The organism is Bacillus niameyensis (genome assembly GCF_001375535.1).
GTDB lineage: Bacteria > Bacillota > Bacilli > Bacillales > Bacillaceae_C > Lederbergia > Lederbergia niameyensis.
Genome location: NZ_LN831197.1, coordinates 740,214 through 797,884, shown reverse-complemented (window position 1 = coordinate 797,884; position 57,671 = coordinate 740,214). Strand labels below are relative to the sequence as shown.

At 35.9% G+C, this 57,671-nt stretch carries 59 protein-coding genes, 1 riboswitch and 1 other annotated feature (1 of these 61 only partly in view); of the genes, 8 read left to right on the top strand and 51 right to left on the bottom strand.

Going from position 1 to position 57,671, the window contains the following annotated elements; translation table 11 throughout:
• On the top strand, window positions 1–273 hold the 3' portion of the coding sequence (locus tag BN1243_RS03945) for a DMT family transporter (RefSeq protein ID WP_062104953.1). It extends 42 nt beyond the left edge of the window; the window shows 273 of its 315 coding nt (coding positions 43–315); its start codon lies off the left edge, out of view; its stop codon occupies window positions 271–273.
• Between the two features lie 146 nt (window positions 274–419).
• Here the strand turns inward: BN1243_RS03945 and BN1243_RS03940 are convergent, their stop codons facing one another.
• The 9 genes from BN1243_RS03940 to BN1243_RS03900 form a co-directional block, all read right to left on the bottom strand.
• Window positions 420–770, bottom strand: a complete 351-nt coding sequence (locus BN1243_RS03940) for a VOC family protein (RefSeq protein WP_062104952.1) — start codon at window positions 768–770, stop codon at window positions 420–422.
• On the bottom strand, window positions 767–1,369 hold the full coding sequence (locus tag BN1243_RS03935; protein WP_062104951.1) for a DJ-1/PfpI family protein: 603 nt from the start codon (window positions 1,367–1,369) through the stop codon (window positions 767–769). The genes BN1243_RS03940 and BN1243_RS03935 overlap by 4 nt, the downstream gene beginning before the upstream one ends.
• A gap of 56 nt (window positions 1,370–1,425) precedes the next feature.
• A riboswitch (ZMP/ZTP riboswitch) is annotated at window positions 1,426–1,504 on the bottom strand.
• An 88-nt stretch (window positions 1,505–1,592) separates the two neighbouring features.
• A complete protein-coding gene (locus BN1243_RS03930; protein WP_062104950.1) occupies window positions 1,593–2,297 on the bottom strand; it encodes a hypothetical protein in 705 nt (234 codons plus the stop codon).
• Window positions 2,294–3,112, bottom strand: a complete 819-nt coding sequence (locus BN1243_RS03925) for a metal ABC transporter ATP-binding protein (RefSeq protein WP_062104949.1) — start codon at window positions 3,110–3,112, stop codon at window positions 2,294–2,296. Before BN1243_RS03925 ends, BN1243_RS03930 begins: the two co-directional genes overlap by 4 nt.
• A 91-nt stretch (window positions 3,113–3,203) precedes the next feature.
• Entirely contained in the window at window positions 3,204–4,370 is a 1,167-nt protein-coding gene (locus BN1243_RS03920) for a TraB/GumN family protein (protein WP_062104948.1), read from the bottom strand.
• Between the two features lie 181 nt (window positions 4,371–4,551).
• Entirely contained in the window at window positions 4,552–5,532 is a 981-nt protein-coding gene (locus tag BN1243_RS03915) for an SPFH domain-containing protein (RefSeq protein WP_062104947.1), read from the bottom strand.
• A 33-nt stretch (window positions 5,533–5,565) separates the two neighbouring features.
• On the bottom strand, window positions 5,566–6,366 hold the full coding sequence (locus tag BN1243_RS03910; RefSeq protein ID WP_084781803.1) for a TPM domain-containing protein: 801 nt from the start codon (window positions 6,364–6,366) through the stop codon (window positions 5,566–5,568).
• A complete protein-coding gene (locus BN1243_RS03905) occupies window positions 6,363–7,391 on the bottom strand; it encodes a TFIIB-type zinc ribbon-containing protein (protein WP_062104945.1) in 1,029 nt (342 codons plus the stop codon). Before BN1243_RS03905 ends, BN1243_RS03910 begins: the two co-directional genes overlap by 4 nt.
• 76 nt (window positions 7,392–7,467) lie before the next feature.
• On the bottom strand, window positions 7,468–8,154 hold the full coding sequence (locus BN1243_RS03900; protein WP_062104944.1) for a PspA/IM30 family protein: 687 nt from the start codon (window positions 8,152–8,154) through the stop codon (window positions 7,468–7,470).
• Between the two features lie 199 nt (window positions 8,155–8,353).
• On the opposite strand from BN1243_RS03900, the gene BN1243_RS03895 reads away from it, so the two are divergent.
• Window positions 8,354–9,241, top strand: a complete 888-nt coding sequence (locus BN1243_RS03895) for a DUF4349 domain-containing protein (RefSeq protein WP_062104943.1) — start codon at window positions 8,354–8,356, stop codon at window positions 9,239–9,241.
• 62 nt (window positions 9,242–9,303) lie between these two features.
• Here the strand turns inward: BN1243_RS03895 and BN1243_RS03890 are convergent, their stop codons facing one another.
• From BN1243_RS03890 to BN1243_RS03860, 7 genes are all read right to left on the bottom strand, one after another.
• Window positions 9,304–10,086 carry an ABC transporter permease gene (locus tag BN1243_RS03890; protein ID WP_195892068.1) on the bottom strand — a complete coding sequence of 261 codons (783 nt, stop codon included), beginning with the start codon at window positions 10,084–10,086 and terminating at the stop codon, window positions 9,304–9,306.
• A gap of 5 nt (window positions 10,087–10,091) precedes the next feature.
• Window positions 10,092–10,895, bottom strand: a complete 804-nt coding sequence (locus BN1243_RS03885) for an ABC transporter permease (protein WP_062104941.1) — start codon at window positions 10,893–10,895, stop codon at window positions 10,092–10,094.
• The gene (locus tag BN1243_RS03880; protein WP_062104940.1) at window positions 10,892–11,869 is read right to left on the bottom strand and encodes an ABC transporter ATP-binding protein; all 978 of its coding nucleotides are present in this window, start codon (window positions 11,867–11,869) and stop codon (window positions 10,892–10,894) included. Before BN1243_RS03880 ends, BN1243_RS03885 begins: the two co-directional genes overlap by 4 nt.
• Window positions 11,870–12,103: 234 nt before the next feature.
• On the bottom strand, window positions 12,104–12,910 hold the full coding sequence (locus tag BN1243_RS03875; protein WP_062104939.1) for a Cof-type HAD-IIB family hydrolase: 807 nt from the start codon (window positions 12,908–12,910) through the stop codon (window positions 12,104–12,106).
• Between the two features lie 583 nt (window positions 12,911–13,493).
• Window positions 13,494–14,843 carry an amidase family protein gene (locus tag BN1243_RS03870; RefSeq protein WP_195892067.1) on the bottom strand — a complete coding sequence of 450 codons (1,350 nt, stop codon included), beginning with the start codon at window positions 14,841–14,843 and terminating at the stop codon, window positions 13,494–13,496.
• 628 nt (window positions 14,844–15,471) lie between these two features.
• Window positions 15,472–16,659: an MFS transporter gene (locus BN1243_RS03865; RefSeq protein ID WP_062104937.1), complete on the bottom strand. Its 1,188-nt coding sequence runs from the start codon at window positions 16,657–16,659 to the stop codon at window positions 15,472–15,474.
• 192 nt (window positions 16,660–16,851) lie between these two features.
• The gene (locus BN1243_RS03860) at window positions 16,852–17,655 is read right to left on the bottom strand and encodes an RDD family protein (protein WP_062104936.1); all 804 of its coding nucleotides are present in this window, start codon (window positions 17,653–17,655) and stop codon (window positions 16,852–16,854) included.
• A gap of 114 nt (window positions 17,656–17,769) precedes the next feature.
• Between BN1243_RS03860 and BN1243_RS03855 the strand changes: the two genes are divergently transcribed.
• On the top strand, window positions 17,770–18,750 hold the full coding sequence (locus BN1243_RS03855; RefSeq protein ID WP_062104935.1) for a stage II sporulation protein M: 981 nt from the start codon (window positions 17,770–17,772) through the stop codon (window positions 18,748–18,750).
• A gap of 58 nt (window positions 18,751–18,808) precedes the next feature.
• On the opposite strand, the gene BN1243_RS03850 is transcribed toward BN1243_RS03855, so the two are convergent.
• The 19 genes from BN1243_RS03850 to metA all read right to left on the bottom strand — a co-directional run bounded on the left by BN1243_RS03850 (window position 18,809) and on the right by metA (window position 37,155).
• Entirely contained in the window at window positions 18,809–20,167 is a 1,359-nt protein-coding gene (locus BN1243_RS03850) for a DUF58 domain-containing protein (RefSeq protein WP_062104934.1), read from the bottom strand.
• Complete coding sequence (locus BN1243_RS03845) at window positions 20,118–21,041, bottom strand: AAA family ATPase (RefSeq protein WP_062104933.1); 924 nt, start codon at window positions 21,039–21,041, stop codon at window positions 20,118–20,120. Before BN1243_RS03845 ends, BN1243_RS03850 begins: the two co-directional genes overlap by 50 nt.
• A complete protein-coding gene (locus tag BN1243_RS03840; RefSeq protein ID WP_062104932.1) occupies window positions 21,038–22,183 on the bottom strand; it encodes a DUF4350 domain-containing protein in 1,146 nt (381 codons plus the stop codon). The genes BN1243_RS03845 and BN1243_RS03840 overlap by 4 nt, the downstream gene beginning before the upstream one ends.
• Before the next feature lie 22 nt (window positions 22,184–22,205).
• Window positions 22,206–22,841, bottom strand: coding sequence for a DUF4129 domain-containing protein (locus BN1243_RS03835; RefSeq protein WP_062104931.1), 636 nt, complete (start codon window positions 22,839–22,841; stop codon window positions 22,206–22,208).
• 32 nt (window positions 22,842–22,873) lie between these two features.
• Window positions 22,874–23,773 (bottom strand): hypothetical protein, encoded by a 900-nt coding sequence (locus BN1243_RS03830; protein WP_062104930.1) that lies wholly within the window; start codon window positions 23,771–23,773, stop codon window positions 22,874–22,876.
• A gap of 290 nt (window positions 23,774–24,063) precedes the next feature.
• On the bottom strand, window positions 24,064–24,978 hold the full coding sequence (murB, locus tag BN1243_RS03825) for a UDP-N-acetylmuramate dehydrogenase (protein WP_230200096.1): 915 nt from the start codon (window positions 24,976–24,978) through the stop codon (window positions 24,064–24,066).
• Window positions 24,979–25,156: 178 nt separating this feature from the next.
• The gene (locus BN1243_RS03820; protein ID WP_062104929.1) at window positions 25,157–25,666 is read right to left on the bottom strand and encodes a mismatch-specific DNA-glycosylase; all 510 of its coding nucleotides are present in this window, start codon (window positions 25,664–25,666) and stop codon (window positions 25,157–25,159) included.
• On the bottom strand, window positions 25,663–26,529 hold the full coding sequence (locus tag BN1243_RS03815) for a dimethylarginine dimethylaminohydrolase family protein (RefSeq protein WP_062104928.1): 867 nt from the start codon (window positions 26,527–26,529) through the stop codon (window positions 25,663–25,665). Before BN1243_RS03815 ends, BN1243_RS03820 begins: the two co-directional genes overlap by 4 nt.
• Window positions 26,530–26,623: 94 nt before the next feature.
• Complete coding sequence (locus BN1243_RS03810; RefSeq protein WP_062104927.1) at window positions 26,624–27,691, bottom strand: branched-chain amino acid aminotransferase; 1,068 nt, start codon at window positions 27,689–27,691, stop codon at window positions 26,624–26,626.
• Window positions 27,692–27,713: 22 nt separating this feature from the next.
• Window positions 27,714–28,961 carry a glutamate-5-semialdehyde dehydrogenase gene (locus BN1243_RS03805; RefSeq protein ID WP_062104926.1) on the bottom strand — a complete coding sequence of 416 codons (1,248 nt, stop codon included), beginning with the start codon at window positions 28,959–28,961 and terminating at the stop codon, window positions 27,714–27,716.
• Between the two features lie 17 nt (window positions 28,962–28,978).
• Window positions 28,979–30,079 (bottom strand): glutamate 5-kinase, encoded by a 1,101-nt coding sequence (proB, locus tag BN1243_RS03800; protein ID WP_062104925.1) that lies wholly within the window; start codon window positions 30,077–30,079, stop codon window positions 28,979–28,981.
• Between the two features lie 47 nt (window positions 30,080–30,126).
• Window positions 30,127–30,341 (bottom strand) — a binding site (T-box leader).
• Window positions 30,342–30,394: 53 nt separating this feature from the next.
• Entirely contained in the window at window positions 30,395–30,676 is a 282-nt protein-coding gene (locus tag BN1243_RS03795) for a DUF6509 family protein (protein ID WP_062104924.1), read from the bottom strand.
• A 15-nt stretch (window positions 30,677–30,691) separates the two neighbouring features.
• The gene (locus BN1243_RS03790; protein ID WP_062104923.1) at window positions 30,692–31,297 is read right to left on the bottom strand and encodes a DedA family protein; all 606 of its coding nucleotides are present in this window, start codon (window positions 31,295–31,297) and stop codon (window positions 30,692–30,694) included.
• A 298-nt stretch (window positions 31,298–31,595) separates the two neighbouring features.
• Entirely contained in the window at window positions 31,596–32,024 is a 429-nt protein-coding gene (locus tag BN1243_RS03785; RefSeq protein WP_062104922.1) for a cell wall hydrolase, read from the bottom strand.
• An 80-nt stretch (window positions 32,025–32,104) separates the two neighbouring features.
• A complete protein-coding gene (locus BN1243_RS03780) occupies window positions 32,105–33,127 on the bottom strand; it encodes a hypothetical protein (RefSeq protein ID WP_062104921.1) in 1,023 nt (340 codons plus the stop codon).
• Window positions 33,128–33,267: 140 nt separating this feature from the next.
• Complete coding sequence (locus BN1243_RS03775; RefSeq protein ID WP_062104920.1) at window positions 33,268–34,113, bottom strand: SDR family oxidoreductase; 846 nt, start codon at window positions 34,111–34,113, stop codon at window positions 33,268–33,270.
• Window positions 34,110–34,865, bottom strand: a complete 756-nt coding sequence (locus BN1243_RS03770; RefSeq protein WP_062104919.1) for an exodeoxyribonuclease III — start codon at window positions 34,863–34,865, stop codon at window positions 34,110–34,112. The genes BN1243_RS03775 and BN1243_RS03770 overlap by 4 nt, the downstream gene beginning before the upstream one ends.
• Before the next feature lie 126 nt (window positions 34,866–34,991).
• Window positions 34,992–36,053, bottom strand: a complete 1,062-nt coding sequence (gene rlmN / locus BN1243_RS03765; protein WP_062104918.1) for a dual-specificity RNA methyltransferase RlmN — start codon at window positions 36,051–36,053, stop codon at window positions 34,992–34,994.
• A gap of 196 nt (window positions 36,054–36,249) precedes the next feature.
• The gene (metA, locus tag BN1243_RS03760; protein ID WP_062104917.1) at window positions 36,250–37,155 is read right to left on the bottom strand and encodes a homoserine O-acetyltransferase MetA; all 906 of its coding nucleotides are present in this window, start codon (window positions 37,153–37,155) and stop codon (window positions 36,250–36,252) included.
• A 256-nt stretch (window positions 37,156–37,411) separates the two neighbouring features.
• On the opposite strand from metA, the gene BN1243_RS03755 reads away from it, so the two are divergent.
• On the top strand, window positions 37,412–37,621 hold the full coding sequence (locus tag BN1243_RS03755; protein WP_062104916.1) for a TM2 domain-containing protein: 210 nt from the start codon (window positions 37,412–37,414) through the stop codon (window positions 37,619–37,621).
• A 59-nt stretch (window positions 37,622–37,680) separates the two neighbouring features.
• Here BN1243_RS03755 and BN1243_RS03750 read toward each other — a convergent pair whose 3' ends face one another.
• The gene (locus BN1243_RS03750; RefSeq protein ID WP_062104915.1) at window positions 37,681–39,468 is read right to left on the bottom strand and encodes an ABC transporter ATP-binding protein; all 1,788 of its coding nucleotides are present in this window, start codon (window positions 39,466–39,468) and stop codon (window positions 37,681–37,683) included.
• The gene (locus BN1243_RS03745; protein ID WP_062104914.1) at window positions 39,458–41,191 is read right to left on the bottom strand and encodes an ABC transporter ATP-binding protein; all 1,734 of its coding nucleotides are present in this window, start codon (window positions 41,189–41,191) and stop codon (window positions 39,458–39,460) included. The genes BN1243_RS03750 and BN1243_RS03745 overlap by 11 nt, the downstream gene beginning before the upstream one ends.
• Window positions 41,192–41,450: 259 nt before the next feature.
• On the opposite strand from BN1243_RS03745, the gene msrA reads away from it, so the two are divergent.
• Window positions 41,451–41,984: a peptide-methionine (S)-S-oxide reductase MsrA gene (gene msrA, locus BN1243_RS03740; RefSeq protein WP_062104913.1), complete on the top strand. Its 534-nt coding sequence runs from the start codon at window positions 41,451–41,453 to the stop codon at window positions 41,982–41,984.
• Window positions 41,985–42,096: 112 nt separating this feature from the next.
• On the opposite strand, the gene BN1243_RS03735 is transcribed toward msrA, so the two are convergent.
• From BN1243_RS03735 to pplA, 12 genes are all read right to left on the bottom strand, one after another.
• A complete protein-coding gene (locus BN1243_RS03735; RefSeq protein ID WP_062104912.1) occupies window positions 42,097–43,644 on the bottom strand; it encodes an FAD-dependent oxidoreductase in 1,548 nt (515 codons plus the stop codon).
• A gap of 174 nt (window positions 43,645–43,818) precedes the next feature.
• Window positions 43,819–44,001, bottom strand: coding sequence for a cold-shock protein (locus tag BN1243_RS03730; RefSeq protein ID WP_062104911.1), 183 nt, complete (start codon window positions 43,999–44,001; stop codon window positions 43,819–43,821).
• 126 nt (window positions 44,002–44,127) lie between these two features.
• Entirely contained in the window at window positions 44,128–45,003 is an 876-nt protein-coding gene (locus BN1243_RS03725; RefSeq protein WP_062104910.1) for a DUF421 domain-containing protein, read from the bottom strand.
• 17 nt (window positions 45,004–45,020) lie between these two features.
• On the bottom strand, window positions 45,021–45,227 hold the full coding sequence (locus tag BN1243_RS03720; protein WP_062104909.1) for a DUF1657 domain-containing protein: 207 nt from the start codon (window positions 45,225–45,227) through the stop codon (window positions 45,021–45,023).
• A gap of 76 nt (window positions 45,228–45,303) precedes the next feature.
• Complete coding sequence (locus tag BN1243_RS03715; protein WP_062104908.1) at window positions 45,304–45,507, bottom strand: DUF1657 domain-containing protein; 204 nt, start codon at window positions 45,505–45,507, stop codon at window positions 45,304–45,306.
• A 162-nt stretch (window positions 45,508–45,669) separates the two neighbouring features.
• Entirely contained in the window at window positions 45,670–46,638 is a 969-nt protein-coding gene (gene trhO / locus BN1243_RS03710; RefSeq protein WP_062104907.1) for an oxygen-dependent tRNA uridine(34) hydroxylase TrhO, read from the bottom strand.
• Window positions 46,639–47,106: 468 nt separating this feature from the next.
• The gene (locus tag BN1243_RS03705; RefSeq protein WP_062104906.1) at window positions 47,107–47,907 is read right to left on the bottom strand and encodes an energy-coupling factor transporter transmembrane component T family protein; all 801 of its coding nucleotides are present in this window, start codon (window positions 47,905–47,907) and stop codon (window positions 47,107–47,109) included.
• Window positions 47,904–48,761 (bottom strand): energy-coupling factor transporter ATPase, encoded by an 858-nt coding sequence (locus tag BN1243_RS03700; RefSeq protein ID WP_062104905.1) that lies wholly within the window; start codon window positions 48,759–48,761, stop codon window positions 47,904–47,906. The genes BN1243_RS03705 and BN1243_RS03700 overlap by 4 nt, the downstream gene beginning before the upstream one ends.
• Window positions 48,752–49,564, bottom strand: coding sequence for an energy-coupling factor transporter ATPase (locus tag BN1243_RS03695; RefSeq protein ID WP_062104904.1), 813 nt, complete (start codon window positions 49,562–49,564; stop codon window positions 48,752–48,754). The genes BN1243_RS03700 and BN1243_RS03695 overlap by 10 nt, the downstream gene beginning before the upstream one ends.
• Before the next feature lie 14 nt (window positions 49,565–49,578).
• Window positions 49,579–50,520, bottom strand: a complete 942-nt coding sequence (gene menA, locus BN1243_RS03690; RefSeq protein WP_062104903.1) for a 1,4-dihydroxy-2-naphthoate polyprenyltransferase — start codon at window positions 50,518–50,520, stop codon at window positions 49,579–49,581.
• Between the two features lie 26 nt (window positions 50,521–50,546).
• Complete coding sequence (locus BN1243_RS03685; protein ID WP_062104902.1) at window positions 50,547–51,602, bottom strand: FAD:protein FMN transferase; 1,056 nt, start codon at window positions 51,600–51,602, stop codon at window positions 50,547–50,549.
• Between the two features lie 141 nt (window positions 51,603–51,743).
• Complete coding sequence (gene pplA, locus BN1243_RS03680; protein ID WP_062104901.1) at window positions 51,744–52,661, bottom strand: extracellular electron transfer flavoprotein PplA; 918 nt, start codon at window positions 52,659–52,661, stop codon at window positions 51,744–51,746.
• 226 nt (window positions 52,662–52,887) lie between these two features.
• Here pplA and BN1243_RS03675 point away from each other — a divergent pair, with 226 nt between their 5' ends.
• From BN1243_RS03675 to BN1243_RS03665, 3 genes are all read left to right on the top strand, one after another.
• On the top strand, window positions 52,888–54,753 hold the full coding sequence (locus tag BN1243_RS03675; RefSeq protein WP_062104900.1) for an FAD-dependent oxidoreductase: 1,866 nt from the start codon (window positions 52,888–52,890) through the stop codon (window positions 54,751–54,753).
• Window positions 54,754–54,852: 99 nt separating this feature from the next.
• Complete coding sequence (locus BN1243_RS03670) at window positions 54,853–55,272, top strand: NusG domain II-containing protein (protein ID WP_062104899.1); 420 nt, start codon at window positions 54,853–54,855, stop codon at window positions 55,270–55,272.
• 24 nt (window positions 55,273–55,296) lie between these two features.
• Window positions 55,297–55,833, top strand: a complete 537-nt coding sequence (locus BN1243_RS03665; protein ID WP_062110378.1) for a Gx transporter family protein — start codon at window positions 55,297–55,299, stop codon at window positions 55,831–55,833.
• Between the two features lie 59 nt (window positions 55,834–55,892).
• Here the strand turns inward: BN1243_RS03665 and mobB are convergent, their stop codons facing one another.
• Window positions 55,893–56,387: a molybdopterin-guanine dinucleotide biosynthesis protein B gene (gene mobB, locus BN1243_RS03660; RefSeq protein WP_062104898.1), complete on the bottom strand. Its 495-nt coding sequence runs from the start codon at window positions 56,385–56,387 to the stop codon at window positions 55,893–55,895.
• Window positions 56,357–57,646 carry a molybdopterin molybdotransferase MoeA gene (locus BN1243_RS03655; protein ID WP_062104897.1) on the bottom strand — a complete coding sequence of 430 codons (1,290 nt, stop codon included), beginning with the start codon at window positions 57,644–57,646 and terminating at the stop codon, window positions 56,357–56,359. Before BN1243_RS03655 ends, mobB begins: the two co-directional genes overlap by 31 nt.
• Window positions 57,647–57,671: the final 25 nt, after the last annotated feature.

Genomic DNA, 57,671 nt, shown 5'->3' with positions numbered 1-57,671 from the left:
TTTGGTGTAGTAATGATTAATAAATTGCACAATGATCGTAATTGGCAATCATTAGTTCTTTTAATTCTTGGATTTGGTGCAAGTTTTTTATTTCTTGCATATTCAATGGAAACACTTCCTATGGGCACAGCTTATGCAATATGGACCGGAATTGGAGCTTCTGGTGGTGCCATTTTAGGCATGCTTTTATATGGCGAATCAAGAGACTGGAGAAGGCTTGTTTTCATAGGAATCATATTAGGAGCTGCTGTTGGGTTAAAACTTGTCTCGTAAATGAGTTATCGTATGTTGCATGGGGAAGATAATCTACTTTTATTTTGTCGATTATCTTCCTTTATTAACACCTGTATTTTTTATTTGATATTGTCTACAGAAAATAGCATTCCTTCTCGATTGTAAATTTAATTGAGTAACGACCTTTATATGCTTTCAAGCAACTCAACTTTATAGCCATTTGGATCTTGCACAACAGCACGTTTTCCCCAAGAGCTAATAGTTGGTTCATTAATAATTAAGCTACCATTAGAACGAAGACTTTCAACTATATGTTCCAAGTCTATTACGTTAAATCCAATACGTGTACTCACATCTACAATCCCGTTTGAGCTGGGATATAACTCGAATATAAGATTTTCAAATTCACATGAATAATGCTGAGGACCATTACCGTGCTGTTCTTTGTTAAATGTAAGTCCAAGATTTTGATAAAATGAAACTGATACCTCTAAGTTACTCGAATAAATAACAACAAGATTTAAATGATTAATCATTGCTGCCTCCCCATGTAAATATCCCCCAAGTTGCCAACTTGATAATAGGGATACTCCAGTTTATTTTGCACCTGTCGGGCAACTTCAGAATTCGTTAACATTTCGACCATATACAGACCTAGGTCAATTGAAGAAGTAACGCCTCCCCCAGTAACAATGTTGCCATCTCTTACAACCCGTGCCTTTATAACTTCCGCACAGTATGGTGTTAATAATTCGTATGCTGACGAGTTAGTAGTCGCTCTTTTATCATGTAAAAATCCAGCTGCGCCTAATAACAGCGCCCCTGTACAAACGGAAACCTTATAAGTAGCAGTCTTAGCGGTTTGGATCCATTCCACGAACATATCGTCATACCGAAGCATTCTTGTAGATATGCCGCCTGGAAGAAAAACTAAATCAAATTTCCCTAAATCTGGTAGCACTTCAGTTACTTTCATATTTAGCCCTCGGTCATCTGTCACATCCGCTTTATTAGCACAAAATGACCATGTTACATTTTCTTTCGCCTCCAGGATTGCTAGCCAAGTAATTGCTTCATAAAATCCAGCAAAATCCATGTTTGTCATGCCGTCAAATAATACGAACCCTATCCTCATTGCCTTTCACTTCCCTTTACAATGGAAAATAAAAAAAGTATTTGATCATGGATCAAATACTTAGCCCAGGCGTACGGCATCTGTAATATACGCTCCCTCGTGGTCCTCCACGTTACGCCAGTCACGTATACTTGTAATTTATTGTAAGTATAAAATATTCGTTCTCTTTTATCAATCCCTTTAATTTAAATTATTTGATTAATTCGCTAAGTGTGACTCGGATTTATCTCTCTGCTTTTATAAACATTTTTGTAACAACAGTAAAGGCGATCACCGTATAGATAATACCCCATAAGAGTAGTAATCGTAAACCTATTTCCACATTGAAAAAATCTTCATTGCTGAAATAATTCATCATCTTGCCGACGGGTGGTAAGATAAAAAAGATCCACTTCAACCAAGCAATTTTTGCAATCATTCCTTCTGATACAATCGATAGAATATTAATAAGCATAGCAGCCAACCATGAATATTTCTTTCTACCAAAAGTAGTTATACTAAAAAATGATCCTACTACTAAACCGAGAATAGAAAACAGAAAATGAATGAATATGGAAAGACCGATATGTAGAGGCGTAATGGCTGTCTTGAAACTACCAATAATGATCGGATATAAAATAGCAAAAACTAGTAACAAAATCGCTATTAGTAAACAAAGACTCCATTTACCAAATAGAAAACGAAATTTGCTTCCCAACTGTGTAAATAGTAATTGTTTTTCATTTTCTTCCTCTAGTGTAAACACACTCATTCCAATCCATGTCATTGTTAAATAAATGACGACGCTTGAGACACCATAACTACTTAAAGTTGGTACTCCTTTATAAGTATAAAAAGTTATGCTCCATATGAAAAAAATCGTTATAGGCGGAATGAACTTCAATGAACGAATATATCGAGTACATTGATAACGAATGAAGCCAATCATGATCCCGCGTCCTCCCTAACTTCCAGAATGGAACACCCCTTCTGCAAAAACTCTAATAATAACTCGTCACTATGGAATGGATCTATAGTGAGTAAGGCAATTTTTTCATCTGGGTCATGATAAAGCAAATTATGGTTACTTATTGTTTCTTCATTTTTATATTTGATTTTAATTCGCTTTTTATTGATAAAAACTTTCTTTTCAAAGTTTGAAATTGTCTGTCCCTCTAGCAGAAATAATTGATCAGCCAATTGATCAACTAACTCTTCTCCATGAGTCGTAAAAATAATGACCATTTCCTTTTTCAAAGTTTCCAAAAGCTGTTGAAGATTGGATTGTGTAGCAACATCTAAACCAGTTAATGGTTCATCTAAAAACAAGATAGATGGTTCTCTAAGAAGTGCTTGTATAAGTCCAACCTTTTGCTTTGTTCCTTTTGAACATTGTTTTAATGGGACATTTAAAAAAGGATTGATCTCGAGTAAATCGATATATCTTTTCATGCTTTGTTCTACTTTTTGTTTTGAATGTATCTGAAACGATGTGACAAGAGATAGGTAATCTATTACTCTGAAAGGTAAATTCTCAGGGAAATGTTCTGGTACATAGCCGATTTTCGTTTGCGATCTTTCAACCTTTCCAGTTGTTGGTTCGTAAATTCCTGCAAATAGTTTTAGTAATGTACTTTTACCAGAACCGTTTTTCCCTTGGATCGCAATCGCTTGGTTTTCTTTAATTAATAAAGAAATATCTTTTAGTATCGTACGTCCATCAATTATTTTACTTACGTTCACGGCTTCAAGAACAGGTTTCATAAATAAGCACCCCTTCCTCCCTACTCATTAAGAAAAACCCACTCGGTCTTGTATTGCCCGAGTAGGTCTGAATTCCTAATTCATCAAGTTGCTAGAAATGTTTAAAAAATAAGCGGACAACATCTGCACCACCGATAAAGGTACCGATGGAACTTCCTATATTTGCAAGTATTATTACTAATAGCGCTCTTGTAACCTTATTTTGCCAAAAGCCCTTAAAATGAAAAACATCTTCCGAAAGTGTCTGGAAATCACGTACACTTGGTCTACGCAAATAGGCTTGTACAAATCCTGCAAACCACCCCGCAGCAAGTAAGGGAGTCAATGATGTAATGGGAGCAGCAATGAAGGCTGTTAAAATAGCTAAAGGATGTCCAAAAGCCAACGCAGTACCAATCGCTGATAATGAACCATTCCACAAAAACCAACTGAGCGTTTGTTGAAGTCCTGTTGATGGGTTAGCAATAAACGTATAAGCGATCAAAGCGATAATAAAGACCGGAATGGTCCACCCGATTATTTTCGGCCATTTTGATTTTGCTGGCACTTGAGATAATGCACGCAAATCATGTTCTTTTTTGATTTCATTTGTAATCCCTGGGACATGAGCAGCGCCTAATACAGCGACAATTTTTTTACCCGGAGCATCTTTTATTTTTTGTGCAAGGTACTGATCACGTTCATCAATTAAAGGCGTTTTCAATTTTGGAAAGCTTTCTGTAAATTCCTGAAGCATGGAGTCAATCATGTCCTGTGATTTCATTTTTTCCAGTTCTTCTTCGGAAATAGTTTCTCGACTAAAGATACCAAAAATGACTTGGGTCAGTAACATTGATTTCCCTTTAAGCCCCAAATTCCCCCAAATTCTTGAAAACGTTACTTGGATATTACGATCTGCAAGAACTAAATTAGCATCTATTTCTTTAGCTGATTCAATGCCTTGGATCATTTCTTGGCCAGGTTTAATATTAAATTGTTCTGCCATTCTCTTTTGAAATGAAGAGATCGCTAAATTCATTAATAGTAAGGAGGCCTTCTTTTCTTTAATCACTTGGAAAATATCCATATCTTTCCATTTACTGCCTTCTGTAATGGATTTATAACGAGCTTCATCCAATTCAACACAAACGGTATCAGGCTTTTCCTGATCAATCACTTCTTTCACTAGTTCTGCACTGCTACGTGAAACGTGGGCAGTGCCAATCAATATGTATTCTTTCCCATTTTCAACTATTCGCGTAATATTTTCCTCAGACATTTGTATACCCCTTTATTAGGACTCATCGTAACAAATTTTTCTAATCGTTTACAACACATATTACTATAATAAACTAGTCTTGACTGAATGAGAATCATTAATTGTTTCAAACGGAGTGGATTTACAAAAATAAGCTTTCAATCCATCGTTCAAGATGAAATGAAAGCCTATTGCGAAGATCTTAAACTAATTTCTGACCACAGTTAGAACAGAAGTTGCCCCCGCTCGTTTTCGTTCCACAATTTGGACAAAAGTTCGGCTTAGCTTTCTCGTTTGCAGATGTGTTTCCGGAACTGGGAGGTACTGGCTTATCTTGGCTCTCACTCATATTTTTCATCATTTCTTTCGCTACTCCCATTCCCATCATCATACTAGCCATATCAGATGCAGCTCCGCCACCTTTTACCTTTCCAGAAGAAATCCCATCCGTCATCGAAACTTGCTGATAACGGCCCAAATCACCGATCATTCCGTGAGATGCTGTTTTCGTAATCATATCTTGAATTTCTTGCGGATAATTGAAGCTCATAATTTGAAAACCTGTAATCGTCATCCCGCTATCAATAATTTGCATATCAAGGTCTTCTTTTATCCCCTTAGCAATTTCAAAAGCATTTGCTTGGAGATTAAACATATCTTTACCTTCTCTTGTAATCCACTTCATTAACAATTGATCGAGAACCGCAGTGATGCGGATTTTAACGTCTTCAACTAAGTAACTATTCTTTACTCCCACTATTTTATCAATTAGCGCAATATAATCATTTACTTTAAACTGGAATGTACCATTTGCTCTAATTGGCATTCCGCCGGGTAATTGTTGTGTGGGGATATTGATAGCATTCCTTGTTCCCCATTTTACTGTAAACTCTTTCGTGTTCACAAACAGCACTTCAACCCGCAACCCACTGTTAAAACCGAATTTAAAGCCTTTTAATGTTGATAAAAAGGGAATAATTTGCGATTCAATATTATAATCTCCTTCATCTTCAAAAATCCCTTCAATTTTTCCATTATTGAAAAAAACAGCATCTTGCCCCGGACGGATAATTAATCTGCTTCCTTTCTTTATTTCTGTGTTGTTCCATTTCCAGAAAATCATATCGTCACGGAATTCTTCCCATTCGATTACATTGGCAAATTGATTTCTAAAGAAACTCATAGAATCTCATCCTTTTCAAATGTTAGTAAATATTTAAAATTTCCCTCGACTTCCACTAAAAGAATGACCGCCACCTGTTCGGCCACCACCTCCACCACCAGAACCTCCACCACTATTACTCTGAGGTTTTTTCCGTTTCGTTGTTGTGGTCCGGATGTACTGGTCTTTTCTTTGGAGAACTTTAGAAGTTTCAAGATTTTCATATGTTTTATTATTGATCGTTACTTTTCCCCCGGAATTATAGGCCATTATCAAAACAACGATCCCACCTAAACCAACGGATGCTGCTAGCTGAAACCAAAATTGAAAAAGAATATTATTAGGGTCAACCCCGGGTCTAATATCCATATATTCATCTGCTGTTTTTATAAACGATTCGAAAGCTTTCGCATAATTTCCTGCAGACATATCAGGAGTGATTTTTTCTCGAATTAAATCAAGCCGATGGTCATCTAAATAAGTCTCAGCTTTGTAAAAACCACCTAATTGGATCTCTCTGTTATACATATCAACCGTTAATATCGCTGTATTTCCATGATTCTTGTCATATCCAAGACCTTGCTCATCATAGAAATCACCCATAATCTTTTTAACATCTTGTTTTTCTTCATTCTTTGTAGTTAAAAATATAAAGTCTGTTTCTCTTTTAATACTATACTCCTCTGCCATTGCCTCAAGTTGATCGATTTCATTTTGATTTAATAAACCAGCATAATCATAGATTCTTTGTTTGGAAGTTGCAGAAGCATTTACATTATTGATAAAGAAAATAGGAAAAACGAAGAGTACGGTTATAATGGCGATCGTTAGTTTTATTAAATGATTTCTTCTCACCAAAAACCGCCTCCCATTATGAACGAAATAATTTTAAGAGTTATGAAAGTAGACCCTGCAATTCCACTAAACCATCCCGCTGCCTTTGCATAACTTAGCGGAGGTTTGCCAACGATTTTTCCTGTTTGACCATTCATTGCGAAAATATGTTCCTCTTTGTTGTAATCATAGTAAAACATCCAAATTGGAAAGAGAACATAATCACTGTGCTTCTTTTTCGTATCGATCTGTTTGGATTGATAACTAACAGAGGAATATCCGCCCATAGTGGAACTAATATAAGATTCAACAAACCCACTAACCTTAGATTTAACGCGTGGTAGAAGTTCTTTATCGTCATAATTATACTTTTCAGCAATATATCCTGCTAAATATGGAGTTTTAAAATCTTTTAATTCAGCGTAATTGTATGGTTCCAATCGATCCATGATTTTGTCATTCATTTTTTCCGAAGCATCAACAGGGACTTTATGATAGTCGAGGTTAATATTTCTATAGACGTCGTAATATTTCGTTTCTGTATATATATAGTCGCCCCTAGTATATTCTCTCACTTTTGTTCCAGTAGCATGTACTTGAACTTTACTATTTAAATCATAAAGCCAAAACGGAACGTACATTCCTGTTATACCTTTAATTCGGTTAGCCTCCATAAATTTCTTCGGTGTTAGAAGGCCTTTTTTACACCAAGTACGGAAAGCCTGCCTTGCTTCTTCCTTACTAATGGTAAAAGGAATAACCTTTGCCGGTGCTAATATTCCTGATAAGCGATCAGCAAGGACGACACCCGCTCCGCAAAAACTGCAAGTTGTCGCAGTTGTATCAGCGTCTGTCAGAATAACCGCACCACAGTTTTTACAATGATACTCTTTTGCTTCATCCTCTGAGAATGTAGTAGTAATATGTTGATCAGGGAAATTTTCAATTGTATCTTGCCGACCACAGCTTCCGCAGGAAAGTGTTCCTGATTCACTGTCAAAGACCATATCATCCCCACAATTAGGACATTTATATTGAATAACCAATGATGATCCACCTCACTTATGCGACTCTTCATTAATAAAGCTGTAGCTATAATAGCTACAGCTTATTTTTAAGACTTTATTCGTCTTTATTTCTTAATTGCTCTTTTAGAGCTGCTAATTCATCATCAACCGCAGGGCTGGAAGTAGTATTGTATTTTGACATTAAGTCATCAATGTCATCTTTTGGATTGGCATTTAATTCAGCCATCGCATTCGCTGTATCTAAAGCTTTATTCACTTTTTCTTCCATTCTACCAAATGCTGAGAGGTTGTCATTAGCACCGGTAACAGAAGAGGCAATTTTATTTAATCTTTCTTGTGTTTTTGCAACTGCCATTTTGCTCTTAATCATTGTTCTGCGAGCTTCTAGTTCGCCAATATCAGAAACAAGTTTGTCATGCATTTCTCTCATGCGAACGGCGTTGGAAGCAGCTAAACTATAGGCTTCTTGTAGCTCAGCCTGCTTTGCTGTTAGTGAGGCTTTTTTTTCTAAAAACTTCCTTGCATCCTCATCGTTTCCACCCTCGACAGCTTTGATGGCGTAATTCTGCATTTTTTCAATATCAGCTGTACATTCATTTAATGCTCTTTTGGATCTTTGCTCTTCAGCCATAACAGAGGCAGTTTCCGCTTTGACTTTCCCTAAGTCGCTGCTTAAATTCCTCATGTATTGGTCAATCATTTTCTCCGGGTTTTCTGCTTTGTCTAATAAGGCATTAATATTACTTGCCATAATGTCTTTAAATCTCTTCAATATACTCATAAAATGCACCCTCCTACTTACTATAATAATATATATACTGTTTGGAATCACAAAAAGATTCATTTTTATAAAGGTTATTTAAAAAAATTCCTACTTAGCATCATTGATAGCTCAAATTTAGTCCAATATTAAGTTAGTATCTGTTCTACTCTGTAACCTTTTTTAATAAATATCGTCATAGCTATAAAGGGGGGGTTTTATGAATAGTGCTGTTCATTTTATTATTTTATTGTCTATAGCTATTTTCTTAACCGCTTGCTCAAATAATTCAACTGATATCTCTAATGAAAAAGCAGAAGATCAACGTTCAGGAGCAATGGTACATGAATCAGAAATGAATATGGATAATGCAGTTGAAAATGATGCTGTAGAAGAAAAAGCATTGGAACAGACAGATGAACTAACATCAGACCGAATGATTATTCATCAAGCGCAATTACAGATAAACGTGAAAGACTTGGATCAAACCCAGCTCAATATAGAAAAAAAGGTAAAGGAATATGGCGGCTATATCGTTGAATCCAATGTTTATCGGAATCACGAATCGAGCAGAACCGGGGAACTTGTTATTAGGATACCGGAAAATCATTTCCAAGTATTTTTGAATGATACTGAAGCAGAGGCAGCGAATGTTCTGGAACGGAATGTGACAGGGCAAGATGTAACTGAACAATACGTTGATTTAGAATCAAGATTAAAATCAAAGCGCAAAGTTGAAGAACGCTTGCTTGATTTTATGGACAGTGCGAAAAAAACAGAAGATTTATTGAAAATATCCAATGATTTATCGAAAGTTCAAGAAGAAATTGAAGTGATTGTTGGGAAAATGAAGTATTTAGAGAATCAAACTTCCTTTTCGACGATCACAATTGTTCTCTACGAAGATCGTATACCAGAAATTGACAGCAAAAATTTGAACACTTGGGAAAAAGTGAAAAAGCAATTTGCAGCTAGTACAAACTTTCTTCTTGCTGCAGGATCGGGTCTAGTTGTATTTCTTATAGGAAATTTGCCGGTGATTATGCTGTTCCTTGTCATAGTGTTGGTCATCTATATGTTCTTTAAGAGAAGAAATACGAGAGGCTAATAAAGAGAGGGACTCACTAAACTCGAGTGAATCCCCTCTTCTCTTCTTTGTAATTTGATATTTTATGACCCTGTAGAACGATAATGTTTAACTCCAATACTCCATACCAATACACATGGGATAATAAAAAGGATTCCAGCAACAGGAGCTAACATATGCATTAGCCCACTTCCCTCGTTTCTATCTAACAAATATAATAAAGGTAAATAATTCACACAACCAAATGGAATCACAAATGTAAAGAATTTAGAAACCCATTTATGATAAATGTTAAGTGGATATTGCGCCATCTCCCTTCCACCATCCGTAAATATATTCGCTACTTCTAAACCTTGAATCGTCCAGAAACATAATGTTGCAGCAAGTATGAATATGCCAGTGAAAATAAAGACTCCGCTTACAACCATGAACAAAAGTGTACAAACTTTTGCGATAGTCCATTCAATTGGAAGATTACTAACAGCCCAAATTAGAACAACCACACTTTGAATCAGTCTGCCAACTCTTGTAAACTCGAACTTCGAACCGATCACTTGCATGATTGTCCCCCTAGGGCGAACGAGAAGGCGGTCGAAATTTCCATCCCGAACAAGACTAGAGAATGAATCAAATCCTCGCGCGAAGCATTCGCTAATGGCGAATGCCATATGGATTACTGCAAAACAAAGGGCTACTTCGTAAAAACTCCATCCTTTAATCTGCCCAAACCGCTCGAATAAAAAATACAGTCCTGCGAAAACGGAAAACGGAACAAAGAATTGTCCGAGTGATAACAACCAAAAAGATGTACGATATTGCATTTGTGATTTGAATAAAATTTTTAAGTACTTAAAATAAAGACTCAAACGACTCATCCCCCTTGAACGACTACTCTTTTCAATGACTGTTTAAATGCCAACTTCCCAAATAATATAAGAACAAATAACCAAATAATCTGGATGATTATGCCTTCGATTGCTTCTTGTTGTGGAATATGGCCAGAGTAAACGCGGAAAGGAAAATCTGCCGTCAAACGAAATGGAAGTAAATAAGCAATTTTTTGAAGCCATTCGGGCATTAAAGGAATGGGTATTGTTAAACCAGCAAAAAACTCACCAACAATCCCAAACATTAATAATGAGCCAACTGGTGACATTGTGTAGAAGACTGAAATATAGATAAACATTGATATTGAAACGAGTACGAGTAATCCTAAAATCATAGATGCTACAAATAAAAAGAAGGTTAATAGATTTGGCGGTATCGTCATTCTATATGGTTGTGGCAATATAAACGCAACAAGGAGGATTGGAAAACAGCGAAGAATCGCGCTCGATAGCCGTTGAGCTAATAATTTTGCATACCAAAAACCGTAAATATCACATGGTCTACATAATTCGTAAGCAATATTTCCGCTTATAATAAGATCAAACAATTCATTGTCGCGAAACCATAACATAATGAAAGCAAGGAAGGACTGTTGAAGCCAAAGATAAGTAACAAGTTCAGACAATGTCATTGGCGGCGATTGGACTGCATGTTCATAGAAAGCTTCAAAAATCATAATGTACATAAATCCCCAGAAAAATTGGGTAGCCACTCCAGCGAAAGCGGCAGTACGATACTGCAACCCATTAAGGAGTCTCAATCTTAATACTGAAATATAGGCATTCATATTTGGTACTCCTTATACAACTGGATGATCAACTCCTCAATCGGTTGAGCTTCAACTGTTACATCATGTAAACGAACGATACTCGATAATTGAGTGATTACATCTGGTATAGCGATCGTTTCCGTATCCACACTCATAACCGCTTTGCCAGCCGTTTGTGAAAGTACAGTAGTTCCGAATATATTGATAGGTTGAGAGGTTTCCTGGTAATCGATTTTTATTATTTTTTGCCCACCGTACTTGTTCCTTAGTTCTTTCATCTTGCCATCATATAATATCGTCCCTTTACCAATTAAAATGACTCGATCGGCTAAAGCCTCAATATCATTCATATCATGTGTAGTAAGGATAACTGTGACTCCCTTTTCCTTATTAATCGTTTTGATAAAATTTCGTACGGCTATTTTTGATTGTGCATCTAATCCTATTGTAGGCTCATCTAAAAATAAAATGCTTGGACTATGTAACAATGAAGCAGCAATTTCACAACGCATTCTTTGTCCAAGGCTTAATTGCCGAACTGGAGTTGAGATTAAATTCTGTAAATCTAACGTCTCTACTAATAAATCAACATTGGCTTTGTATTCTGCTTGAGGTATTTTGTAGATGTCTCGAAGAAGCTCAAAAGAGTCAATGACTGGAACATCCCACCATAACTGCGATCTTTGTCCAAAGACAACACCAATGTTTTTCACATACCGAACGCGCTCTTTCCAGGGAGTATAGCCCATGATGTTGCATTCTCCACTGTCAGGGACCAAAATGCCGCTCATAATTTTAATCGTTGTCGATTTTCCCGCTCCGTTTGGTCCGATATACCCAACAATTTCCCCTGGTTCAATAGTAAACGAAATGTTTTTTAATGCTTGTACCACTTCATGCTCACGAAAAAACAACGCTTTCAATGAATTATGTAATCCACTAGAGCGTTTCGCGACTTTAAATGATTTACTTAGTCCATTAATTGAGATCAATCATATCCCTCCTCTTTAAATATGAATAGTCAGAGGATAGTATCCTATCATTCTAATGATTGATTGTCAATTGCCTTTATTGTAAATCCTTAAAAAGGCGTTTCTATTTAAAATATTATATTATTTTAAAATATAAATATCTGAACTAATATATACAAACGCTTTCGTATTATTGCTGATATTCTAGTCTAAGGAATAAACATCTTTCCTATTAATGGCTACAAGTACAAAATATTACTGAGTTCGAAGTATTCTTTCCAAAATTTCTGCTACACCATCTTCATCATTGGTCTCTGTTATTATCATTGCCCTACTTTTTAATTCGTCCACTGCATTTCCCATTGCAATTGGATAACCACATATATCAAAAAGACCTAAGTCATTAAAGTCATCTCCAAAAACCATAGTATCCCGCGGTGATATACAAAGTAATTTCAAAACTTTTTGCAGTGCATTCTCTTTAGAAACCGATTTATTCATGATTTGTATCAGTTCTTTTCCATCAGTATTTACGATATTTACTTTCTGCTGAAATATAGTATTAAACTCCAAGTATATATTATTAATATTTGGTATCAAAATTTTAGAGACAGAAAGATTGCTTATTTCTTCCTTAGATAACACTGATGGTATTGGTGCATTATCGGGTATTCCAAACACATTAAGCTGAGCCTTCTCTAAACGCCTGTCGCTAAAAATCTCATTTTTTATTTCAAAACATAGATAAATACGGTTATCCCTAGAGGAAACGAACTCATATATTTCATTTGCGATTTTATTGGGAACTGGACAATGTTCAAGTAATCCAGTTGATTCATTAACAATTAATGCACCGTTGTAGCAAATAATGTAGCCGAGCCGTAGTAACTCGTGTGGTAGTAAACTTTTCACAGATCTAGGAGGGCGAGCAGTAGCTATAATGATGTTAATATCTTTAGAGTAGCATTTTAGAATAGCTTCCAAGTTCCGAGAAGAAACCAGCTTTTTTGAATTTAATAAAGTTCCGTCCAAATCTAGTACAATAGCTTTTATTGTTTCCATATAAGTTCTCCTCGTAAGTTCTATTTCATTATACTTTTCTACATTGTTGTATAAATTTCTAGACAATTATAAAATCAATAATTCTGTATTGTAACGAATTTGTATTGTTCTGTATGTATTTCATTGTGGAATTGAAAATCCCCTGTTTCATCCTCATCCCATATCTTATTGAAGAAAATCCTTCTGTTAATACATCACGCAATCCCCCTTAAATCGTCTAAAGTTAAATTATTAGATCTTTGAAAACCTCACTTATCACAGCACAGATTTTTCGGCTATAATATGCCTTGTTCTGTTCCTGCAAAAATAGCATACCAATTACTATCCACTTTTTGGTATGCTATTTCCTATTAGTAATATTATTTTCCCCTGACAAATTTGAAGACTTATTTTAATTTCCAAATGCGTGGTCTAACTCCACCGTTATTAGACGGTCTAGTTTTAGCCCTATCTAAGTGGAGAAGAATTTTTCAAGATTGAAGAATGAGTTTAGTCTGTTTTTGAGTATGCTTTAGCTCAGGGTTATCAAGCAAGGCTTGGCCTGAAATAAGCTTTTTATAAATGGTTAACCTTTTCTCAAACTTTATTTCAAACCTCCAGCTATTAAACTATGTTCAATTTCCTTTGCCCAAAATAAAAGAGCTTCATCCTTACCATATTCCCCTATACACTGGAATCCTAATGGCATATCATTTATTTTTATTGCGGGTATGCTAATAGTAGGAAGCCCAGCGTAAGACCATATTGCGGTCATCCCTGACCAGCCAGTCTTTTCATATCCTTTTGGTGCCACCCCTCCCTGAGCTGGTGATATCCATAAATCTATTCCATTTATTATTGTAGCTTGTTTTAAATCATTTCTTAATATTTTTTGTCCAATACGATATTGTTCTAATTCTTCTTGAGGAACATTTTGACCATGATTTATCGCATCTTTTACGGAAGAGCCATATAAATGCTCGTATTGATTAAACCAATTTGAGTGAACTTGTGCCATTTCACCTTGAACCATTCTTATCATTGCATCTCCAGCAATGAAAGCATCATCCCACGGCATTTCAACATTACGAATTATGTACCCGGCTTTCTCCAACATTATAAGTTGCTTTTCAAAAGCACGTTTTACATCATCAAACATGAATTCCATATATATGCCATTTGGTACACCTAATACAGGTTTCTTATCAGATTTAAAGCACCTCCAGTCAGGAACTAAATGAGAACTTGCGAATTGCAAACTTTCAATGTCCTTTGTGAAAAAACCAATTGTGTCAAAAGAGGGAGAAAGTAATATAAATCCATCTAAAGGAACACGACCATAACTTGGTTTAAATCCAACAATTCCACAAAATGAAGCAGGTGCAATCACCGAACGAAGCGTCTGAGTACCAACAGCTATTGGACATATTCCAGCGGCTACCGAAGCTGCCGATCCTGCACTGGAACCACCAGCTGTATGCTTAATGTTATGTGGATTTCTAGTAGGGATTACACTATGATAAGCAAATTCTTCTGTAACGGTTTTTCCAGCTATAACCCCTCCCATCGAACGAACTTTTTTTATGAAGGAACCTTCATTCTTTGTTAAAACATTAGGAGGGAGTTTAGACCCGGCACAGGTTTGAAAACCATCAACGTGTATTATATCCTTAACTGCAAATGGAATACCCAAAAATATAGATCTTTGGTCTTGGTCAGAGCACTTTTCCAATAAGTTTGTGGCCTCAATCTCAATGCGTTCTTTAAAACCTTTTTCTGGGATAAAAGCCTTTATTTGAGGTTCAATCTCAGAATAACGCTTATAGAAATCATTGAAATATTGAGTTAATGAATCTTTGTTTTTGCTGATCTTTATAATGGTGTCTATTAAGGATATTTGCCCATAAAACAATTTATCTTCCCCCACTATTAGTAGTTGTACTTCTAATTTCATCCTACCATAACCTAACTTATATCTTGTTACCTTCCCCATTATTTGTGGAACTTTCTAGTCTTTTCACAGTAAGCAATTAACTCATTTCTTGAATTACCTATCATATTCCCAACAGATTAATAGTTCAATTTAGCTTAAGATTTTTTACTTTATTAAATGATCGCATATACAAAAGACACTTACCTTACGGATAAGCGCTCGATTACAGCAGGTCATTGTATAAGAGAAGAAATAAACTCTCTGGCAAGAGCAATTTTCTTTGATAAAAATGGAGAGCTGAGAGAACGTGCTCCTTTAAAAGACTTTATATACTGTTTTTCTCTCTCTCATTAAAAGAAAAATGTTCAATAACATCGAAATCATTATATTCCCTGTTATGATATATATTACCCCATAGTTAAACATTGAAGCGAGTTGTCCAAATGTCATAGCACTGAGGTCAACGCCTGAATCTAAAAATCATGCCTGTGCCCATTCTGCTAAAGGTTTAGTAGAATGGGCACAGGCAACTTTCTTTTTTTATCAATTTCCCCAAGTTCTTTAAAAATAAAAGACACCCACAAATATTGATATATCAACATTTGTGGGTGAATAAGCGTTTATTAAATTTCCCTGTTAGAACAACTTTTTATACCATTTTCCTGGCTTTCATCAAAAGAAAAATGTACAAAAATATTGACATCAATACCGACCCTGCAGATGTTATATAAATAACCCCATAGTTAAACATCGAAGCAAGTTGACCAAACGTCATGGCTCCAAGTCCAACACCTAAATCAAAGAAAGAGAAAAATGTGGCGTTTGCCATCCCTTTTCGATTACTTGGTGACTGGTCGACTGCCCATGCTTGTAATGCTGGTTGTACACTACCAAAACCCAAGCCATAAAGTGCAGCGGCAATCAGTAGAACTGTCGTATTTGGAAGCCAGGACAGTAAGATCATCGCGATAAAAACTAGTATGGTTCCAGGCAAAAATACATATATATGACCTTTTTGATCATAAATTTTTCCAGCAAATGTTCTTGATAGCATTAAGAATAGAGCATAAACAAGAAAGTATACCTCTATTCCCCATATATGCTTTTCGGCTGCATAGAGCGGAAGAAACGAAGCAATTCCACCGAATGTAACGGTAATAAAAAATAGTAGTAATGACGGTTTGATAGCGGATTTTTCAAATATATCAAATCGAGGAACAGCAGCTTTGTTTGGTGATTCCTCTACTTTCTTATATCGAATTTTCGTTGAAAGTAAAAGAGCAACGAGTCCAAGGGCACCACAAATAAAAAATAGTTGAGAAAACGAGATAACCCCTGCCAAAGTTAAACCAAGTGAAGGACCGAATGCGAGTGCAAGATTGCCGGATAAACCGAAATAGCCCATCCCTTCGCCTCGTCGTTTTGGTGGGATTAAATCAGTTGCTATCGTCCCGCTTGCTGTTGTTGAGAATCCCCAACCAACCCCTTGGACTATGCGCATGATGATTAGTAGAGAGATGCTTGCGATGAATGAATAAGCTCCTACTGATAAGACGAAAATACATAGTCCTAACATGTAGACGAAACGCCTACCCTTAGATTCTAGTGCATGACCTGCATATGGTCGAAGCAATAATGCTGAAAATGTAAAAATCCCGACGATAATCCCAATCATTTGATCACTACCGCCTAGTTCTTTTACAAATAACGGAAGTGTCGGCAATGTCATTTGAAATCCTAAAAATATAAAAAAGTTAGCTAGACATATTAAGACAAAATCACTTGTCCAAATTTTATCAGATTTTAACTCTTGTTTTGCTAGTTGCTGTGAATCCATATAATCTCTCCTTCCCTATAATGATTCAAGGGCTGTTTGCTGAATTGCATGAATGCCGTACATGATCACTAAGATTATTTAGTGACTCTAAATAACTATCATACTATATCACAAATGGCTTAAGATGAACATAAAAGTGATATAAAAAGGGATATAGCATAAAAACTATATCCCTAACATTACTAATATGCGCTACAGTTCGTACTCCCATTCCTCTTTAAGATGCAAATAGATAACAAACAGCAGATTTTCTAGTTCATTTACATTTTTGTTTTCTATTTCCAATCCTAATTTTGGAAAGATAATATCCGCAACTTGCTTTGTCAGTTCGTCTTTTTCATTTTGTGCCATTTGTAAATAGCGATTACTGTATGTACGAACAAGATTCCAATCTTTAGTATCAATCGCTTTTAAAGTCCATTGTTCTAATTGAAGATTATCTTTAGAGAGCCCCCGAGCTTGAATTTCTTTTTCAATTGGTGAAAGTTTTTTATTTCCTTTTGGTCTTTCGTCATATACAACAATCGTCCCTGCTAGAAGATCACCAACTCGCTTCTTCTTAGAATTAAAGTAAATCATAATAATCCCAAGTAAATTATAAGCAGGTAACTGGTCAATGATGCGAAGAAGATTACGAATGAGACTTGAGAGAAGTGTTATACTATGACCATTTTCTTGGATAACCCTAATCCCCATGATCTTTTTGCCAATTGTTTTCCCGCCCCAATAAAATTCAAGAACAAAAAAATAACCCCAATTGATTAGGAACAATCCGATAAGTAATATAGCAATAATATAAGAGTTAGCTTCAAGCATTGCCTCCAGTTCGGGAGATGCAACGAAAAGTAGAACTGCAATAATGATAAGAAACATATTTATAAAGGTCATAATTAGGTTATCGATGATATAAGCAACCGCTCGACTTCCAAGTCCTGCTAATTGAAATTGTAAGGATATATATTCTGGTGTTTTAATTCCCACTTGTTCTTTATCCAAAACTTTACCTCCCACTATATACTCATTTTCTTCCAAAGTGTTTCTATTTATCTATATAATTATTATAATAATAAAAGGTATTGAACCTTATTACAATTGCAAGTAGGTGTATTCATGAATGTAAAGCAATTTGTTCAGCGACATCGTCAAGAATGGAGTGAGCTAGAAAAAGCTGTTGCAACTATACATAAAAAAGGCAGTAGTATAACTGCAGCTAATATTAATCATTTTCATGAACTTTATCAAAAAGCCGCTCAAAATCTATCGTATAGTCAAACCTATTATCCTAATGAAGAAGTGACAGGGTATTTGAACAGCCTAGTTTCAAAGGCACATAATCTTTTATACAAAGACCAAACAACAAGTCTTGGTCAATTCAAGCATTTCTTTACTAGGACTTTTATTCGTTTATTTTTAGAACAATGGAAGGCCGTTTTTGTCGCGATGGCTTTATTTACACTTGGTATGTTGGGTGGCTTTTTTTCAATTTTGCATGATCCGCTCAATCTATATACCGTTTTACCTAGTGATATGGCCAAAGCTGTGGATCCGGCTCAATTAGGTAGTAGCGACGGGATGGTTAATTCCCCTCTTATGTCTACTCAAATTATGACGAATAATATTCAAGTTGCCTTCCTTGCTTTTGCTGGAGGTGTAACTCTCGGATTATTAACTGTTTATGTAATGATTTATAACGGTGTTATCGTTGGAGCATTAGCTGGGCTATTCTGGCATGCTGGTAAAACCTATGATTTTTGGGCTTACATTGTTCCTCATGGTATGATCGAATTAACAGCTATTTTTATCGCAGGTGGTTCTGGCTTGTTAATGGGTTATAAACTTTTTGTGCCTGGTCCATTTTCACGAGGTTACCAGTTAAAAAGGCAAGCAAAACGCTCGGTTCAATTGCTGCTCGGTACAATTCCATTATTTATAATTGCAGGGATCATTGAAGGATTTATTACTCCAGCCGCGATATCGCTAGAAGCTAAATACTTTGTTGCTCTTCTTACTGTTGTAGGACTGGTTATGTACGTTCTAATTGGCAAGCAACTGATTAATAGATCTTCAAATAGAATGGAAATGTATAATTAAGTCTCGAGAAAGCTGAAGTTCCTGCTAACAGGAAATAGTCAGCTTTCTCTTTTTGACTTTATAAAAGATGTCTATTCATAATATCAATATAATGAGACACAGCTGCAGTGGCTAAATTTTCCTCTTGAGCTTCTACCATTTGTAATCCGAGTCTTTCCCACTTATTCTTTTCCCGTTTTTTAAACAGCATTTGCTGTTGTGCAATACTTTTTACAACTGTATTTTCGGCATTTATAGGTATTTCCTTTACCTTTTCAAGAAGTGTTTTATCCTCAATTCCAATCATAAGAAATAGATGCCTGCGTCTAAGTCTTTGTAGATAAAGGAGAGTATTCTCCTCATGCAAAAATGTCCGGACATCACTAAAAAGTAGTAATAGGCTCCGTTTTTTTTGCATTGTGTCTAAAAAGGAAAAAACGGCTCCGTAATTAGCTTCCACTGCATCTACTTTTAAATCATAAATCGACTTTAGGATCGTTTGTAAATGCTCCATCCCTTTCGCATGCGGTACAAATACTTTAACTTCTTTTGAAAAAGCTAATACTGCAACATAGTCACCTTTCTTTAGAGCTGCAACTGCAACTGTCATGGCTGCTTCTAGTGCCCTTTCCAAACGGTTTCCTTTAACAAGTTCTGCTCCCATCATACGGCCGCAATCTATAAGGATTGTAATATATTTACCATGTTCAGGTTCATATTCATTCGTCATTAAAGTATGTAGCTTTGCTGTTTGTCGCCAGTTAATTTTACGAGGGTCATCCCCAATAACATAGTTTCTTATTTGAGCAAAATTTCCCATGCCACTATGATATTTTCGAATTTTAGCACCTTCATAAAGTAAAAACTTCTGAGCATCCCCTAAAAATGATTTCGTATCTGTTAGATCAGGGATCACTTTAACTGTTTTTTTCAAATCAACGAGCATTTGTTTTTCCCATAATCCTAAGAAACTTCTATATCGGAAGTATAAATGGTTGATTTCATATTTCCCTCTTACTGGTGCAATGGTTTCATAGGAAATTTGTGTTTCGCTTCCCGCTTTAACGGAACCTTTCAAAGGAAAGGGGCGACTAAATGTTTGCGGAATACCGTCCACTAAAGAGAATGAGATGGCATGATCTGACAGATTGTTAATTTCGATTGTTACAGTATAATCAAGGCCTCTTTCTAATTCCTCGGGTATATTCCGTCGAAATTGAATTTCCTTTTTTCTTGGGATAAATAAAAAGTCTAGGAAACTGGCTAAGAAAATCACTATATTTATAAAGATGACGTATTGCCAAGAGATCCCCCAAACACTTAAGAGTAATAGAATAAGTAATAAACCAATAAAAAGAATAAGCAAGCGTTTAGATGGTAAAAATCCCCTATCTTGGAACAGGAATCGACCCCACCAATTCTTCGATGATTTGGTCAACGGAGGCTCCCTCCAATTCTATATGTGGGGATAGTTGAATACGATGACGAAGCGCGGGCTTGGCAACCATTTTCACGTCATCTGGTGTTACATAATCACGCCCGATTAAATAAGCCCATGCCTTACTTGTTTTTGCAATCGCAATAGCTGCCCGTGTACTCGCCCCAAAACGAATTGTTTCCACTTCGCGTGTTTTGCGAACGATCTTCATTATATAATCTAAAACACTGTCCCCAATTGTTACATTTTCTATTTCTCTTCTAATCTTTAAAAAGGTTTCTAAATCCATAACCGATGAGTTCGATGTATGAATATTTTCGATTACTTGTTGTAACACATTCTTTTCTTCATCGAACGATGGAAATTCAATATAAAGTTTAAATAAAAAACGGTCTTGTTGTGCTTCTGGAAGTGGATATGTACCTTCAAATTCAATTGGATTTTGAGTAGCTACAACAAAGAACACATCTGGTAAAGAGTATGTTTCTCCTTGAATCGTTACTTGTTTCTCTTCCATTGCTTCTAATAGCGCTGCCTGTGTTTTCGCAGGTGTACGGTTAATTTCATCCGCTAGAAGAATATTTGTAAAGATCGGCCCTTTTATCGTCTCGAAGTTCCCTTGCTGCAGATTATAGATAGTGCTTCCAGTAATATCACTTGGAAGTAAATCTGGCGTAAACTGAATGCGATTGAAATTACCGTTTAAAAGATCAGCAAGTGTTCTAACTGTTTTTGTTTTTCCTGTACCAGGTACACCTTCTAACAGTACATGACCTCCGGCGAGAATCGAAGATAATAAAAGTCTAAGATTAGTGCTTTGGCCCAATATCCGTTCTTCATATTTTTCCAGTAAGGATGTTAATTCTGTGTTCATCCTTGCTCCACCTCTTTCCGTAAACGATCTAATTTTTTCGACCATAATAAGAATTCCTGTTTACTCACGTTCTTTTTTCTTAATACATTTGTTAACTCCACTAAAAAAGTTTGGGATTTAGTTTCTGACATCCCTAAATTACTACGATTAAAATCTTCCGTCATCTCAGACCATTCTTTACTCGAAGGGATTCCCCAACGTTCCTGTAAGAGCTGTTTTATATAATCAGCTTGGATTACTAGTGAATCGTGGTATAACTTTCCCTTTAAATACCAAGAAGCTAAAGCTTTTATTCCCTCATCACTAAATCGAACTGTATCCTCCCTAGGAATAAAAATAGGGCCAAATCGTTTTCCTTTATACCATAGCCAAAGAATTAGACAAATAGCTCCTTGAATAAATAATAAGAGAAACCAGACCGGATAAGTTTTAAATACAGTTGCAGCGTTTTGAATTCCATGTAAATATTCGTCAAAGTAGATTGTGTCACTATTTGTTTCATTCATTAAAGATGCGATAAGCGGTATATGATCAAAATCGAGAATATGATCATTAGTTAACCAGTGTGGTGAATTCGCCACGATTAGTTGCCCTTCTCCAAAAAACCTTTTAAAGGCAATTGTACCGAGTCCATCATAGAGAAGTATTTCATCATTATCGTCTGTTTGTAATCGTGCTGTAGGACTAGTTAAAGCATTGAATACATCTCTATTTTTGTGAGAAATCTCCTGGCCTTCTTCATCAATTTCCAATCCATACATGGAGTCTGTTTTCAAATCGAACATACCATGAGGATTGTTCGAGAATAATAGAATCGTATTCCCATTCTCCATAAAACGCTGATACATCGCCATTTCTTCACTGTCCGGAATGAAAAAAGGTTCGATCATGATCAATGTTTGATCACTATTATTGATACTAGTCAGATTCTCTGGGTAATCTGTCCATCGTTTAACAGACTTTTTTTCTTCCTTCAAATATGTATAAAATGCTTTTACCCCCGTAGGAGAAGGGGATTCGGAAATATAGTCCAAATATTCTTTTCGGTTCGGAGACGAAAGGAAATAACCGATAATGATAAAGACGAGAAGAAGAATGATTAATAATGTCCAAGTTCTTTTATTTGTTCCATGTTTTTGCAATTTCTTGATACCCCCTTTCTTCCTAATCACCCATGGCTTCTGTCTTTATCTGCAGCCATTTCATTACTTCAGTTTTAAATTGTTCATATTCTTGTTTTTGTACAGTATATTCTCCGTAAGTAACTTCATCAAAATAGTTAGCAAGATTGAAAAAACGATCAGCCCATGTTTGATTTACTTTTCTTAATTCATCATAATATTCCCAGTTTGTTTTCCAAATTCGTGCTTCAAGCCACCCTTTCTCATGAAAATAAAGAAGCAAGGCGAGAAACATATGGCGTGTCGCTTCGGCATATTCACCGTGGTCTTCCCTCTTTTCAGCTTCGGACAAATGTCGTTGATAGGACCATTCCATTTCTTTCGCATTGTGTAGAACTTGCCGATCACGATATTTTGTATTGCGCATGCGATTACGAATAATTAATGTAACTGTTAAAATGACAAGCATTATAATTATAATAATAATTGCGATAAGCAGCGGGCCTGCAGCTTTATCAGCCGTTTCCATCGAAGGAAACAGTTTCGCTAATTGCTCACCAAGCCAATCTTTCGCCTTTCGCCACCAAGCTTGAATAACATTTTCATTGTAATAAATCTGGTATTCCTTTTTACTTAAAATCTTGGTTAATTCTTCTCTTGCATCATTTGGATCTATCATATTTTATCACCCAACCTATCAGGTCGTTATAATCACCTAGCATTATATTCACCGATCATATCTTTTAAATCATCGGCATCGTTGCGCAATTTTAAATCAAAGAACATAATAGCGTAGCCAACCGAGAATAACATCGTTGTAAATAATGTTGTAATCCCTGTTAAAAGTGTTAATAACACGCTATTTCCTAATAATAATCCGAATGAAATCTCGACTGCATATGTTATAGTCGAAATGATTAAAAAGAAAACGAAATAAAGTCCCATTAATCCCCATGTACGGTTGCGGGTTAATTTCCAACTTTTAGAGAAACCAAGCTGATCCTCCCCAATCGCAACGATACCGAAGTAGAAACTCCATTTTGTTAATAGAAATCCGCCGCCAATAAGAAGTCCAATAAATAAGAGTATCCCCAGTAATATCCCAATTGCTGGATGAATCAGTGCAAGAACCATACCAATCATCACAATGAGGAAAATTGGTACAAACATAGTACCAAATCCAATCATGCTAAAGAGGAAACTACTTGCTAATAAATAGCCGTAACGTGATAAAGTTTCTTTGAGTACTTGACCAATCGTATATTCTTCATTTTTTCGAATATGATTGATCGCTAACATGATTGCTCCCTGTGCCATAGGATATAAAAATAGGCCGATGAAGCTAACGAAGATGATTCCTAAATCAGCAAAAATATTAGATGAAGTTTCATCAAAACTCATAAGTGTTCGCTCGAACCAAAACTCTCCATCACCGGCTTCCCTGAAAAAGGCTGTACCTGTAATGAGTCTCAATAGGGCCTGAAGTAAATAAATGGGGCCTATAAAAATAAGGAAAATCGTAAAAAATTCGGCGAATTTGTTTTTACTTAAACTAAAAGTGTGATCAAGTATTTTCCCAAATCCTTTAGGAGTATTAAATTTACTATCCAATGTGTCATCCTCCATTTAAATTCTCATAACGATTATTTTACCATTAAATTACTGCATTTAGGGAAAAAATCTTCTTCTAAATACATTCTAGTAATAAAGGGTTATCCTAGGGAAACTTTAGAACTACGTTAGAAATTCTCAATGGGATAAATGTCCATAGGAGCTAGCTTTCTATTCTTATGAATCATATGTAAAAATAAAAAATCGAGTACAATTTGTACTCGATTTCTTCCCTTCAGTTCACCGTATTAGGCCTATCATGTTACGTAACTAACAAGTCATCTTTGCTTCTATTCATCCCCAATGATCTTTACTTCGGTTTCTAAGTCTACACCGAATTTTTCTTTTACTGTTTTTTGAACGTGCTTAATTAATTTCAAGTAATCCGAAGAGGTAGCATTATCTACGTTGACGATAAAGCCAGCATGTTTCGTCGAGACTTCTGCACCGCCAATTCTAGTACCTTGTAATCCACTATCTTGAATTAGTTTTCCAGCAAAATAGTTTGGAGGGCGTTTGAATACACTACCACACGATGGATATTCCAATGGTTGCTTCGATTCACGTAAAAAAGTATTTTCGTCCATTTTTGCCTTAATCGCTTCAGGATCTCCTTCTTCCAGTCGGAAAACCGCATCTACAATAATATAATTCTCTTTAGCGAACACGCTATTTCTGTAGCCAAACTGAAATTCGCCTTCTCGGAGGGTGATGATTTCTCCAGAACCGTTTATAATAGTTGAAGAAATCAAGACTTCCGAGATTTCTCCACCATATGCTCCAGCATTCATAATTAAAGCTCCACCAACCGTGCCCGGAATGCCACAAGCAAATTCAAGCCCAGTTAATCCAAAAGAGAGAGCTGTACGAGAAACATCGATAATATTCGCACCACTCCCACTATGAATTTCTCGACCATTGACAGAAATGTGATTGAATTTTTCTAGACTTACAATTACTCCTCTTATCCCTGTATCTTTAATAATGACATTTGTTCCTTTTCCTAACACAGTTAGAGGTATTTCGTTAGTGTGGACATATTTTACGATCGTTTGAAGTTCATGGATATCTTTCGGTTTAATAAAGATATCTCCATTCCCTCCAGTTTTAATAAATGTATGTTTGGATAAAGGTTCTGATAGTAAAATGGACAGATTAGGAAGCTTATTCTGTAAATCTTTCATAACTAATAAATTATCTTTCATTTTTATGCCTCTTATGTTTTATTTTCAAGAAAGTCTACATTGATATTAAAATAAAAACACCTGAATAGCAACGATCTATAGAGAAATTACTCAAAAACACCTATATGGAATACTGCATATCTATAACAACATATTCGTTCGCCCAGTTTTCGGTTCTCATTTTATATCAATATTTACATTATAAATCAACTATCAGATTTTTAAGTTCTTTATATATTTCGACCATCTCTTTAGTCTTCATTCTAACGAGTCCACTAGTCGAAGGTGCAACAAAATCAAGCACGCCTGAAACAGTTTGATCAGATTGTAATCCCCAGTTAGCTTGGCGCTTTCCGGTATATTTTAAATAGACGCCCTTTCCGACAAAACAAACGATTTTCGGCTTAAAATGAGCGATTTTTTCTTTTAAAACTTTTTTGCCTTCAATATATTCGTTATTTGTAATTTCATCAGCACTTCTAGTTGGCCGTGGTACAATATTTGTAAACCCAAATCCATTAAAAAAAACTTCATCCCCTTCAGAAGGGAGAAATTTTCTACTTGTTAAGCCACTTTCAAATAAAACGTTCCAAAATCGGTTAGTGGGGTTGGCGTAGTGATGTCCAGTTTCGCTTGAGCGAATACTTGGATTAAACCCAACAAAAAGAATAGATAATCCTTCTTTAAGATGGTCTTGGACTGGCTTCATACTATAACCCCCTCCTCTTTCCTTAAAATCGGCATTGTACAACAGCGAAAAGAGCCTCCTGATTTAATGATTTCGGATAAATCTATTTCTATTACATCATAGCCTCGTTCACGCAACTTCTCGTTCACAATTTGATTACTTGGAAGGCTGTACACTTTCTTATTCCCAATGGAAAGGACATTCGTGCCGAGAGTAAACTGTTCTTCTTCTGTAACTTCAATTAGTCGAAACTGTTTCTTTAACATCATAATTGTTTCATCTGATAAGGCAGCGGGAAAATAAAGAGCTTCGTCACGTGATAAAATGTTAAAAACACAATCAAGATGTAAATATTCTTCGTGAAAAGGAATGGGGATGATTTTGAAATCAGGTAAGGCTTCTTGGAGAATTGCAACTGCTCTTTTATTCGTTCGGCTGCTAATACCAACATACACTGTATGTTGATTGATCATAACATCTCCACCTTCAATTATCCCTTTAGTCATTTCGATAAAAGGGGAACCTCGGAAATTCAATCTTTTCTGTAATGCTTTTTCTTCTCCCTTGCGAATACTGCTTGCCATTTGTGCTACGAAGACTTGATTCCCTATTGTAAAGCCAATGTCACGAGTAAAAACTTGTTCAGGAAAGGTATTATCTGGTGGCAGAAGCAGAACCTCAACACCATTCGCCCTTAAAGAACTAGTGAATTTTCTATGCTGATTCATAGCAAGATCTTGATCAATGTTGTTTTGAGTATAATATTTCTGGGTCTCGTTGATTACTTCTCGTATTTCCATATATTGTGGTTCACACATAATCACCTTATTGAGAGGATCATATTCGCTTGAACAAAAAATCTTGTTGTCGTTTTGGGAAGCCATCATTGATCACCTTTATTTCAATAAGAATTTTTAGATATGAAAAAGTAACTAAGAACAGTTACTTCTGCTTAGTTACTTTTAATATATTCTTAATTTATTCTACTTTTATTCGCCAACCGAACAAGTCTTCTTTTTTTCCTGTCTGTATACCTGTCATAGTATCATAAATATTTTTCGCTAATGGCCCTGTCTCGCTATTATTAATTTCCATATGATGCTCTTTCCATGCAAGCTCACCTATTGGAGAGATGACAGCAGCAGTTCCAGTACCGAATGCTTCTTCGAGAGTTCCAGTTTGATGAGCATGATAAAGTTCTTCAATTGATATTCTTCGTTCGATGACTGGTATGTCCCAATGGTTTAAAAGCTCAATAACTGATTTTCTAGTGATTCCCTCCAAGATGCTTCCATTTAATTCTGGAGTTATCACTTTTCCGTCAATTTTAAAGAATACGTTCATGCTTCCAACTTCTTCAATATACTTATTTTCTTTTCCGTCTAGCCACAGTACTTGTGAATAACCTTCCGCCTCTGCTACCTCTTGAGCTTTTAGAGAACCGGCATAATTTCCAGCTGTTTTAGCATTGCCAGTACCACCTTTTACAGCCCTGACATACTCACTTTCCACTGCGATTCTCACAGGATTAATTCCTTCTTTATAGTAAGCGCCCACTGGTGATAAGATGATGATAAATTGATAATTTGTTGACGGTGCAACACCTAAATAAGGCTCGGTCGCAAAAATAAATGGACGTATATAAAGAGAAGTACCCTCTTTATTGGGAATCCAATCTTTATCAATCGAAATTAGTTTTTTCAGTGCTTTGAGAGCGAACTTCTCATCGATTTCAGGGATACAAAGTCGATGATTAGACCGATTTAATCTTTTCATGTTTTCGAGCGGTCTAAACAGTAATACTTCTCCCTTGTCGTTTAAATAAGCTTTTAACCCTTCAAATACAGTTTGCCCATAGTGGAAAATGATAGCAGCTGGATCTAGCGTAATCGGTTGATAAGGAACAATTCTTGGATCATGCCAGCCTTGAGCACTGGAATAATCCATAATAAACATATGATCCGTAAAAATTCTGCCGAATGGAAGTTGTTCTTGTTCTGGCTTAGTTTTTTTATTAGTGCTTAATTGAATTTTAATTTCTGTCATGATGCCTCTCCTCACCTATTTACTAATTTCTAATTTGTCCATCCCCATAAATGAAGAACTTGCTTGATGTAAGTGCTTCAAGACCCATTGGACCTCGGGAATGAAGTTTCTGTGTGCTAATACCAATTTCTGCTCCATATCCAAATTCGAAGCCATCGGTAAATCTGGTTGACGCATTATGATAAACCGCTGCAGCATCAACATTAGTTAAAAAGATTTTTGCATGATTATCGTCATTCGTAATAATTGCTTCCGAGTGTTTTGTACCAAAGCGGTTAATATGATCAATGGCTTCTTCAAGGCTGGATACTGCTTTAATACTAACAGTTAATCCAAGGTATTCAGTAGACCAATCTTCTTCGGTAGCCTTTCTTATATTATGACATTCGTTTGCAATGATTTCATCTCCGAAAATTTCCACTCCACTTCTTTGAAGAAGGTCGATTAAAGCTTTACCACTTTGTTTTAGCCATTTTTCATGAATTAGTATAGACTCAATAGCGTTACATACAGAAGGACGTTGTAATTTAGCGTTCAAAATGATTTCTGTAGTCATTTGATCATCAGCTGATTCATCAATAAAAATGTGGCAATTACCCGCGCCTGTTTCAATAACTGGAACAGTAGATTCTCTTACTACGGTCTCGATTAAATTTTTCCCTCCACGAGGAATTAATACATCAAGATACTCATTTAATCGGAAAAGTTCTTTAGCTGTCTCTCTGCTTGTATCTTCTAATAATTGAATAGAGTCTATCGCTACTTCGCTGTTCTCTAATGCTTGGTGAATCGTGTGTACTAGTACTATATTTGAGTGTTTGGCAGAAGAACTTCCCCTTAATATAACGGCATTTCCTGTTTTAATAGCAAGTGTTGCCGCATCGATTGTAACATTAGGACGTGCTTCATAAATCATGCCAATTACACCAATTGGGACGCGCTTTTTATAGATTTTTAATCCATTTTCTTTTTCGATTGTTTCGAGGGTTTCACCAATCGGGTCTTTCAGTTTGATTAAAAGTCTAATAGCACTAGCCATATCCTCGATGCGTTTTTCATTTAGCATAATGCGATCAAGAACGGCATCAGATAGTCCCTTCATTTTACCTTCTTGCAAGTCCTTTTCATTTTCCTGAAGGATAATGTCTTGGTTTTCTAGCAGCTTTTGAGCAATAAGTTCCAACGCGATATTTTTTTCTTCGGTTGAAACATTAACAAGAGAATAACTGGCTTGTTTTGCCAAGTGTCCCTTCGTTTTTACTTCACTCATTTACGCTCTCTCCCTTATCAGATTTGGACCCACCGATCCCGATGGATAACTTCGTGCCGGCTTGTTGGAGTTTCCAGCTTTTTTTCTTTATCTCGTTGATCTATTATTCTCTTTAAATCATCAGAGGTATAACTGACTTCCCCTTTACCTAAAAGGCCATTCACACCAAACACTTCCACAACATCCCCTCTTTGGAAGGTACCTTGGACTTTAAATACACCAGCTGGCAATAAGCTCTTCCCATTAAACAAAATAGCCTCTTCTGCTCCTTGGTCTACATATAAGCGACCAGACAATTCTGAGTGAATAGCTATCCATTGCCTACTTGTATTGATAGCAGTAATTTTTGAATTAGAAATGTATGTGCCATTCCCATTACCTTTCAATATTTCTATGAATTTGTCTTTGCCCACTCCGTTACCTATAAAAATTGGGATGCCAAGGGAATGGGCAGTTTTTGCTGCTAATAATTTTGATTTCATCCCACCTGTACCGATTTTTGAACCTGCTCCATCCATTTTCTTTATTAATTCTTCAGAAATGGATTCCAAGTATTCTAATTTTTTAGCATGTGGATTGGCTCGGGGATTAGAATCATATATCCCATTAATATCTGTCAAAATGATGAGTTGATCTGCATGAATAAAACCACTAACAAGAGCAGAGAGCATGTCATTGTCGCCAAATGTTAATTCTTCAATGGAAACAGTATCATTCTCGTTGATGATTGGTAATATTCCCCGATCTAAAAGTTCCGTCATCGTTGCAAACGCATTTCGATATCGTTCTCGATTGGAAAAATCGGTTCTAGTTAATAAAATTTGAGCGGGAACAATATCAAACTCGTTAAATTTATCTATATAAGACTGAATAAGCAGGCTTTGTCCAACAGCTGCAGCAGCTTGCTTCCCTTTAACTGTTACGGGGCGGGAAGGATATCCAAGACGTTTAAATCCTGCTGCAACTGCCCCGGAAGAAACGAGAATTACTTCATGCCTTGCTTTTCGTAATTCCGCAACTGCACAAACATGATCATTAAATTTTTCTAGATCAATTTCGCCTTTTTCATTCGTTAAAGAACTGCTCCCAATTTTGACTACAACTCGTTGTTTTTTCATCAGTATCACCTAAATTTTAAAAAATAAAAAGCCCCATCATCCTCGATTTTAAGGACGAAAGGACTTAGCTTCCGCGGTACCACCATAATTGGATGTCAAGAAACATCCCGCTTTTCCTATAACGTAGGTACACGCCTGTGTTTTTGTCACAGGACTCAAAAGGTAGGTTCTACGGTTTGTTAGTGGCGAAATCTTCCAGCTCTTAAATTTCGCTCTCTGTCACAACAAAATTCGTATACTAATCCTTCTTCAACGTTCAATGGATTTTATAATATTATGGCGATATTTTTCTGAAATGTCAAGAGATTCAAGATGCTATTTATAATGTTCAATACAGTAGCTAAGGATTAATTCTTCTTCCTCAGGTTCTAATGCAAAATCCAAAACTTTGTTTGAACTCTTTTCGATAATTTCGTAGTGCAAAATCCTTTTTTCGCTTTCTGTGACAGAGAAAATGACCCTTAGTAATAAGCCATGTTCCGAAAATAAATCATCTTCTTCTGGAACATCAAATTGCAGAAAAAACTCATAACGTTCTCCTTGTAGGATGCCAGTTGGATCATGCAACTGTTCAACTTCATGTCCGACGATTTCCATTCACAATTCCCACTTTCACTTTTGTCTTTTTTTTATCCATAAACCTATTAATACGATAAGCAGAATGGCTAATCCAATATAGACGATATTCGAGTAAACGTCCATCATTTTAACAATATCTTCCCATGATTCACCTACAGCGGCTCCAATATTAACTAAAATGACATTCCAAAGCAATGTTCCTAATAATGTAAATACGAAAAACACGATAAAATTCATGCGTGCCATTCCGGCAGGTATTGAAATAAGACTGCGAATAAGAGGAATGAATCTACAAAAAAAGACTGTCCACTTTCCCGACCGATTAAACCATGCTTCTGCTCTATGAATATCGGTCATTTTCAAGCGAAGAAAAGGACCAAAACGATGTACTATAATTTCTAACCTGTCCGCATTTAATAGATAACCAATACCGTAAAGAATAATAGCGCCAATAACGGAACCTAGTGTTGCATACCAAATAACTCCAGCAACAGATAGTCCCGTATAAGTCGTCATAAATCCCCCAAAGGTTAAAATGACTTCGGACGGAATAGGAGGAAAAATATTCTCAATCGCGATTAAGATAAGAACTCCTAAATAACCAAACTTCTCCATTATATCTAATATCCAGACTTCCACGTTCTTCCTCCTTAACATAAGGGATCTTTTTACCATCTTACAATCCGAAGATACTATTTATACCAATTTGTTCAAATACACCCGCCTAGGTATATGCGTATACCCCGTATAATATGTAAAAAAAGATTGAATGCAGAATTATATTAAAATAACAAATGAGTGAGGTTGATATATTTAAATAGCCCCTTAAAATAGCGAGAATTAGTACCTGGTGCTAATTATTCAAATAACTATTAATACCAGGTGTTAATACCGGAAGTTATAATAAAAACAAGCATCAATCTGATGCTTGTTTTTGCTAAAAGGTATTATAAACATTTTCACACTCAGTAGCTGTCGGTTCGTAGAAACAATGTAATTTATAGCGAGCAACAAGTGGCTGGTTGTACCATGTTGCAGGACAATCTCCTTCAGGTCTAAAATACCAGAGGCTATATTTCGCCGGCCATACTCTTTCCCCATTGATCGCCCGCTTTGCTAGCCTTCTTTCACTCTCTCTTGCTCTTTGGTAAAAATACCCGTGGGTCACGGCTTCAAATGCATGCGGCTGATAAATCATCTGTGGGATTGTTCTTATTCCCTTAAAATCGGAACAATCTGCCCTGATTCTATTGATGCCGACATTACCAACCATCATCATTCCTTGTATTCCTTCCCCTTCAGCTTCGGCTCTCAGTAATCTTGCCAATAAATCTATATCCGATTCTCTTGCTTTAACTACAGGCATACTGCCACCTCCAAAGATTCCTTCACTTTCATCATATTGGATGGTGACCCAATTGTTTACGACTCAAAATTGATAATTAATTATTCATCAAAAAATTCTCTTGCTTTTGCTGCTACTTCTTCAGGCTTTTTATAACTTAATGGTTCTTGGTGTAGAGCTTGGAAATAATTTATATCACTTGTATCCAGTGCACCCAATGTAAATCGTGGTATTAATCGAACGTGAGCTGGTTGTTTCATATTTGGATCGATAGAAAGCTGGAATAATAAATTAAAGCTTGAAAAGTCCTGACTTTTTAATGTTTTGAAAAGACAAATGAGACCATCAGCAAAGTCAGACCAATCTTGTTCGGTGATTTCGTAAAGGTTGTTTACATTATTAAAGATTCCTAGAAAATCATTATGTCCTTTCGGGGCATAAGCATGCATCCATGCAACCCTTCCCTTTTCCCCGATCCATCTTTCTCTATTTTCCTTCTCGATATTGTAAAGCTCTGTAAAATACTCTTTCCCTTTGTCGTTATAAAACATTTGACCACTTTGATGGACATTGGCCTGATAATTAGTTGGTGAATCAGATACAATAACATGTAAATGTGGATGAAGAATACTACCTCCTGAATGAGGTAAATAATTCCAATTAATCGATGCATATTTTGTTTCGGGATCGGATTTAGTTACTTTTTTAATATATGTTTGTGCAGTCATAAAAGCATTTCTTATTAGTGTTGGAGTGAATTCCTCAAGTTTTACATAATGCTGGCCAGAAAAAACAACTACACCGTTATGCTTGCTATAAGGGAATAAGTTTGGAAATGAAATGGCTTCTCCCTGAAAAATGCGACCGTTTTCAGCAATTTCTTTTGGGAATAATGGTGTCATTTGCAAAATATTTTCTGAACAAAACGGACAATTTTTCCCGCTTGTTTTTTCTGCGGCTACTGAATAATCAGGTGGTGTCAGCTTTAAACCCGAATCAAAAATGATTCGGGATGTTCCCCCAGTTAATGGATCAAATCGAACTTCAGTCTCTCTCTCAATCAAATTTCCTTTTCCGTCATAAAAAGAAAATGATTCAGTGTGTTTTTTAAAATTAATACACATAATTGGCCCTCCCTTATTTTTACATTGTTTTTTATTATTCTACCAAATGATGTTTGTAGAATTTCTATGACTAGTTCAAAAACATAATGTGTTTTACTAAATAAATATGGACGTTTGGATGTAGCAATGCACATACAGTTTTATTGTTTTAGTTTTTTAAGAACAATCTGTTCCCAAAATAACCAAGGAAGGAAATGTTTCAAAAAGATTATTGTTCTTACACCTTTTCCAATCGGATAACGAAGTTTCTTTATTTGTTTTCGCAAACAAAGTTCTGTTATTAGCAGTGCTACTATTTGCGGTTCGCCGTAGCTACTTCTCCCCTTTTCCATTTCATTCTCAATGGCTCTCATATAGGAACGGTAAGGTGATGACTTTAATAGTGAGCTTTTCGCTATTCTTTTTCCCTTTGTCCATATATTTGTTTGAAAAGAACCAGGTTCAATAAGTGCAACATCGATACCAAATGGTTTAACTTCAAGCCGTAAACATTCGGTCCATCCTTCCAATGCGTGTTTTGAAGCTACATAGGCAGATAAACCTGGAAAGGCGATTATTCCAGATATACTGCTGACATTGATGATTTTTCCTTCGCCTCGTTCTCTCATATTGGGTAGTACAGCATGAGTGACTGATATGACTCCGAATAGATTAGTTTCGAATTGTTCTTTATATTCTTGTAGGCTTACCTCTTCTGCAAAACCTCCAAGAGCAAATCCCGCATTATTAATTAAAATGTCAATTGGTGGTAGTGCTTCTAAGTTAACTGCCAGATTTTCTATAGAGTTTGAATTGGTAACATCTAATTGCAGAAAATAGGTCGGACTAGCTACTTCATTTTGTTGACATAACTTTATTATGGTATCTTTATTAGTTAAATCTCGCATCGTTGCGATTACTTCAAATCCTCTACGACAAAGCTCGATTGTTGTTATTAAACCGAACCCGCTTGAAGCTCCAGTAATTAATATTGTTTTTCCAATCATAGATCAATCTCCAACATAATTGGACAATGGTCACTTCCCATAATGTCACAATGGATCTGGGCATCTAGTAAGGTATCTTTTAATCGTTCAGAAACGACAAAATAATCAATTCGCCACCCGATATTTCTTTCTCTAACTTTATTCATATAGGACCACCACGTATAAGCCCCCTCTTTATTAGGATAAAAGTATCGGTATGTATCGATAAATCCATTATCCAGCAGAGTAGTAAATTTCCCACGTTCTTCATTAGTAAAACCCGAATTTCCCATATTCGGTTTCGGATTTCGCAAATCTATTTCATTATGCGCAACGTTTAAATCACCGCAAAGAATAACAGGCTTGCTTTGATCCAATTCTTTTATGTAAGTAAGAATTCGATCTTCCCAAGTTAAACGATAACTTAATCGTGCAAGATCTCGCTGAGAATTTGGAGTATAGACATTAATAAGGAAAAATTCTTCAAATTCCAATGTTATTATACGGCCTTCATCCTCAGTTTCATCAGTTCCAACTCCATATTTCACAGAAAGCGGTTTGATTCGTGTAAAAATAGCGGTCCCAGAATAGCCTTTTTTAATAGCGTAATTCCAATATTGATTGTAATTTTCCAAATCTAATTGAATTTGACCATCTTGTAGTTTAGTTTCCTGAATACAAAAAATATCAGCATTCTCTTCAGTAAAATAATCCAGAAATCCCTTTTTCACACAGGCTCTAATTCCATTAACATTCCATGATACTAGTTTCATAGCTTTTTCCCCTTTTAATGAACTAATTTTATTGTACACTTTTCAGTTTTTCAAACAAGCAATCGATTTCGTTATTGAAAAAGGATCGGTTTCTAGGAACCGATCCTTTCTGTTCATTTAAATATTTCACATGGCTTTTTTGTTAATTTGCTTACTTCTCAACTGTCCACAAGCAGCATCAATATCTGCTCCCTGCTCTAGTCGAACACCACAGTGGATCCCTTTTTTCTTTAATGTGTCAAAGAAAGCCATGATACTTTTTTGTTCACTTCGTTCATATTGAATGTGCTCGTTAACTGGATTATAAGGAATTAGATTTACATAAGTAAGATGACGCCTGTTTTCAAGTAGCTTAGCTAGTTGTAAAGCCTCTTCTACATGATCATTGACATCTTTTAGCAGTATATATTCGATCGTCACGCGACGATTATTCCTTTCCAAATAATAATCAAGTGCCTCCATTAGTTTGGCAATTGGGAAGGCGCGATTAATTTTCATAATTTGCCCTCTAAGTTCATCGTTTGGAGCATGAAGTGATAAAGCTAAATTTACTTGAAGTTCCTCATCAGCAAAATCACGAATCTTATGAGCCAGTCCGCTTGTAGAAACAGTAATATGTCTTGCTCCAATAGCTAATCCCTTTGGATCATTCACAACTCGGAGAAAATTCATTAGGTTTTTGTAATTGTCGAAAGGTTCACCGATTCCCATAACGACGATATGACTTACACGTTGGTCTTTTTCTCTTGAATCTAGAAGCTGTTGCACTTTCATGATTTGGCCAACAATTTCCCCACTAGTTAAATCCCGGCTTTTTCTCAATAGTCCACTCGCACAAAAACTACATCCAATATTACAGCCAACTTGAGTAGTTACACAGACAGATAAACCATATGGGAAACTCATCAATACAGTTTCAATTAGATTTCCATCTTCCAAGCGAAATAGAAACTTAATCGTGCCGTCCGAGGATTCTTGCTTAATAACTTGTTCTAACGGTTGAATACAAAAATTGTCTTCTAATAATGTCCGACATTCTTTACTAAGGTTGGTCATTTCATCAAAATTCTCAACCCGCTTTTGATACAACCAGTCCCAAAGTTGTTGTGCTCTGTATTTTTTTTCACCGTGTTCCAAAAGCCATTCTGTTAATTGATCTATCGTTAACCCATAAATTGATTGTTTCACGTTTGATACCCTCATTTCAAAAATTGCAATGTAGTTATTATAATACTTAGGTTTTTAAAAGGAAACAACCTATTTGTCATTTCCAGTAAACTTATATTTTCAATTGGGCCATACTAGGCTCCTAACCGTCATGAAAAAGATCAAACTTTTGGGGGCATAAAAAAGAGCTGTCACTTATCCGACAGCTCTCTCTGCTTTATTTCCATTCATATGGTGTTTCTTGGTAAACATAGTAGTTTAACCAATTAGAGAATAGCAGGTGGCTATGAGACCTCCAAGTGTTGAGTGGTTTTCGAGTATTGTCGTCATTTGGAAAGTAATTTTCAGGTGGTTGAATATCGATCCCTTTATTTAAATCTCTTTCATACTCTTCTTCCAAAGTAGTTGTGTCATATTCTAAATGGCCAGTTAGCATAATATTCTTTTCATCTTTAGAGATGATCATGAAAGGTCCTGCTTCCCCATTGGACAATAACAATAAATCTGGATGCTGGATAATTTCATCTTCACTAACACTTGTATTTCGCGAATGTGGGGCAAAAAAAAGATCGTCAAACCCACGAACTAGTTTAATTTTCGGGTCGGAAATCTGATGCTGAAATACTCCAGAACATTTTTCGGGAAGGTCATACTTATCTATTCCATAATGATAAAATAGTGCGGCTTGTGCACCCCAACAAATATGCATTGTCGAAGTCACTCGTGTTTTTGTCCATTCTAAAATTTCCTTTAATTCTTCCCAATAAGTCACTTCGTGAAATGGTAGATGCTCAATAGGTGCACCAGTAATAATCATTCCATCAAAATATTGATTTTTCACTTCAGAAAACGTCGTGTAAAATTGATCAAGATGAGATTTGCTAACTGTTTTAGATTGATGTGTAGCCATATGTAAAAATGAAACATTTACTTGTAGTGGTGTATTTCCTAAAAGTCGTAGTAGCTGCACTTCGGTTTTTTGTTTTTCAGGCATCAAATTTAAGATTAAGATATTGAGAGGACGTATATCCTGCGCAATAGCTCGTTCCTCGTCCATCACAAATATTTTTTCTACTTCCAAAATTTCTCTCGCCGGCATTTTCTTAGGTATATTAATAGGCATTTAAAAACCTCCTTGCTGTAAAAAAAACTAGTGTTTTACACAATTAGTTGACTATCTTTTCCGCTATTTAAAAAATACTGATAAAATCAATTATATATAGGATTTCCTCTTTGAGCAAGCTCGATTGATAAATCTTAAATTAATCCCCTTATATTACCGATTTATTGAAATTGTCAAAAATATTTCCTTTTTGTATAGAAATAGATATAATAGCAATGTACTAATTTATTCTTTTTTATTGGAGGTATAGAGTTTCATGAAAAACAAACTCGTAGCCGGATTACTTGGAATTTTTCTAGGTGGTTTTGGAATTCACAAATTCTATCTAGGGAAAATTGGTCTAGGCATTGTTTATATTTTATTCTGCTGGACTGGAATTCCAAGTATTATTGGTTTTATTGAGGGAATCGTATATATCGCAACAAGCGATGAGAACTTCGATAAAAAATATAACAACGCTGCTTAAGTAAATAAAAAATCCGCTGTTCTAAAAGTGAGCAGCGGATTTTTTATTAAATGATTATTTTAGGAAATGGCTTCTTGTTTGATTTGGCTATGGAATAAACTGTAATAAAACCCATGATGTTCCAATAAAGATTTATGGTTCCCTTTTTCGATTAATTTTCCTTGATCGAGAACAAGAATTTGATCAGCATTTTGAATAGTATTTAACCGATGCGCAATCACTATGCTAGTTCTGTCTTTCATTAATCGATACAGTGCTTCTTGGATTTTCATTTCAGTAATCGTATCAATATTACTTGTAGCTTCATCCAAAATAAGTAAGGATGGATCTGATAACATTGCTCTCGCAATTGACAACAATTGACGCTGTCCTTGACTAATCCCGCCTCCATCTTGCTTTAACACAGTATCATACCCATTAGGCAGTTTCATAATAAACGAGTGGGCATTGGCCATTTTTGCCGCATCAACAACCTCATCATCTGTTGCATTCAGTTTTCCATATCGTATGTTTTCTTTAATTGTCCCCTGAAATAAATACGCATCTTGTAAAACAAAACCCATTTTACTTCTAAGACTATCTCTTTTAATCGTCGTGACATCAATACCATCAATTAAAATTTTACCGTCATTAGGTTCATAAAAGCGAGCTAGTAAGTTTATAATAGTCGTCTTTCCAGCTCCTGTTGGTCCAACTAGTGCTATTGTTTCACCTGGATTTGCATGAAAGGAGAAATCCTCAATCGTTTGATCCCCATCATCATATGAAAAAGAAACATCTCGAAATTCAATGGCACCAGCAACATAATCGATCGAGCGGCTCGAAGCCTCATCTTTTTCTTTTTCTTCGTCTAAAATTTCAAAGACTCTTTCGGCACCAGCAACAGCGGATAACAATGTATTAAATTGGTTTGCTAAATCATTAAGCGGTCGGGTGAATTGGCGCGAGTATTCAGTAAAAACAACGATCGTTCCAATACTGACATGTCCATTTAATGCTAATACCCCTCCAGCTCCGGCAATGATGGCGAAATTCAAATTATTGAGCATATTCATTAGTTTTGGGATAAAGCCGGAATATGTTTGTGCCCAATAACCAGCTTTTCTTAATTGTTCATTTTTTTCCATGAATTCTGCAGTGATCTTCTCTTCTTGAGAAAAGGTTTTTACAATTGTCTGCCCAGCGATCGTTTCTTGAATGAATCCATTTAAATCACCTAAATGTCTTTGCTGTTCTTTAAACAGCTTTCCTGTGCGATTTGTAATCCATCTCATTCCAAAATACATTAATGGTACGACAATCATTGTAATTAATGTAAGTATTGGACTTAATAGCAACATTACTGTTATTGTTCCTATAAGGGTTAAAACACTGGAAAATAATTGAATCACAGATGTGTTTAAGGTTTGGCTAACATTATCGATATCATTTGTTAGCCTGCTCATTAGTTCTCCGTGTTGACGTTTATCAAAAAACTTAATGGGCAAATTTTGCAATTGAGTAAACAGTTGATTCCTCATAGTGAAAACCGTTTTTTGCCCAATCCCAACCATCCAAAAATTTTGCATAAAACTAGATACTGAAAACAATAGGTACACACAGCCAATTATAATCAGTATCGTGAATAATGCAGTACCACTGTTTTGAGCAATATATGAATCTATTGTTTTACCAATTAGGAAAGGACCTAAAAGACCAAGTCCAGAGCTAACTAAAACCATTAAAAGAACTAAAGATAGTTGCCCTCGATAAACATCAAGATATTTCCATATTCGGAGCAATGTGTTTCTCCAATTTCTTGCTTTTTCAACTTTTACTGGTTGCCCATGCCTGCCTCTATTGGACATCTGCGAGTCCCTCCTTTATAAATTGGGACTTATATATTTCTTGATAGAGCGGAGAAGTCTTCATTAGTTTCTCGTGACTACCACTGGCTGTTAACTCACCATCATCCAATAACAAAATTTGATCGGCTTTCATCGCTGTTGTTATTTTTTGAGTAATGATGAATGTAGTACAGTCATATTTTTCCAAAGCATTCAATAATTTTGCTTCTGTTTTCATATCAAGTGCACTTGTACTGTCATCTAAAAACAATAGTTTTGGTTTTCTAATTAGCGCTCTAGCGATAGAAAGTCTTTGCTTTTGTCCCCCGGATAGATTGACGCCTTTTTGTCCAATTTTCGTTTCATATTGTTCGGGCAGTTTTGTAATCGTTCCATGAATTTGAGCGTCTGTTGTACTTTCGATAATTTCTTGTAAAGTAGCATCTTCTTTTCCCCATTCAAGATTGCTTTCAACGGAACCAGTAAATAAAATGGATTCTTGAGGAACAAAACCAATTTGTTTTCGCAGAGAATCTAAGGTCATATCCCTAATATCGATTCCATCAATTTTAATAGCACCACTTGTAATATCGTATAACCTTGGAACTAACTGGAATAACGCTGATTTTCCAGCTCCAGTCGCACCCATCAAGGCAATCGTCTCTCCAGGATTCGCTGTAAAAGAAATATTAGCTAATACTAGGTGGTTTGTGCCAGGGTATTGAAAACTAACATTTTCAAACTCTACTTTCCCTTTTTTAATCTTTGGAATGGAGTAGCTTGAAGCATTGTCTTCGAGGTCAACTGTTGTCTCAAGCACCTCATTAATTCGTTGAGAAGAAGCTCTTCCTCGGGAAAAAGCCATTATAATCCAAGATAACATAGATAGTGCCATAGTAATTCGAAAACCATAGTTAACGATAGCAACAACCTCTCCGACATTAATTCTTGCTTGATGGACATCAACGGCACCAAACCAAAGAATGAATAATATGGCTAGATTCATGACAAACAAAAGAATGGGACCTAGTAATTCAACAAGTCTTAGTGTTTTAACAGTTTGATTTCGTAAATCTTCATTCGCCTTGCCGAATCGGTTTTCTTCAAATTTTCTTCGAATAAAAGCTTTTATTAATCTCATGGCTGTTAAATTTTCTTGCATGACATTATTGACTTTATCCAATTTATCTTGTACTAGTCGAAATAACTTGCCGCTTAATTTCATCATCCAAACGAGAAGAACAACTAAAATTGGAATAGGAGCAATAAGTATAAGAGCTAGTTTCATGTTTACAAAAAATGCCATTGTAACTCCACCGATTATTAATAAAGGAGACCTTAAAGCAATCCGTAAACTCATAAAGACGGTGTTTTGAATCTGAGTAATATCATTTGTTAATCTCGTGATGAGTGACGATGTTTGGAATTGAGCTAAATTATTAAAAGAAAACGATTGCACTTTTTTGAACACTGCCGCACGAACATCAAAACCAAAACCTTGACTAGCGTGGGAAGAATAAAAAGAATTGATGATCCCAGCAGCAAATCCTAGCAGTGACATCCCGACCATGATGCCTCCCCATAGAATGACAGCGTGTAAATCTTCCTTCAATATCCCTTCATCAATAATTTTTGCCATAAAGATGGGATGCCATAATTCCACTGTCAACTCAATTAACATGAGCATCCATGCAAAAACCATGGCCCAGCGATAGGGCTTTAAATATGAAATAACTTTCCCCATGTTGCATTCCCCCAGATCATTCGTGTAGCTAAATATTTATTTCTCTTTATCTTAAGATAAAATGATAAATTTGTCATGTGAATTGTATGGACTTTTCATAACTTTCATTAATCACGTATAGAAAGATTTGTTTTATTCATTTGATGTATTTGGCCGATTTATGGTTTAATTAAGCCTAGTGAAGCTTTTTTCATTAATTTGTTTTCCACACTTGGTTTGGCAAAAATATTAAAATATTGGATTGGAAAGGATCTTATAGATGACAGAAAATCTTGAAAAAGCGACTTTCGCTGGCGGTTGTTTTTGGTGCATGGTAAAACCGTTTGATCAATGGGATGGCATTCACAGTGTCATATCAGGTTATATGGGTGGACATGTAGAGAACCCTACTTATGAAGATGTGAAATCGGGGCATTCCGGACATTATGAAGTTGTACAAATTACGTTTAATCCTGATGTTTTTCCTTATCGACAGTTGCTAGATATATATTGGCAACAAATTGACCCTACAGATGCAGGTGGGCAATTTCAAGATAGAGGGACTTCGTATCGAACAGCTATTTTTTATCATAATGATCAACAACGAGCTGCTGCAGAACGATCAAAAGCAGATCTTGCTGTTAGCGGAAAATTCAATAAACCGATTGTGACTGAAATAAAACAAGCGGAACCTTTTTATCGTGCAGAAGAGTACCATCAAGACTTTTATAAAAAGAATGAAGAGGAATACACGGAAGATAGGGAAAAATCGGGGCGCGATGAGTTTATTGCAACTTATTGGGCTAAGCAGTGATAAATATAGTTTGTATTTGAGAAAAGATTCGACGAAATTTCTGTCGAATCTTTTCTCAAAATTATATGGCGAACATCGTAAAGATTAATAATGAAGTGGTAAATCGTCAAGGTCATGAAGTTGTATAATCGATTTCATCAGGGTCAATAGTTTTTAACGGTTTTTCAGCAGGACCTTCAATGACCTCTCCCTCAAAGGAAAAACGTGAACCATGACAAGGGCAATCCCAAGTTTGATCCCCGCTATTCCAATTTACTTCACAGCCCATATGAGTACATGTCGTATCAACGACATATAGCTTGCCTTCGTTTGTTTTATACGCTCCAGCACGCTTCCCTTTAATAGTGATGACTGCCCCCTCACCGTTGTGAATATCTTTTAATTCTTTATCAGGCCGGTCGAATTTTCCACTGATTAGATGTGTAGCCACATTAAGATTTTCTTTTATCATTTTTTTAATGCCTGGATCAGCCTTAAAACGAGAGGGAGAAAAAAGCTGTTCATAAGGGTTTGCATTTCCTATAATCAAATCTTTTATAAGATTTGCTGCAACATGGCTGGTCGTCATCCCCCATTTACGGAATCCTGTAGCGACAAAAAGATTTTTATAAGTAGATAAACGTCCAATATAAGGGAGCTTATCCGGAGTTATTAAATCCTGAGCTGACCATTGGTAAAGGATTTCTTTAACACCAAAATGTTCAGTTGCAAATTTTTTAAGTGCCTCATAATGATCTTTCTCAGGCTCGCCTTGCCCAGCTTTATGATTTTCTCCGCTAAATAAGAGCATTTCCTCATTATTTATGGTAACTGGTCTGATTGATCTAGTTGGCTGTTCAGCATTTATATACATACCACCTTGAAACGATTTCATAGGTTTTCCAGCTATAACATATGATCGATTTGGGGATAGCCTAGCAAAATATCCTTGACTGTCATGAAACGGAAAATGGGAGGCGGAAATAACATATTTAGCTTTTACTTTATTACCATTGCGGAAAGAGACAATAGGTGGATCTCCATCTTCCATATGAGTTGCTACTGAATTTTCAAATACTTGACCGCCCTCTTTCTTAAAAAGCTCCAATACATTTACTAAATAGCGAAGTGGATGAAAATGAGCCTGGTTTCTCATCACAACTGCAGCTTTATAAGGAATATTAATAGGAATGTCATTACTATACTCTCCATCAATACCTAAACGTTTATAGGCATCAGCTTCTAACTTCAATTTCTCTATATAGTTTTCATCATTCGTATAAATATAAGCATCTTCCTTTTGGAAAGAGCAATCTATATTATGATCGTTAACCATTTTTTCGATTTGTTCTATCGCCTTGTGATTAGCTTCATAATAAAGTCTGGCTCCATCTTCACCGAAATGACTAATTAACTCGTTGAAAATAACTCCATGTTGTGATGTAACTTTCGCAGTAGTATGGCCAGTAGTACCATTTAAAACTTTACTTGCTTCAAAAATAGCCGTTTGCATTCCTTCCTTTGCCAAAAGATACGCAATAGATATACCTGTGATTCCAGCACCTATAATCGCCACATCAACATTCATATCGTGATCTAGAGCGGGAAAAGTTGGCATTTCTAATGATTGGATCCACCAGGACGGAGGAAATATAACCTCGCTAGTTCTATTCTGACTCATATCAATCCCTCCCATTAGTTAAAAGATAAGAATCTATAAAATTTGCTAGTTGCTGGTCGCCTTTCGCTTTTCTTATCTATTAGTTGATATTCCCAACTTGGCTTCAAAGCATTCACCTTTGTAAATAACAAATATAAAAAATGGAGACTGTCTATGAGCGACAGTCTCCATTTACTAACTAATAACTGGTAAAACCCTTATTTCTTTTTCCATTTCCGATTTACAGATCGGACAAATTGTTTTTTCTTCTGAAGAAAAGGCATCCCTCATCCAACACGAACATTCCTCATTCGTACATGACCAAACAACCGTTTCTTTTTCTGGAACTGGTTCTCTTGGTCCTCTTCTATATGCCATGGCAAGATCCCCTTTCTTATAGTTAATTCTATTATACGCTAATAAGTGAAATAAACCAAATGCCCATGTGAAAGTTAGCAAAATTCAAATATAAGTATGTACGGAGAATAAAATACCTCGATTGGCTCAGGGATATTTTTGAGTTAGTAAATGTTCCGATTTTTTTATTATGGATAAAAGTTTTTCGGCATTTTTCTTATACATCTGTTTTGCTTCTGCTGAATCAGTATCAAGTGAATACGATTCCAAATCTGCCTGACATTTTTTTAACGCGGTAAGTACACTTTGTCGTGGTTTGGCGCTAGGCATTTGAATCTTGTCGTCGTAAATATCGACAGTTAGTTCTCCAAAAGAGTTCACTTGTCCTAAAAAAACATTATCAAGTGCAATATTTAATTTTTCTAATTCAGCATCTAGCCAAGCTCTTGATAATCCGCTATTAGCCAAGCCTTTATCAATTATCTTACCTTCCATAATAACAGTTTCAGGGACTTTATCTGGGGCAACTTCCATTGTTAGGTCGGATGGTGTAATTGGTTGTTTATCTTTTTTTAATAAGACATTTAATTCTCCATTCGGTTCTAACAATGCGAATTCAACATCCGCTACTTGAAAAGCATTTTTCTTTCTAAGCATTTGTAATAATTCATCAATTGAATATTGCTCTTTCATTAAGTTTTCTTCTTGAATTTTTCCGTCCTTAATGATCACTGTCGATGTACCCTCAACAAAGTCCCGTATTTTTTTATTTTTAAGTCCTATGAGCCCTATCACAAAAGGAATTGCTGTCCAAATTAGCAGGCTATATATCCCGTTTATAAAACTACTTTCTACTCCTGTTGAAACTTCAGCAGCAATACTACCAATGGTAATTCCAGCAACATATTCATAGAAGGACAAATGTGCTAATTGTTTTTTCCCTAATAATTTCGTCATAAAAAATAATGCAACGACCATCATGATGGAACGAAGAATGACTTCAAGCCAATTAGGAATATCCATCCACAAAGTTCCTCCTTTTATGAATTTTTATATTGCTGCTCTTCCGCTTTCATAAATTCTACTCGGCGATGTAAATCCTGAATAATAGCATCCATCTCTTCCATACACTCGTGAAAAATTTTTTGCGTTTCTTGATCTGTTGCCAATTGAGCAAAACGGCTGAATTCTGCTTGAATCGTTTTAGTAGTAGCCAATGTACCCTTTACCTTTGAATAAACAGTCATCATAACCTCCAAATATTTAAGAGGAGCAGAGCAGCAAAAACTCACCACTCCGCTTTCCTTTTTACTAACAGAAATTTTATTGGTTATATTGAGGTTCTTCTTGCATTATTTCTTGAACTCGGGGTTGAAGCTGATCTATGATCGCTTGAGTTTGTTGAGCGCAGGTCTTGTATAGCTGTTTAGCTTGTTGGTTATCAGTATCAAGGGCGAACCCTTCAAAACTAGCCTGTGCTGTCTTTAATCCTGTAAGTGTTTGTTGAACTTTTGTGATCACAGTCAAAATTAACAACCTCCTCCTATTTGTTCTCGTAAGAACGTTTCTATTTTGTGATATAAATTATGTTTTATAAGTAGAAAAAAATGGATAGTAGGTTAAGGAATTTTGAGGAGATATCGTGGAATAAATAAAGCCAGTACCTTTTAAGGATACTGGCTTAGAATTTTATTGGTGAGCAAATTCTTCTTCAAGCTTTGCTATGCGCGCTTGTACATCTTCTTCAGTAAGATTTTGCTCTTTAACATAAAGATTTCTAGGATGAACGCGACATTCATCTGTACAACTTCTCATAAATTTATGCTCATTTTCCTCTGAACAAAGTATTTGTTTATTACATTCAGGGTTTGCACAATTCACATAACGTTCACATGGAGTACCATCAAAATAATCGCGACCAACGATAACATGTTCCTTTCTGTTTACAGGAACTGCTATTCTTTCGTCAAACACGTAACACTGCCCATCCCATAATTCGCCTTGAACTTGTGGATCTTTTCCGTATGTGACAATACCGCCATGCAATTGACTAACATCTTCAAATCCTTCTTTTAAAAGCCAACCTGAGAATTTCTCGCACCGGATTCCACCTGTACAATAAGTTAAAATTTTCTTCCCAGCTAATTTATCCTTATTTTCTCGAACCCAATCAGGTAAATCACGAAAGGCCTGAATATCTGGACGAATGGCTCCTCTGAAATGTCCAAGGTCATACTCATAATCATTCCGAGCATCTAGTACTACAGTATTTTCATCTCGTAAAGCTTGATAAAACTCTTTTGGACTTAGATGTTTTCCAGTTAATTCATTTGGATTAACATCATCTTCAAGTCGAAGTGTGACAAGTTCTTGCCGATGGCGTACATGCATTTTTTTGAAGGAGTGTTTGTCAGCCTCATCAATTTTAAACACCATCGTTTCAAAACGGGGATCTTTCTTCATTTCATTCATGTAAGTTTCTGTTTGTTCATGAGTACCCGAAACTGTTCCATTGATGCCTTCATTCGCAACAAGGATCCGCCCTTTTAAATCAAGGCTTTTACAAAATTTCAAATGTCTTTTAGCAAATGTTTCGGGATCATCAATTTCTACATACTGGTAGTACAATAGTACTTGATATTTTGGATTTTTACACATGAAAAATACCACCTATCGTCTTATATTTGCAAGATATAAACGTGTTTAGGAGGATTAGATTCGGTTATCCGAATGTATATACACTTTACTCTTACAAGAAGTTATTTTAACGATAGCTAAGTAAAAAAGCAAGCACTTACTATATCCGTAAATGGTAAGTAAAGGCGTATTCATCATCTTTTTCCAAATAAAAATCGATTTTTTCTTTCATATATTTAAAGTTTTGACAATCGACAGTTAACCAAAAGGGAAATTCTTTGGAGAACAATCCTCGCTACGCGGTGTTGATGACTATGTCATTAGAAATTTTTTATTTCCTAATAATATATTAGATGCTGGTATTTCTATTATATTAGCAAAGTTAACTGGCTTGAAAGTCTACTCTTCATTTACAATGTACAATCCTTCAGCATTCCTTGCAGTGGTAACACTTGCGATAATACTTGACTAATTGACAGTTCGCTTTATTTAGCTATTTGATCTTAATAAATACAATCCGATCGTTAAAAGAATCATCACTATTATGGCCATAGTATCAGACAATTGCCATTTTAACTTACGGAAGCTGGATCTTGCTGCTCTAGAATCGTAACCGCGAACTTCCATAACATCTGCCATCTCTTCGGCTCGATTTAAGGAACTAACAAATAAAGGAAGAAAAATTGGAACTAATGTTTTCATTTGTTGAAACAGTGAGCCTTTTCCAAACTCGGTGCCTCTTGCTCGTTGTGCATCCATCACTTTCTGAGTTTCATCGAGTAAATTCGGTATAAAGCGAAGAGAGATTGACAGCATAAGTGATATTTCATCTACTGGTATTTTAAAGAACCGCAAAGGACGCATAAGTGAATTTAATCCATCGGTTAAATCAATTGGTTTCGTTGTTAAAGTGATCACTGTAGATATAAAAATAATCATGACGAATCGACAAAAAATATATCCCCCATTGACTAGACCAAATTGTGAAATCGTAATCAGTCCCCATTCAAAATAAATCGTTCCTCCTGCAGTAAATAAAATTTGTAAGAAAACAGTAAATAAAATGAGCCATATTAATGGTCTTACTCCACGAACATATACACGAAGCTTGACTTGTGATATATATATAACGAAAAAAGTAAATATCCATAGTAACGCATAAGTCATCCAATTATTCCCAAGAAAAAGGATGAAAATAAAGGATATACCCGCAAGCAATTTAGATCTTGGATCAAGCCGATGTAAACAAGAATCACCGGGGAAATAGCGTCCTAAAATGAGTTTATTCATATTAATCCAACCTTTATTAAAGCATCTGCTAGTTCATCAACTGTCAAACATATTTGAGGCAGCAGCACTCCAGTCTTTTTTTCAATTTTTAATTGAAGTCTACGTGCTTCTGGAACATTTAGATGCCATTTCTCCAGTTGTTCTGTATTCCCGAATAATTTTCTCGTTTCTTCATGCATGACAACTTTACCCTTTTCCATTACGATTACCTTGTCTGCATAAAGTGCTACATCATCCATATCATGTGTCACTAATACGGTTGTTAGATTGCGTTCCTTATTCCAAGAAGCAATTAAGCTCAAAATTTCCCTTTTTCCAGTCGAGTCTAGACCAGCACCAGGTTCATCTAAAACTAAAACATCCGGCTCCATAGCTAAAACCCCAGCAATCGCTACTCGCCTTTTTTGTCCGCCTGATAAAGAAAACGGAGATTTTTGTAGAATGTCAGGCTCCAATCCAACTTGCTTAAGGACTTGAAAGGCTCTTTGTTTCGCTTCGTCAATAGTTAACCCGAAATTAAGTGGCCCAAAGCAAATATCTTTTTCAACTGTTTCAGCAAATAGTTGTGCTTCAGGGAATTGAAAGACCATACCTACACGTTTTCTAACATTGGTTAAAGTGAATTTATTAATCAATGGCTCAATCAAAAACTCCCCAATCTTCACTTTACCTTCACGTGGAACTAGTAAGCCATTCATAGCTCTTAATAGACTGGATTTCCCTGCCCCTGTATGACCAACTATAGCTGTAAATGAACCGGTCATTATTTCTAAATCAACTGAGTTAAGTACTAACGAGCTTCTGATCGGTCCTAACTGATAATCAGCGGACACGTTTTGAAAGGCTATTTCCATAACCACTTCACCATCCCATCTTCCGTCATGTAGGAATCCGGTACTTGATATCCTCGTTTTTTTAAGGTTCTTCTAAGTTGTTCTCCAATAGGAGCGGCTAGCTCATCATCCTCTTGTAAAATCTCTTTCGGGGTCCCACTTTTAATAATTCGCCCATTTTTCATTCGTAATATATGATCAGCTGCAGTTGCTTCATTCATATCATGTGTAATGGAAATAATAGAAATATTCTCCGTTTTTCTGAGAGATAATAATGTAGAAATTAATGATTCTCTGCTTTTGGGATCAAGCATGACAAATGCTTCATCTAATACAATAATAGATGGTTTCAAAGCTAATATACTAGCTATCGCGACTCGTTGTTTTTGTCCACCAGATAAACGAGAAGGATCATGGTGTCGAAATGGGCCCATTCCAGTTAATTCCAATGCCCAATCTACTCTTTTTACCATCTCTTTATAAGGCATATTTATATTTTCTAAACTAAATGCAATGTCATCTTGAACAGTTGTACCTATAAATTGGTTATCAGGATTTTGAAAAACAATCCCTATTTTTTGACGAAGTTTCCATTTGGTTGCTTCATTTATTTCGATACCCTCTACGAATATCTGTCCTGTCTGAGGTTCTAACAAACCTACTATTATTCTGGCTAGAGTCGATTTTCCAGAACCATTTTGCCCAATGACGGCTATCCATTGGCCCTCAGCAACAGCCAATGAAATATTATCTATGTTCTTATGATTAGACCGCTTATCATATTGAAAGGATAAGTTATTTATTGCTAAAATAGGCTTTATCATGGCACTTTACCTTTCTATAAAATTAGAAGAGAAATGACAAACATAGTGACAATCGAGCCGTTTACTAGGATTAAATTTTTAACGGATAATACAAATGTTTCAGATTTGACTTGCTTTCCATTAAATTGACGACAATGTTTGTAAACTGGAATCATGACAAATAGTGAGAGTAATATAATGATAGGCAAAACATTGTATATCACCGCTGTGATGATCGCGAGAAATGTTGCTGCATAGAGAATATCAAATAGTTTAATAGCCTTTTTTCTTCCTATATAATAGGGCAATGTATAGCGATGATTGGAAATATCTTCTTCTAGATCACAGATATTATTGGCTAGCATAACGTTAGCAATTGTAAACACACATGGTAAGGACACCCATAATATTTCAAGTAATACATAATAATTTGCGTGTAGCTCAATTAGTTGTCCGGTCCAAAAAATATCTATGATGCCCTTGTCAAATGCATTTACATAAACAGTTAAAAAGATAATTCCAAATCCCATCGTAACTCCGGAAAACACTTCACCTAAAGGGAGCCTTGAAATAGGCAAAGGGCCGAAAGTATAAAAGATACCAATGGCAAAACAAAGAATGCCGATAAATAAAACGATTATATTTGTCTTAATAACGAGTATAATTCCCAAAGATGAAGCGATGATTAATAGAGCGAAAATCAGTGAGATGACTAATTTCTCTGGTATTTCCTTTTGCCCAATAATATTTTTCTTTTTTCTGTATGTTTCAGTGGTGGCTTTTCGATAATCCATATAATTATTGATGGCTGTTGTAGTTAAATCAAAAATTAACATGGAGCAAAAAAAGATGACTGTATTGATAGGTTTAAAAGTCCCAAATTTATATATTACAAATAAAATACCAACCATAAAGGGAAAAACACTGGCGATTTTTGTTTGAATTTCTACTAGTTTAAAAAATGTACGAAGTGACATAACCCACTCCTCCTTCTTGGCGGACGTTAAAAGTTAGCTGATTCAAAATCGGTACTAGTTAATTCGAAGCTGTTTTTTAGGCCAGATGTGATGAATACTTTTTTATCCGTACTAATAAAAATTGCTTCAACATTATCTAACTCCTCGACAAAATCTAATCCTTCCTTAATTCCCTTGGAAAATATTGATGTAGATAAAGCATCTCCATCAATAGATTTCTTTGAAATAACTGACACACCGGCAATGTCATTATTAAATGGATAGCCATCCTTAGGGTTTAAAAGATGGTGATATTTGATTTGCCCCACTTCTAAATAACGTTCATAAATTCCAGAAGTAACAATTGAATGATTCGATTCTGGTAATTTTCCAATTATTTCTCCTCGCGGTAAAAATGGATTTTGAATGCCTACAGTCCAGTTTTCATTTGTTGGATTTTTCCCAAGAACGAAAATATTCCCACCTAAGTCAACAATGGCCGATTGTACGTTATGTGCTTTCAAAACTTTCACTACTTCATCAGTAATAAATCCTTTAGCAATAGCCCCTAAGTCTAATTGCATTCCTTTTTGTTTAAGAAAAATAGTATGATTTTTATCGTTTAACTCCACTTGCTTATAGTCTATTTTTTCTAAGGCAGCATCAATTTCCGCTTGTTCCGGTTTCCTTGCATCAGGAAACCCAATGTGCCACAGGGAAGTTAATGGTCCAACAGAAATATCAAATGCACCTTTCGTTAAGCCACTATAGGATTGACCTGCCTTGATTAGTTCGAATATATCTTCTGATACTGCAACAGGACGTACGCCAGCATTCGCATTCACATCAGCAATAACTGAATCCTTTTCATTTACAGTTATTTGATTTGCTAGTATTTGGATCCGTTCGAATACTGGAGTTAAAACACTTTCTTTGTCTTTATCATATATCTTTACGGTTACTACGGTTCCCATCAGAAATTCTGTTCTTTTGTAAGGACTCGTTGCTAGATTAGAAGACGCTTTAGGTTCTCCAGACTTCCAACAGCCTGTAAGTAAAACTAAAATGCATAATAAAAGAAAAGGTGTACTAACTTTTTTCATACTATTCAACCTTTCTTATAAGAAATGGGGCAATTCCATCCAAGTTCACTAAGCCCTACCGATATCATGTCATTATGAGAGTATCGATATATTAAAAGTGAAGGATAAATGGAACGGCCCCAAGCACAAAAACTCAGTTATTTAGTCTTCATAAACAAAATTATCAATGATAATCTTACTTGTATCCCCTTTTTGTGCTGCATTAACTAGTTGAGCTGTATATAGTTTGAATGTATGACTAGAATGAGTTGCACCACTTACAACTTCAACATCAGCTGGATTTTGTTTTTCAATTAGTGCCGCACTTAAAGCAGGAACAAAGTCTTGAGGGCCTACTCCAGATTTTTCTTTCATTGTTTCTTGATAGCCTTCATCTTCTGTTTTTAGATCACCATCGGCATTTAAATAGTTGTAGTCAACTGTTGTAATCTTACCACCTGCAACAGTCATATTGATAAATGTTTTCCAACCAGTTGACCCAATATTTTTTTCTTCTAGAGAATAAACACCGTCTTTTAAAGGAGCCATATTATCGATTTCGATTGTAGTAGTGTCCCCTTTCTGAGCAGCCTGGATTAATTGCTGTGCATAGTTTTTAAATGCTTCAGAAGAATGACTAGCGCCACTAACTACTTCAACTTGATCTGCATTTTGTGAGGCAACTAAGCCATCATTTAATTGTGGAATAAAATCTTTTGGACCAGTCCCCACTTTATCGGACATTGCTTTTTGATATCCTTCATCCTCAGACTTTAAATTTCCATCTTCATTCACGTAATTATAGTTTGATTCAGTTATTTTGCCGTCTTTGACGATCATTTCGAATGTAGTTTTCCAACCATTATCATCAAAATCTTTTTCGTTTAATGTATAAGTCCCATCCTGCATCTCGGCACCGGCAGTAATTTTCACTTCTGTTTGTTGTGTATTTTCAGTTGCTCCTTTTCCGCCGTTATCATTGTTGTTGCCGTCGTTGTTATCACTGTTTCCACACGCACCAAGTAATAGGGAAAGTGAAGCTACTACGGTCAAGATTTTTGTGGTTCTGTTGATTTTCAATTTTTCCACCCTCTTCTTAAAGTTTGTGAATTAATTCACTTGTATACATTCACATTGTAGCATCGTCTATAAAAACTGTCTACAAAAATATTGTGATTTATTTCACAAAAATATGTAGACAAAAAAACAAAATAGCTATACAATGGAACCGAAAGTTAAAAGCTTCACATACTTACTAATTAAAAATGCTCACCATTTCACAATGTGAGCTAAAGGAGTGAATAACATGGATAAAAAGAATATTGTCATTATTGGTGCTGGTTATGCTGGTGTTCATGCGGCAAAGAAATTGGCAAAACAATATAAAAAAGTCGATTCTGTAAGCATCACTCTTATTGATCGGCACTCTTACCATACAATGATGACAGAATTACATGAGGTTGCTGCCCATCGTGTTGAGCCAGATGCCATCCAATATGATTTACGACGTTTGTTTAACCGAACAAAGATTAATCTAGTTACGGATGATGTGACTTACGTAGATCATGAAGCTAAACTCGTAACAACGAAACACGGTTCTTATCCGTATGATTATCTTATTCTTGGAATGGGTGCCGAACCGAATGATTTTGGTACACCTGGTGTGAAAGACCATGCATTTACACTATGGTCCTGGGAAGATGCTGTTAAATTACGAGAACATATTGAAAAAACCGTTCAAAAGGCTGCAACGATCCGAGATGAATCTACTCGTAGAGCGATGCTCACATTCACCGTTTGCGGATCGGGTTTTACAGGAATTGAAATGGTTGGCGAGTTAGTGGAATGGAAACAGCGACTAGCTAAGGTGAATAAATTAGATGAAGATGAAATAACTTTGTACGTCATTGAAGCTGCCCCTACCATATTAAATACGATTGATCGTAAAAGTGCAGATAAAGCTGAGAACTATTTAACGAAAAAGGGTGTAAAGATTCTTAAAAGTTCCCCCATTACTGAGGTGAAAGCTGAATCTATCAAACTTAAATCAGGAGAAGAAATTTTAACTCATACACTTATCTGGACAGCTGGAGTACAAGCCAATTCCGAAACGAAAGATTATGGCATGTCTACTGGCCATGCAGGGCGTTTAAAGGTTAATAAGTATATGGAAGCTGAAGGGTTAAAAGATGTTTATGTTGTTGGCGATTTAGCCTACTTCGAAGAAAATGAAGGAAAACCAACTCCTCAAATTGTTGAAGCTGCTGAGCAGACAGCAATGACAGCGGCTAAAAGTATAATTTCTGAAATAAATGGCGGGGAAAAAGAACCTTATAAAGGTAAATACCATGGGAATATGGTTTCAATTGGTGCCAGATATGGTGTCGCGAACTTAAGTGGAATTAGGTTAAGTGGTTGGTTTGCTAACTTTATGAAGCATATGGTCAATTTGTATTATTTCTTCGGTATTAGAAGCGGCTATTATATGTTCCAATATATTAATCATGAATTTTTCCATACTAAAGATAAAAGGAATATATTTAGGAATACGTCAACAAGGTATGGTAATGTTCTTTGGAGCTTTCCTCTACGCTTAATCGTTGGTTGGTTTTGGATTGAGGAAGCATGTGCAAAGCTTTGGGGAGAAGAAACATGGGCAGAAGCAACCTCTAGTTTCTCTTCTTTGTCTAAATTATTTAAAGGCATTGGTGATGATTCATGGTTAAAAGGTACATCTGTTAACATGCCGTTCGAATGGCTACAAACTGCTACAAGTGGTGCAAGTGAAGCAGCGAGTGGTGATTGGGCAACACCGATTTTAAGTCATATGCCTGGATGGTTCGAATGGATCATGAAGATTATGTTGCCAACTCCAGATATGGCGATATTCATGCAAAAGATGATGGTTTTCATTGAACTTGCGATTGGTCTTGCAATTATTTTTGGATTATTCACTTGGTTAGCTAACTTTGCAAGTGCAGGTTTCCTTTTAATGTTTACATTTAGTGCAATGCTAGGCTGGGATAAGTTTTGGGCTCTACCAGCTTCAATCGCACTAATGAATGGATCTGGTCGTACTCTTGGTTTAGATTACTGGGTTGTGCCTTATATCCAAAACAAATTAGGTCATTGGTGGTATGGTAAGGAACAGTCCGTTTACAAAGATAAATAGACTGGAATCAAAGTATCACTTTATTTTAATGAAAGAAAGCGATAGGAAGTCTCTTCCCTTCGCTTTCTTTTATAAAGGAACAAAATGGGAGGAACTAAAATGAAAGAATTTTTTAGATTAATTAAGCGGTGGGATATATTTGTGATCGTTATTCTTATTCTCCTCTCCTTTTTTCCTTTAGCTTTTTTTAGCTACCAACAATCTTTGAAAGCTAGCCCTAATTCTGTCAAAGTTGCTGTAATTACAGTAGATAATAAAGTCGTTAAAGAAATTGTTTTAACTGGAAATATAGGAACTCAAGTTTTTGATATATCTGAGCACGACCCAGATATAAACACTCTTGAAGTAGTTGATGAACAGATTCACATTAAGAGTGCAAATTGCCAAGATCAAGTTTGTGTTAGAACACGTGCTATATCGAAACCAGGGCAGACTATTGTTTGTTTACCACATAAGTTAGTGATCGAAATAAAGACAATCGATGAGTCGTCAACGGATGATATCATTATTAGCTCATGATATAAACCGGAAGTAGGGATGAAAATGACAAAAAACCAACGTCTTGTTTATATCGCTTTATTAGCTGCTCAGGCTGTTATTATTAGTTTACTGGAAAGAGCAATCCCCTTTCCCTTTGCTATCGCACCAGGTGCAAAATTAGGCTTAGCCAATATTATTACTTGCATGGCGTTATATACTCTTTCAACAAAAGATACCGTTAAAGTTATTACTATCCGACTAGTTTTAGCAACATTATTAGGTGGTACAATATCGACTTTTATGTATAGTGCCTCTGGTGCTATTATTAGTTTTATAGGCATGTGGAGTGTGAAAAAACTCGGACCTAAAAGGATTAGTTTAATTGGAGTTAGTGTTACGGGTGCTATCCTTCATAACGTTGGTCAATTATTAGTAGCTAGTTGGATTGCCCAGACTTTTACAGTTATGCTTTACCTACCTGTCTTATCTTTTATTGGTCTATTATCCGGAATTGCGATTGGAATTTTTGCTAATTATCTATTAAATCATGTGGAAAAATTGCATTATTACAAAGACATTCAGGAAATGTATTCGAGATAAGCCCAAGAAGCAAAATTCCTGGCTTATCTCGAATATGTTAGGACATCGCTTGAGCTTTTTTATGTAAAAAATTCCTCAACAAATCGATCTAGCTCATCAATAGAAAATGTTTGATAATTATCGGGTTGTTCGATTGGAAACCAGGAAATTATGGAATGAATATTTGTTAATTCACGGACTAATTCTAGATCTTCGGGTTCACGGATCATAATGATTTTCGGATATTGTGCTTGTTTATATCCCTCTACTAGCACAAGGTCCAGCTCGAACTGCTTGTACAAGCTTATAATTTCATCTAGACTCCAGGAACCCTGTTGTGCTTCTAAATGTAGGATCCCTCCACCTTCTACACATGCAAACTTTGCTCCGGCTTCCCTATGGCGGTCACTATCTTTAGCGACCCGATTTTTATCGGGGGCTCCCCCATGACCATGGTGTTTGATCGTGCCGATGCGAAAACTTTTACTCGTGCCGTATGCAATCAGTTTTTCCATTAGTGTAGTTTTACCACTATTTTGATAACCTACAACTTGGAAAACTTTGATTCCATCCATGGCACATCACTTCCTAGCTGATCTTCTAGTAATAAAATATCAATGGGATCATCCATCTTATATCCTCTAGTTCCCCCCGGAAGGACAATTAAGCAATTAGCCCATGCAAGTGAAGTAACTACTCCTGATTTATCAAGGCCAACTGGTTTAGCATATACCTTTCCATCATCATAAATCAATTGACTGCGAATAAATCTTGTAAATGGATTAGGTTTTGAAAAATCCTGTTTTAAGTTCCCTTTTATATGTTTTATAAAAGGTTTATCTGAATAAAGCCAATATCGGACATAGGGGCGAACGAATAACTCAAAGCCTACGTAACAGGCTGATGGGTTTCCTGATAAACCAAATAAAAGTTTGTCATCTTTTGCAGCACAGCTAGTTACACTTCCAGGTCTCATAGCGATTTTATTAAATAGTAGTTTGGCTCCAATACGTTTATAGATTTCTGGAAGATAATCAAAATCACCGACAGACACTCCGCCTGTTGTGATCACTATATCACATTCATCCATTGCCTTTTGCACAATCTGAAGTAGGTCTTCTAGGCGATCCGAAACGGCACCGTAACGTTTATATTCTCCTCCAGCTCTCCTTATTTGCGATTCAATCATATAGCCATTACTGTTGCGAATTTTACCTGGTACAAGTTTGTCTTCAGGGTTTAATAGTTCACTGCCTGTAGCTATTACACCTATTAGTGGCGGTTTTGAACAGCTAACTTGACTATAGCCGAATGTCGCAAGTAAAGCCTTAATACCTGGATTGATGCGAGCACCTCTATCAATTAATGGTGTGCCTTTTTTTGCATCTTCTCCTTGAAAAGATATATTATCTCCAGTAGATAATGGGCGCTTTATAGTTATATATGTACTATCTTTACTATCCTCTTCCTGAACTAGCTCAAGCATAATTACACTATCTGCACCATCCGGTATTTGGGCCCCTGTCATGATTCGAATCGTTTCCATTGAGCCAACTTTATGTTTACTTACAGATCCAGCACCAATCTCATCGATAACTTGGAAGGTAAGTGGGGTCTCTCTTGAAGCTGATTTTGTATCTTCTGCTCTTAAAGCAAAACCATCATAAGGTGAGCGATCGAATGGCGGTACATCGTGATCAGCTTTTAGGGGTTCTCCTAGAAATCGGTCATCACAGTTGTCAATTGGTATTTGTTCTACTAACCCGCGCTTTTTGTATGTCATAATCTGATCAATAGCATCTTTTACCCAAATAGGTTTTCTCCGATCTACCATTGTATAACCTCCTTCTTCGTTCATT

Excerpts from the sequence above, each read along its gene's own strand:
- BN1243_RS03940 (WP_062104952.1), bottom strand. The coding sequence starts at position 770 with ATGATTAATCATTTAAATCTTGTTGTTATTTATTCGAGTAACTTAGAG.
- BN1243_RS03935 (WP_062104951.1), bottom strand. The coding sequence starts at position 1,369 with ATGAGGATAGGGTTCGTATTATTTGACGGCATGACAAACATGGATTTT.
- BN1243_RS03930 (WP_062104950.1), bottom strand. The coding sequence starts at position 2,297 with ATGATTGGCTTCATTCGTTATCAATGTACTCGATATATTCGTTCATTG.
- BN1243_RS03925 (WP_062104949.1), bottom strand. The coding sequence starts at position 3,112 with ATGAAACCTGTTCTTGAAGCCGTGAACGTAAGTAAAATAATTGATGGA.
- BN1243_RS03920 (WP_062104948.1), bottom strand. The coding sequence starts at position 4,370 with ATGTCTGAGGAAAATATTACGCGAATAGTTGAAAATGGGAAAGAATAC.
- BN1243_RS03915 (WP_062104947.1), bottom strand. The coding sequence starts at position 5,532 with ATGAGTTTCTTTAGAAATCAATTTGCCAATGTAATCGAATGGGAAGAA.
- BN1243_RS03900 (WP_062104944.1), bottom strand. The coding sequence starts at position 8,154 with ATGAGTATATTGAAGAGATTTAAAGACATTATGGCAAGTAATATTAAT.
- BN1243_RS03895 (WP_062104943.1), top strand. The coding sequence starts at position 8,354 with ATGAATAGTGCTGTTCATTTTATTATTTTATTGTCTATAGCTATTTTC.
- BN1243_RS03885 (WP_062104941.1), bottom strand. The coding sequence starts at position 10,895 with ATGAATGCCTATATTTCAGTATTAAGATTGAGACTCCTTAATGGGTTG.
- BN1243_RS03875 (WP_062104939.1), bottom strand. The coding sequence starts at position 12,910 with ATGGAAACAATAAAAGCTATTGTACTAGATTTGGACGGAACTTTATTA.
- BN1243_RS03870 (WP_195892067.1), bottom strand. The coding sequence starts at position 14,843 with ATGAAATTAGAAGTACAACTACTAATAGTGGGGGAAGATAAATTGTTT.
- BN1243_RS03865 (WP_062104937.1), bottom strand. The coding sequence starts at position 16,659 with ATGGATTCACAGCAACTAGCAAAACAAGAGTTAAAATCTGATAAAATT.
- BN1243_RS03855 (WP_062104935.1), top strand. The coding sequence starts at position 17,770 with ATGAATGTAAAGCAATTTGTTCAGCGACATCGTCAAGAATGGAGTGAG.
- BN1243_RS03845 (WP_062104933.1), bottom strand. The coding sequence starts at position 21,041 with ATGAACACAGAATTAACATCCTTACTGGAAAAATATGAAGAACGGATA.
- BN1243_RS03835 (WP_062104931.1), bottom strand. The coding sequence starts at position 22,841 with ATGATAGATCCAAATGATGCAAGAGAAGAATTAACCAAGATTTTAAGT.
- murB (WP_230200096.1), bottom strand. The coding sequence starts at position 24,978 with ATGAAAGATAATTTATTAGTTATGAAAGATTTACAGAATAAGCTTCCT.
- BN1243_RS03820 (WP_062104929.1), bottom strand. The coding sequence starts at position 25,666 with ATGAAGCCAGTCCAAGACCATCTTAAAGAAGGATTATCTATTCTTTTT.
- BN1243_RS03815 (WP_062104928.1), bottom strand. The coding sequence starts at position 26,529 with ATGGCTTCCCAAAACGACAACAAGATTTTTTGTTCAAGCGAATATGAT.
- BN1243_RS03810 (WP_062104927.1), bottom strand. The coding sequence starts at position 27,691 with ATGACAGAAATTAAAATTCAATTAAGCACTAATAAAAAAACTAAGCCA.
- BN1243_RS03805 (WP_062104926.1), bottom strand. The coding sequence starts at position 28,961 with ATGAGTGAAGTAAAAACGAAGGGACACTTGGCAAAACAAGCCAGTTAT.
- proB (WP_062104925.1), bottom strand. The coding sequence starts at position 30,079 with ATGAAAAAACAACGAGTTGTAGTCAAAATTGGGAGCAGTTCTTTAACG.
- BN1243_RS03795 (WP_062104924.1), bottom strand. The coding sequence starts at position 30,676 with ATGGAAATCGTCGGACATGAAGTTGAACAGTTGCATGATCCAACTGGC.
- BN1243_RS03785 (WP_062104922.1), bottom strand. The coding sequence starts at position 32,024 with ATGCCTGTAGTTAAAGCAAGAGAATCGGATATAGATTTATTGGCAAGA.
- BN1243_RS03780 (WP_062104921.1), bottom strand. The coding sequence starts at position 33,127 with ATGTGTATTAATTTTAAAAAACACACTGAATCATTTTCTTTTTATGAC.
- BN1243_RS03775 (WP_062104920.1), bottom strand. The coding sequence starts at position 34,113 with ATGATTGGAAAAACAATATTAATTACTGGAGCTTCAAGCGGGTTCGGT.
- BN1243_RS03770 (WP_062104919.1), bottom strand. The coding sequence starts at position 34,865 with ATGAAACTAGTATCATGGAATGTTAATGGAATTAGAGCCTGTGTGAAA.
- metA (WP_062104917.1), bottom strand. The coding sequence starts at position 37,155 with ATGCCTATTAATATACCTAAGAAAATGCCGGCGAGAGAAATTTTGGAA.
- BN1243_RS03755 (WP_062104916.1), top strand. The coding sequence starts at position 37,412 with ATGAAAAACAAACTCGTAGCCGGATTACTTGGAATTTTTCTAGGTGGT.
- BN1243_RS03750 (WP_062104915.1), bottom strand. The coding sequence starts at position 39,468 with ATGTCCAATAGAGGCAGGCATGGGCAACCAGTAAAAGTTGAAAAAGCA.
- BN1243_RS03745 (WP_062104914.1), bottom strand. The coding sequence starts at position 41,191 with ATGGGGAAAGTTATTTCATATTTAAAGCCCTATCGCTGGGCCATGGTT.
- msrA (WP_062104913.1), top strand. The coding sequence starts at position 41,451 with ATGACAGAAAATCTTGAAAAAGCGACTTTCGCTGGCGGTTGTTTTTGG.
- BN1243_RS03735 (WP_062104912.1), bottom strand. The coding sequence starts at position 43,644 with ATGAGTCAGAATAGAACTAGCGAGGTTATATTTCCTCCGTCCTGGTGG.
- BN1243_RS03730 (WP_062104911.1), bottom strand. The coding sequence starts at position 44,001 with ATGGCATATAGAAGAGGACCAAGAGAACCAGTTCCAGAAAAAGAAACG.
- BN1243_RS03725 (WP_062104910.1), bottom strand. The coding sequence starts at position 45,003 with ATGGATATTCCTAATTGGCTTGAAGTCATTCTTCGTTCCATCATGATG.
- BN1243_RS03720 (WP_062104909.1), bottom strand. The coding sequence starts at position 45,227 with ATGACTGTTTATTCAAAGGTAAAGGGTACATTGGCTACTACTAAAACG.
- trhO (WP_062104907.1), bottom strand. The coding sequence starts at position 46,638 with ATGTGTAAAAATCCAAAATATCAAGTACTATTGTACTACCAGTATGTA.
- BN1243_RS03705 (WP_062104906.1), bottom strand. The coding sequence starts at position 47,907 with ATGAATAAACTCATTTTAGGACGCTATTTCCCCGGTGATTCTTGTTTA.
- BN1243_RS03700 (WP_062104905.1), bottom strand. The coding sequence starts at position 48,761 with ATGGAAATAGCCTTTCAAAACGTGTCCGCTGATTATCAGTTAGGACCG.
- BN1243_RS03695 (WP_062104904.1), bottom strand. The coding sequence starts at position 49,564 with ATGATAAAGCCTATTTTAGCAATAAATAACTTATCCTTTCAATATGAT.
- menA (WP_062104903.1), bottom strand. The coding sequence starts at position 50,520 with ATGTCACTTCGTACATTTTTTAAACTAGTAGAAATTCAAACAAAAATC.
- BN1243_RS03685 (WP_062104902.1), bottom strand. The coding sequence starts at position 51,602 with ATGAAAAAAGTTAGTACACCTTTTCTTTTATTATGCATTTTAGTTTTA.
- BN1243_RS03675 (WP_062104900.1), top strand. The coding sequence starts at position 52,888 with ATGGATAAAAAGAATATTGTCATTATTGGTGCTGGTTATGCTGGTGTT.
- BN1243_RS03670 (WP_062104899.1), top strand. The coding sequence starts at position 54,853 with ATGAAAGAATTTTTTAGATTAATTAAGCGGTGGGATATATTTGTGATC.
- BN1243_RS03665 (WP_062110378.1), top strand. The coding sequence starts at position 55,297 with ATGACAAAAAACCAACGTCTTGTTTATATCGCTTTATTAGCTGCTCAG.
- mobB (WP_062104898.1), bottom strand. The coding sequence starts at position 56,387 with ATGGATGGAATCAAAGTTTTCCAAGTTGTAGGTTATCAAAATAGTGGT.
- BN1243_RS03655 (WP_062104897.1), bottom strand. The coding sequence starts at position 57,646 with ATGGTAGATCGGAGAAAACCTATTTGGGTAAAAGATGCTATTGATCAG.